Annotated in this window: 39 protein-coding genes and 1 riboswitch; of the genes, 8 read left to right on the top strand and 31 right to left on the bottom strand. The window is 28.9% G+C overall.

Going from position 1 to position 46,469, the window contains the following annotated elements:
• Positions 1-133 precede the first annotated feature (133 nt).
• The 8 genes from NSA58_RS00195 to NSA58_RS00160 form a co-directional block, all read right to left on the bottom strand.
• Positions 134-1,078, bottom strand: a complete 945-nt coding sequence (locus tag NSA58_RS00195; RefSeq protein WP_257559915.1) for an L-lactate dehydrogenase — start codon at positions 1,076-1,078, stop codon at positions 134-136.
• A gap of 285 nt (positions 1,079-1,363) precedes the next feature.
• Positions 1,364-2,245: a polysaccharide deacetylase family protein gene (locus NSA58_RS00190; protein WP_039680170.1), complete on the bottom strand. Its 882-nt coding sequence runs from the start codon at positions 2,243-2,245 to the stop codon at positions 1,364-1,366.
• Positions 2,246-2,523: 278 nt separating this feature from the next.
• A complete protein-coding gene (locus NSA58_RS00185; protein ID WP_257559914.1) occupies positions 2,524-3,390 on the bottom strand; it encodes an anti-sigma-V factor rsiV in 867 nt (288 codons plus the stop codon).
• Entirely contained in the window at positions 3,387-3,893 is a 507-nt protein-coding gene (locus NSA58_RS00180; RefSeq protein WP_039680168.1) for an RNA polymerase sigma factor, read from the bottom strand. The genes NSA58_RS00185 and NSA58_RS00180 overlap by 4 nt, the downstream gene beginning before the upstream one ends.
• A 181-nt stretch (positions 3,894-4,074) precedes the next feature.
• A complete protein-coding gene (locus NSA58_RS00175; protein ID WP_039680167.1) occupies positions 4,075-4,443 on the bottom strand; it encodes an HIT family protein in 369 nt (122 codons plus the stop codon).
• A 251-nt stretch (positions 4,444-4,694) separates the two neighbouring features.
• The gene (locus NSA58_RS00170; RefSeq protein ID WP_074079807.1) at positions 4,695-5,879 is read right to left on the bottom strand and encodes a cytochrome c biogenesis protein/redoxin; all 1,185 of its coding nucleotides are present in this window, start codon (positions 5,877-5,879) and stop codon (positions 4,695-4,697) included.
• A 109-nt stretch (positions 5,880-5,988) separates the two neighbouring features.
• Complete coding sequence (locus tag NSA58_RS00165; RefSeq protein ID WP_257559913.1) at positions 5,989-6,372, bottom strand: DUF4430 domain-containing protein; 384 nt, start codon at positions 6,370-6,372, stop codon at positions 5,989-5,991.
• An 18-nt stretch (positions 6,373-6,390) separates the two neighbouring features.
• Entirely contained in the window at positions 6,391-6,906 is a 516-nt protein-coding gene (locus NSA58_RS00160; protein WP_074079806.1) for a hypothetical protein, read from the bottom strand.
• A gap of 178 nt (positions 6,907-7,084) precedes the next feature.
• Between NSA58_RS00160 and NSA58_RS00155 the strand changes: the two genes are divergently transcribed.
• Both NSA58_RS00155 and NSA58_RS00150 read left to right on the top strand, forming a co-directional pair.
• Positions 7,085-7,648 carry a hypothetical protein gene (locus tag NSA58_RS00155; protein WP_257559912.1) on the top strand — a complete coding sequence of 188 codons (564 nt, stop codon included), beginning with the start codon at positions 7,085-7,087 and terminating at the stop codon, positions 7,646-7,648.
• A gap of 15 nt (positions 7,649-7,663) precedes the next feature.
• Positions 7,664-8,077: a MarR family winged helix-turn-helix transcriptional regulator gene (locus NSA58_RS00150; RefSeq protein WP_257559911.1), complete on the top strand. Its 414-nt coding sequence runs from the start codon at positions 7,664-7,666 to the stop codon at positions 8,075-8,077.
• Between the two features lie 560 nt (positions 8,078-8,637).
• On the opposite strand, the gene NSA58_RS00145 is transcribed toward NSA58_RS00150, so the two are convergent.
• From NSA58_RS00145 to dcm, 5 genes are all read right to left on the bottom strand, one after another.
• On the bottom strand, positions 8,638-9,273 hold the full coding sequence (locus NSA58_RS00145; protein ID WP_257559910.1) for a hypothetical protein: 636 nt from the start codon (positions 9,271-9,273) through the stop codon (positions 8,638-8,640).
• A 428-nt stretch (positions 9,274-9,701) separates the two neighbouring features.
• Positions 9,702-12,038, bottom strand: coding sequence for a restriction endonuclease-like protein (locus tag NSA58_RS00140; RefSeq protein ID WP_257559909.1), 2,337 nt, complete (start codon positions 12,036-12,038; stop codon positions 9,702-9,704).
• Positions 12,010-14,007, bottom strand: coding sequence for an McrB family protein (locus tag NSA58_RS00135; protein ID WP_074079802.1), 1,998 nt, complete (start codon positions 14,005-14,007; stop codon positions 12,010-12,012). The genes NSA58_RS00140 and NSA58_RS00135 overlap by 29 nt, the downstream gene beginning before the upstream one ends.
• 22 nt (positions 14,008-14,029) lie before the next feature.
• The gene (locus NSA58_RS00130) at positions 14,030-15,397 is read right to left on the bottom strand and encodes a Sau3AI family type II restriction endonuclease (protein ID WP_074079801.1); all 1,368 of its coding nucleotides are present in this window, start codon (positions 15,395-15,397) and stop codon (positions 14,030-14,032) included.
• Positions 15,398-15,595: 198 nt separating this feature from the next.
• Positions 15,596-16,885, bottom strand: a complete 1,290-nt coding sequence (gene dcm, locus NSA58_RS00125; RefSeq protein ID WP_257559908.1) for a DNA (cytosine-5-)-methyltransferase — start codon at positions 16,883-16,885, stop codon at positions 15,596-15,598.
• 192 nt (positions 16,886-17,077) lie between these two features.
• Here dcm and NSA58_RS00120 point away from each other — a divergent pair, with 192 nt between their 5' ends.
• Positions 17,078-17,854 (top strand): hypothetical protein, encoded by a 777-nt coding sequence (locus tag NSA58_RS00120; RefSeq protein WP_074079799.1) that lies wholly within the window; start codon positions 17,078-17,080, stop codon positions 17,852-17,854.
• Positions 17,855-17,905: 51 nt separating this feature from the next.
• Here the strand turns inward: NSA58_RS00120 and dptH are convergent, their stop codons facing one another.
• From dptH to ggt, 11 genes are all read right to left on the bottom strand, one after another.
• Positions 17,906-23,137: a DNA phosphorothioation-dependent restriction protein DptH gene (gene dptH, locus NSA58_RS00115; RefSeq protein WP_257559907.1), complete on the bottom strand. Its 5,232-nt coding sequence runs from the start codon at positions 23,135-23,137 to the stop codon at positions 17,906-17,908.
• The gene (dptG, locus tag NSA58_RS00110) at positions 23,118-24,500 is read right to left on the bottom strand and encodes a DNA phosphorothioation-dependent restriction protein DptG (protein WP_074079797.1); all 1,383 of its coding nucleotides are present in this window, start codon (positions 24,498-24,500) and stop codon (positions 23,118-23,120) included. Before dptG ends, dptH begins: the two co-directional genes overlap by 20 nt.
• Positions 24,500-26,860 (bottom strand): DNA phosphorothioation-dependent restriction protein DptF, encoded by a 2,361-nt coding sequence (gene dptF, locus NSA58_RS00105; protein WP_257559906.1) that lies wholly within the window; start codon positions 26,858-26,860, stop codon positions 24,500-24,502. Before dptF ends, dptG begins: the two co-directional genes overlap by 1 nt.
• A 208-nt stretch (positions 26,861-27,068) precedes the next feature.
• Positions 27,069-27,908: a coiled-coil domain-containing protein gene (locus NSA58_RS00100; RefSeq protein ID WP_074429094.1), complete on the bottom strand. Its 840-nt coding sequence runs from the start codon at positions 27,906-27,908 to the stop codon at positions 27,069-27,071.
• Positions 27,909-27,919: 11 nt separating this feature from the next.
• On the bottom strand, positions 27,920-28,267 hold the full coding sequence (locus NSA58_RS00095) for a hypothetical protein (RefSeq protein WP_074079794.1): 348 nt from the start codon (positions 28,265-28,267) through the stop codon (positions 27,920-27,922).
• A 229-nt stretch (positions 28,268-28,496) separates the two neighbouring features.
• A complete protein-coding gene (locus tag NSA58_RS00090) occupies positions 28,497-28,799 on the bottom strand; it encodes a YjgN family protein (protein WP_242842737.1) in 303 nt (100 codons plus the stop codon).
• Positions 28,800-28,920: 121 nt separating this feature from the next.
• Complete coding sequence (iadA, locus tag NSA58_RS00085) at positions 28,921-30,069, bottom strand: beta-aspartyl-peptidase (RefSeq protein WP_074079793.1); 1,149 nt, start codon at positions 30,067-30,069, stop codon at positions 28,921-28,923.
• An 18-nt stretch (positions 30,070-30,087) separates the two neighbouring features.
• Positions 30,088-31,521: a Na+/H+ antiporter NhaC gene (gene nhaC, locus NSA58_RS00080; protein WP_257559905.1), complete on the bottom strand. Its 1,434-nt coding sequence runs from the start codon at positions 31,519-31,521 to the stop codon at positions 30,088-30,090.
• A gap of 335 nt (positions 31,522-31,856) precedes the next feature.
• Positions 31,857-33,839 (bottom strand): sigma-54 interaction domain-containing protein, encoded by a 1,983-nt coding sequence (locus tag NSA58_RS00075; protein WP_039680149.1) that lies wholly within the window; start codon positions 33,837-33,839, stop codon positions 31,857-31,859.
• A 261-nt stretch (positions 33,840-34,100) separates the two neighbouring features.
• Positions 34,101-34,622, bottom strand: coding sequence for a nitroreductase (locus tag NSA58_RS00070; RefSeq protein ID WP_039680140.1), 522 nt, complete (start codon positions 34,620-34,622; stop codon positions 34,101-34,103).
• Between the two features lie 76 nt (positions 34,623-34,698).
• On the bottom strand, positions 34,699-36,312 hold the full coding sequence (ggt, locus tag NSA58_RS00065) for a gamma-glutamyltransferase (RefSeq protein ID WP_257559904.1): 1,614 nt from the start codon (positions 36,310-36,312) through the stop codon (positions 34,699-34,701).
• Positions 36,313-36,530: 218 nt separating this feature from the next.
• Positions 36,531-36,627: riboswitch (TPP riboswitch) on the top strand.
• Between the two features lie 346 nt (positions 36,628-36,973).
• Here ggt and NSA58_RS00060 point away from each other — a divergent pair.
• The 5 genes from NSA58_RS00060 to NSA58_RS00040 are packed head-to-tail and all read left to right on the top strand — an operon-like array spanning position 36,974 to position 40,471.
• A complete protein-coding gene (locus tag NSA58_RS00060) occupies positions 36,974-37,264 on the top strand; it encodes an MTH1187 family thiamine-binding protein (RefSeq protein WP_039680138.1) in 291 nt (96 codons plus the stop codon).
• Complete coding sequence (locus NSA58_RS00055; RefSeq protein WP_074429092.1) at positions 37,236-38,012, top strand: ABC transporter permease; 777 nt, start codon at positions 37,236-37,238, stop codon at positions 38,010-38,012. Before NSA58_RS00060 ends, NSA58_RS00055 begins: the two co-directional genes overlap by 29 nt.
• 1 nt (position 38,013) lies before the next feature.
• A complete protein-coding gene (locus NSA58_RS00050) occupies positions 38,014-39,024 on the top strand; it encodes an ABC transporter substrate-binding protein (protein WP_039680136.1) in 1,011 nt (336 codons plus the stop codon).
• On the top strand, positions 39,005-39,727 hold the full coding sequence (locus NSA58_RS00045) for an ABC transporter ATP-binding protein (protein WP_039680248.1): 723 nt from the start codon (positions 39,005-39,007) through the stop codon (positions 39,725-39,727). The genes NSA58_RS00050 and NSA58_RS00045 overlap by 20 nt, the downstream gene beginning before the upstream one ends.
• Positions 39,728-40,471, top strand: coding sequence for a TatD family hydrolase (locus NSA58_RS00040; RefSeq protein ID WP_257559902.1), 744 nt, complete (start codon positions 39,728-39,730; stop codon positions 40,469-40,471). It abuts the gene before it with no gap.
• A gap of 129 nt (positions 40,472-40,600) precedes the next feature.
• On the opposite strand, the gene NSA58_RS00035 is transcribed toward NSA58_RS00040, so the two are convergent.
• The 7 genes from NSA58_RS00035 to NSA58_RS00005 form a co-directional block, all read right to left on the bottom strand.
• On the bottom strand, positions 40,601-41,359 hold the full coding sequence (locus NSA58_RS00035; protein WP_074429086.1) for an SH3 domain-containing protein: 759 nt from the start codon (positions 41,357-41,359) through the stop codon (positions 40,601-40,603).
• A gap of 367 nt (positions 41,360-41,726) precedes the next feature.
• Positions 41,727-42,167, bottom strand: a complete 441-nt coding sequence (locus NSA58_RS00030) for a hypothetical protein (protein ID WP_074429085.1) — start codon at positions 42,165-42,167, stop codon at positions 41,727-41,729.
• 252 nt (positions 42,168-42,419) lie between these two features.
• On the bottom strand, positions 42,420-43,667 hold the full coding sequence (locus tag NSA58_RS00025) for an NAD(P)-dependent oxidoreductase (protein ID WP_257559901.1): 1,248 nt from the start codon (positions 43,665-43,667) through the stop codon (positions 42,420-42,422).
• A 259-nt stretch (positions 43,668-43,926) separates the two neighbouring features.
• Positions 43,927-45,126: a methionine gamma-lyase gene (gene megL, locus NSA58_RS00020; protein WP_039680132.1), complete on the bottom strand. Its 1,200-nt coding sequence runs from the start codon at positions 45,124-45,126 to the stop codon at positions 43,927-43,929.
• Between the two features lie 244 nt (positions 45,127-45,370).
• On the bottom strand, positions 45,371-45,565 hold the full coding sequence (locus NSA58_RS00015) for a hypothetical protein (RefSeq protein WP_039680131.1): 195 nt from the start codon (positions 45,563-45,565) through the stop codon (positions 45,371-45,373).
• 42 nt (positions 45,566-45,607) lie between these two features.
• Positions 45,608-45,784, bottom strand: coding sequence for a hypothetical protein (locus NSA58_RS00010; protein WP_018591670.1), 177 nt, complete (start codon positions 45,782-45,784; stop codon positions 45,608-45,610).
• A 234-nt stretch (positions 45,785-46,018) separates the two neighbouring features.
• Positions 46,019-46,243, bottom strand: a complete 225-nt coding sequence (locus NSA58_RS00005) for a hypothetical protein (protein ID WP_039680130.1) — start codon at positions 46,241-46,243, stop codon at positions 46,019-46,021.
• Positions 46,244-46,469: the final 226 nt, after the last annotated feature.

Below are 46,469 nucleotides of genomic sequence, written 5' to 3'. Positions count from 1 at the left end.
TCGAAAAGGTATTGGACTATCCTTGTCCATATCTAACATATGTTGCCATAAGAAAGGGTATCTTCTCCTTACAACCTTTAGACTTCTATTGTTTTGTTTAGGACATAGATAGCAACCTAGCCTTTCATCTTATCTATTTTATTTTAGCTATATTTTCTTTTACTACTCTGCAAGAATGTTTAAATTCTTTCAATTCTTCTTCAGTTAAATTAAGCTCATATTTATCTTCTATACCATTTTTACCTATGACTACTGGAATACTTATATAGAATCCTTCTTCTCCATACTGACCTTCTAATAAAGTTGATGCAGTTGTTACGAATTTTTCATCATGATAAATTCCTTTTATAAGTCTAGCTGCTGTGGATGCTATACCAAACTCTGTGCATTTTTTACCTTCGTAAGTAAACCATCCGCCTTTTATAGTTCTATATGTTATATCTTTTTTATCTAAACTTCCAAAAGTTTCTGGTCTTTCTTTTTCAAGTTCACTTAGAGGTTTTCCTCCCAAATTTACAGCTGACCAAGGAATCATTTGAGAATCACCATGCTCTCCTAAAGAATATCCTATTATTGACTTATGATCTATTCCTGTGCACTCAGCCATCACGTTTCTAAATCTAGAGCTATCAAGACCTGTTCCTGTTCCAAAAACTTGATTCTGTGGAAGTCCTGTAACTTTTTGAATATGATTAGCTATTATGTCGCAAGGATTTGTGATATTTATTATTATTCCATTGAAACCAGCATCCATAACTCTTTCTATGTATGAATTAACTGCATCAACACTTTCTTGAAGTTCTGCTAATCTATCCCTAGACTCATTAATTTTTCCCACACTGTTTACTATTATATCGCAGTCTGCCAAGTCTTCGTATTCTCCTGCCGTTACATTTATTCTATGTGGTAAGTATGTAACTGCATCTAGTAAATCTTGTCTTTCACTAATAGCCTTTTGCTTGTTTATATCAACTAAAATTAGTTCATCTACTATCCCCTGTGTTACTAGTGAAAATGCTACGTGAGCCCCAACATGGCCAACGCCTATTATCCCAACTTTTCTTAATCTTATTTCCATTTATATTGTCCCCCTTTATAGAATGTAAATTTTTACAATATAAAAAATATTTAAGTTAATGATAGCACAATTGTATACAGTATGGTTTTTGTTTTTTGATTTTTAACTATCAATTATATGGACATGGAATAATCCTCCTTCAGCAGTTTCTGAATTATCATTGAAATTCTCAAGTAATTCTGGTTCATCTAGATTTTTTGGGGCTGTCTTTGGACTTATTGCTTAGTATGCAAAAAAATCCTATAAATAGATTTATATAAATCTATTTATAGGATTCTTTTATATTTATGAAAGAGTTCTAAACTCATATCCGTTATCCTTAAAATATTTTATTATGCTTGGTAAAGCTTTAACTGTTTCTTCTTTTCCATAAGTATCATGCATTAATAGAACTACCATTTCTTTTCCTTCAGAAGTTTTAATTGCATAATCAGTTAATTCTTTAGCATTTTTTCTTTTTCCCTCAGCATCTGCATTTAAAGATGTCCAATCAATTGAAACCAGTTTATTCTTTTCTAAATGCTTATCTAAAGGCTCCATACCTTTCCAAGACATATATCCACCTGGACATCTTATTACTCTAGTTGAGAAGTATTTACCTAAAATATCTTTTAGTAATTTATCATTTTTTTCAAAATCAGCTTTAAATGCTTCTATGTCTAAAACCCTTCCTGGGTATAATTTTCTAACATCATGGCTGTATGAATGATTTGCTATAGCATGCCCCTCATTAAACTCTCGTTTTACAAGCTCTTTTGCTTCATTCCCACCATTTTCTATATTTTGTCCAGTTAAGAAAAATGTAGCTTTTACATCTTCTTTCTTTAAAATATCTAACACATTTGGTGTATTAGTTTTTGATGTTCCGTCGTCAAAAGTTAAAAATACTATCTTTTTACCATCATTAGTGTAATCATATTTACTAAGTTTCTCTGCAACTTTGCTTGCATCATAAGAATATTTTTTCCCCTCGTGGCTAACACCAACTACATATTTTTTCTTTTCTTCTTCTGCTTTTCTTTTTTCTTCTTCAATTCTTTGTTGTTCCGCTTTAATTTGTCTTTGATTATCCACATAAGCCAATGTCCTATTTAATACTCCAAATATAGTCATACCTAAAACTAAAACTAATGCTGCCCTTTTTTTATTTATTCTTTTCCTACTCATATCTCTCAACTCCTACCTCAATAAATTTTTATCACTTTTAGTACCTTTTCGTATAAATTTGTCGACTCATTAAGTATAAACCAGTAAGGCCCTACCATTCAATAGATTTTTTATTACAAATCTGAAATAAAAAACTTTAATTTTTTTAAAACTTTTTAAAATCTGAGTAATATGAGTTATCCACAATCTTTAATTTTTATTTAAATAAATTCACATCAAAAAAAGGGCAATTATGCCCTTTTCTATTTATAAAAAACTATTAAGTTAATATATTTATATTACTTCATAAGCTGTTTAGTAACATTATTAGGTATTACAAATTCCACTAATCCAGATGAACCTGGTGCAACCTCATATTTATCAAAACATATAACTAGTTCACCCTTATCATTTATATAAAAACCTTGATCTTTCTTTATCTTTTTAAAATTATCCATTTCACCATCAATCCAGTACGTATCCTCTGGATTCTTTTTTGTTCTTTCTTTCATTTGACTTATAATATTTTTGCTTATAACATCCACATAGTCACTGCCTTTAAACATTCCTTCCAATGTTAAAACTGTTTGATTTTTCTTGTCTATGTTATAAAACTTTCTAGTTGTGTTAGATGAACCTTGAGCATAATAATTATAAATTACCAGTGATAAAACATCATCATTTTCATTTAATACTTCATACCAAGACTTGCCATACTTTCTACCTTCTTCACCTAGCTCTTTTAAGTCTTTTATTTCATTTAAATATTCATCATATAACTTTTCGCCTTCTGCTTCAAACTCTTTGTTTAGCTTATATTCTAAGTCTTTATCTTTTAAGCCTTCCACCTTTGGTACTTCAATAGAAACATCATATCCGTTTTCATTTACACTATAATTTTTAAAGTTTATAATTTTTATCATATTGCCTATTACTGGTATATCTTCAAGAGTACTTGCAAAGGCTGGGCTCAAGTTAACAGCACCAATTACTACACATATGGATGCGGCTACAGAAGACCACCTAGCTATTCTACTTCTTTTATATTTCTTTTGATTGCCGTTTAAAGCATCATTTACCACATCATTCAATTTATCTGGTATTTCTATATTATTGTAATTTTTTTTCAAATTTTCCAACTTATTATTTTTTTTCAAAATATTCACTCCTCTTCTTCAATAAGTTCTATTTTTAACTTTGATAATCCATTATACAACCTGGTTTTTATGGTATTTTCATTTTCATTTAGTACCTGGGCTATATCTCCTATTTTCATATCTTCAAAATATCTTAGTATGACTACAATTCTATACTTTTCAGGTAATCTCTCCAAAGCTTCTTGCAAGTCTATATCTTCATATGTATCATACCTCATTGTATTTTCTTCTTGTAAGTCATCAGTTATTGCTACGTATTTTTTATTTTTTCTAATATAATCAATTGCGCAATTTGATACTATTTGATAAATCCAAGATTTAATGCTATCTATATTTTTGAGAGTGTTTACATTGTCTAGTGATTTGCAGATAGCATCATGCACTATATCTAGCGCATCATCTTCATTTTTTACATAGCTGTAGGCAAACCTATATAAGGCTTCTTTATTTTCAACTATATATTTTTTTATTTGTTTTTCTTTTTTTCTTTCTACTAAGCTTAGTAATTTCATTTCTTTTTTTCACCTCTCATATATAGGACGTTTTATATAGTTTAAAAAGTTTTATATTTATATAATTTTTTTAAATTTTTTCATTATTATCTTTATTCCCAATTAAAACTAGAATATTAAAATTTATCAAGTATATATTCAAATTATAAAAGACCATACTTGAATATGGTCTTTTCATTTATTATTTGCTATATTTCATATATTTTGGGATAGCTCCTCTTACTCCTCCTGTTGGATCAACAACATCTCCTTCAAATCTCGGCATTAAATGCACATGAACATGAAAAACAGTTTGTCCTCCAGCTTGGTTTACATTCACTCCCACGTTATATCCATCTGGATTGTATTTTTCATCTAGCAATTCTTTTCCTTTGTCTACTAAATCAAAAATTGCTTCTCTTTCTTCTTTTGTTATATCAAAAAAGTTTGCAACATGGCGCTTTGGTATTACTAACATATGACCTTTTGTTGCTGGAAATTTATCAAAAATAGCATATGCAAGGTCATTTTCAAGTATATAATCCTTTATTTCACAAAATATACAGCTCATTTTACTGCCTCCTTAATTATTTATTATAAACCTAATTTATTTCCTAAATTATAATAAAAATCAGTAATCTCTTTTAAAGATTTTACCATAGTATTATAATATCTCTCTTGTGGAAAAATATAAATAGAAACTCTTATTTATTGGAAGCATATCTCTTTGAAAAGTCAATTTATTTTCTAATAAACATTAGGATTTCAACCTAAGTAAAGGAGGTATCATTTTTGATACCTCCTTTTGACATTAAATTATAATTAATTCTTGCTTTCTATTAAGCTTTTCATTGTACTTTTATTCATGGCACCTGGTATATATTTTGTTATATATCCATCTTCGTCAATTATAAGCGTTGATGGTAGAGAGCTAAATCCATATTGATAACTAAGCATTCCTCCATCATCAAATACCACAGGGAAAGTATAATTATTTTCTTTTAGGAAATCTTCTATGTATTGTTGATCTCCTTCTTTTCCCACATTTGGAGATGCCACACCTAATATGATTACATCCTTACTATTCTTTTCATATTCCTTATATAAATCTTCTATATGAGGCATTTCTGCTCTACATGGCGGGCACCAAGTTGCCCAGAAGTTTAAGAATACTTTCTTACCTCTATAATCACTTAATTTATGTTCTTTTCCGTATTGGTCATATAAAGTAAAATCTAGGGCTTCGATTTTTTTGTCTTCCTCAGAATTAGTATCAGTATTTTGACTACTTTCAACTTTATTTTGATTTTCCACCCACTCTGCTTCTCTTTTACTTTTAATTCCATTTGATAGCATTATCATCCCAGATATTACAATAATAATTCCACCAATTTTCTTTATTTTATCCATATGCTTTTTAATCTTATCTATGCTTTTTACTAATTTATTGTAGAATAATGAAACTAGTAAAAATGGTACAATAAATCCTATGGTATACACTGCTATTAATAAATAAGACACTACTGTACTATTTGCATTAGACGACATTATAAGTACAGATGCAAGGATTGGTCCTATACATGGAGTCCACCCAAAACTAAATGTAAAACCTAGTAAGAATGATGTCCATATATTCATTTCCTTAGATTTCATCTCAAATCTTTTTTCTCTATTTAAAAAATTAGATTTTATGCTATCCATGTAGAATAGTCCCATGATTATTGTGACAATTCCACCTATTATCATGACCATATATTTATAGTCATTGAAAAATGAGCTTAGAGCATTTACTGAAGTCCCTAGAATAAAGAAAGTAGTTGAAATACCCAGTGTAAAGAATAAAGTATTTCTAAATAATGAACTTTTTGTAAATCTTCCTTGGTTTAAGTTTTCTATGCTACTATTAGATAGCATACTTAAATAAATGGGTAGTATTGGCAGTACACAAGGTGATAAAAATGATACTAGACCTTCTATAAATACTACAATAAAGTTTATTTTTTCCATCAGATTCTCCCTTATTGTTAAATTTATTCAACTTTTAGTTATTTTTTAATTTATACCCATTTTTCTATATATTAACAATCTTCCTTTTTATAGTCAGTATATATTATTTTTATTTAAATTTAATTCTTTCAAATTTTATGGTATCACCATTGTTTATTACTTGGTCATTTACACCAACTTGAGCATCTTCTCCATTCACAGACACATGCCAGTATTCATTAGTACTTTTACTTAAGTCTATATTTTCTACCTTCACTAACATTCCATCACTTTTTATTTCATATCCTTCTTTATTTGATATGACTGCTCCTAGTTTTTCTTCAGATGTTTTTATTTCTTCTTTTTTATTTATATTGTCTGCCTCTGATAAAACTTCTATAGTTATTGTTTTTTCTCCATCTTGTACATTTTTATTATTTATAGATTTTATTCCAAACGCTCCTAATAAAAGTACAAGTACTGCAACTAAAGTTACTGTTATTTTCTTATTCATAAATATCTCCTCCTAAAACTATTGTGTTGAATATGATTTTTTATAAACTGTTTTCATAGCTCTATCAAATCCATTTAATACAGGAGTAAATGCCCAAAGACCTACTATAAAGTTTGACACTCCATGTACCAAATCAAATATAAACCCATTTATCCAGTAAGAAAGTGCATAGGAATATCCCATTGGTAAGTATATTAATGCAAATAAACCTCCAAACACAAGTCCATATATTCCTAGAAAAATGGCTACATTTATGTCCTTTTTAAGTAAATTTTTTAAAAATCCACAAACAACTGCATATCCACTCCATACAAAAAAGTAACCTATGGTAGCCAGATTAAAGCCCCAAATCATTATATTTAATGTTGAGAATAGTACTGTTATATATATGGTTCTTTTGGTGCCTAATCTTATAGCAAATATAAGTATTAGTAAACTTACTATTTCTATGTTTGGTAAAAAACTTAATATAGCTTGTACTGATTTTAAAAGTGCAGCTAGTAAACCTATAAGTACTATATCTTTTGTATTCATACATCTCTCCTATTCTTGTCATACTCTAATATAATTTTATTAGTCAAGTATTGTCGTGTCAAATAAAAGAGCTTAGGTTTATTATTATAGTTATTAAAAATAAAAACATTAACTACTTGACAATGTCAATTATACAGGTATATAATTGACAATATCAACTATTTAAGGAGTGATTTTTATGAACAAATTAGAAATATTTATAAATGACTTATGTGGAGTATTTGACAACGAAAACCAAATAAATCAAGAGTTAGAATCAGGAAAACAGGTACATCCTAAAGCAAAACATATAAATGGTATTTGTAATAATAAAATAAATAACTTACCAGATGATTTTGATGGATATTTTGTTATTGAGGAAAGTTATTATGAACAAGGAAAGTTTAAAAACATTCTTCCTCATTTATTCTTATTTACATTAAACGAAGATGATGATGTGGTATTAACATCTTATGATATTCCAGAAAATATCTCAAAGGCAGATTTTAGAAATGATAATGAAGATTTAGTTATGGACTATAAAGAACTTAAGGTTTCTTCTAAATTTACACCTATGATATACAAGTATAAAGATGGAGTTTATGAGGGTAGCAGCGTAAGTAACTTCTCTGCTGAAACAGAATTTACGTTAAATGAACGAATTGAAAATGGTAAAATGTATGTAAGTGAAGTGTTTAGAAAAAATGGTAAAATAACTTTTGGTTTCGTTGATCCTATAATCTATGAAAAAAAGAGTATTTAGAAAAGAGGAATATAATTGTCATATAGAATATTAGGTAAATATTTATCAGATTTAAATAGAGATTTTATTAAACACTCCGAAACAAAACTATTGGAATACGGCATAACCCTTAATATGTGGCGATGTATGATGTTAATAGATAACAATAAAAACTGCAATCTAAAAGATATCGCCAGATTATTAAATGTGGATGGAGCCATAGTTACTAGAAATATAAAAAAGCTGGAAGTGCTTAATTATGTTACAAAAATAAAAAGAGATGATGATAATAGATTTTTCAGTCTATGTCTTACAGAGGAAGGCTTGTCCATTCTTAGGTCCATCAATAAATATCAGGATAATTGGTATGATAAGGTAATGAATGGTTTTAAGGAAGAAGAATGTGAAGAGCTGATTGGCCTTCTTAAAAAGCTTTGTGATAATATATAGATTTAACAAAAGTAAGCTAATTACTATTATATATAGAAATTAGCTTATTTTTTAGCATTTTAAAGATATATCACTTCTTTTCATATAAACAAGTAAACAAGAAAACACGTTTTTCCTATGCGCGCGTGCATATAGGCGCATGGGCTTATATATTACCTATTTTTTCATGCTCTATAGGTAATTTCTTGTTTTCTTGTTTAATATAGCCTTGTATACTAGCTATATACTTACTTTTTTGAATAAACAGGTTTATAAACAAGAATTTTCTTGTTTATAAATTTTATCTTCAAATAAAAATTTCGTTGTTGTTTGGGCTAACTTTCCTATTTTTAGCTCCTTCAATGTTTCATCTGATAAGTTTTAGTCAACTATATTATTTGAAGAGTTTCCTGTTGTTGTTCTTTTTTGTCTTCTAGTTTTTCAAATCCCATTTAGGTGATACTTTTCAGTTTGTCTACACTATTTGACACTCTTTCACGTGGCGTAACCAGGAGTGTAATAGTCACTCTCCCATTTTACTCTATTGATTTTTCATATAAAAAATTTAGTTCATTTATAGATTATGCTATTTCTAGTTCAAAATTATTAGAGCTTAATATATAATCTTTATCAAATTCTTTTTGTATAACAATTTTAATGTTTTCATTATTTTTGATTTTTTCTTCTAAAGAAGATCTTAATTCATGATGTTCCATAAAGTTATTTAAACTTATTTTTTTGTCTCCAGATTTATCTTCATAGTTTATGTAGTATTTGTCTAATCTTACATTATAAATTTCTTTCCATTTATCTAAACTCAAAATATATTTGTTATGCTTGGACACTGGATTTACAGTATTTTTACTTGTGTATTCATATTCAACCTTTACGTATATGCCTTCTTTACCTGCCACGATGGATATGCTTGAGGCATAATTTAATTTTTCTACATCCTTTATTTGTATGGTGAAATAATTGCATATCTTGTTTCTATTTTTCCAATTTTGGATCTTATATAGTTGTTTTTTATCTCTATCTTTTAGATATGGTGATATCTGTGAAAATAGGCTTTTCCATAATTCATCATATGCTATTGCTTTTAAATTAGTTATGTTATTGTATCTTTCTTCATCGTAATTATTCTTGTTTTCGTCTGCTATAAAGCTAGTTCCCCCATATTGATCTAAAAACTGAAATACTTCTTTGAATTTGTTCAATTTGAATCTCCTTTTTATATAAAGGTGTGTGTATTTTATAAACACCTTTTAGTTGTTCTTTTTCCCTTTTAAAATGTTGGTATAGTTATTTTATCATAAATTTTCTTATTATAGAAAAGACTACACATTTTGTGTATTCCTTGGATTTTGGAAAAATATTATATTGGGTGAAACTTACTAAAATCTGTTCCTATCTGAATTGGAGACAGAATTAGTAAATATTCTTTGTTTTTTGTGATGTGTACAGATTTATTTTTAGATTTACACTATAGACTATAAAGATAAAGGAGCATTACATTTTTAATATGTAATACTCCTTTAGGTGACAAGTGAACAGGATTTCCTATACACACGCATTTTTTTATTTTTTATTTTCAATAGTGAGTTCTTGTTTATAGATATTATTTTGATTTGATTGACCTTTTTCCTTAATTTCCACTTCCTAAAAATACTTCTAAATCATCAGCATCCACCAACTCATTATTTACCCTAATATCTCTATTATCATAGACCTTTACATAATATTCACCAAGCTTATATCCATCTTCATACTTTTCCAAATTCAAAGATTTCTTCTCACTAACTCTCTTCAAAATCTTATAAACCTCAATCTCTTTCCTACTCTTAATACTTAACTCATGCATATTAGTGGCATTTTTCAGCAGATACAAAGTGGTATACATAACATTTCTAACTCCATACTGAAGTGTAGAAACTCCAGATAGCTTTTCAAAGTTCTCCAACTCAAATCTAATATAAATATGACTTTCTTTGCCTTTGTCACACTCTAACTCTATACAGCTACCTCTCTCATAAGTATAACTTTCTCTAACCTTTGCATAATAATAAATTCCACTTTCCTCACCAAATTTACTCTGTGGTTGATAGAAGGCAAGATACTCTACTCCCAACTTAACCTTTGAAATACTTGTTTTAGGAATATGATAAAATCTATGTTTTCTATAAGTATTCAAATGTTTCTTATCTTTAGTGTTAACAATCATAACATTGCTATTTTTAAATTTATAATAATCTCCTTCTTCATCAAATATTGGGTTATTATTTACAGCTTCAATATAAGATTCTCCTATAATCTTCGCTATATGCTTTTTCATAAGTGATGTTGAACCAGGAAGCATTGGTAGAGCACCTATGTTCACCTTCTCTATACTTTGATAAAATCTGTTCTCTTCAAACTTTTTCTCATCATTACAAGGGAACATAACATAGGCACCAAAAGTACTGTATTTAAAATAATCTTCTTTTTTATTTTCACTAACAATAGAATCTCTGTATCTATGCATAACATTTATATCTTCTTCCATTGGCCCTATTTCACCATTGTTATCTATAAAAATTCTATATTTAGCATCAAATAAATAGACTCTATCCTTTGTTTTATCCCCCTTCAAACAAAGAACTGTATCAGGCCTTTGATTAGTTGTAGGAAGACCATAATAAGCCTTATTGTACCAAAGTTCCAGCTTATTCCCCAGGCAATTTTCATAAATAAATTTTGACTGTTTACTTTGTGCTACAGATAATGTCAAACCATTGGAGTTAACTTGAATTAGTGGTGAATTTTTAGGGGTATATCCCAACTCTTTTATAATAGAATGTATTTTCAAATAACACCAAATCTCATACAAGTTCCACAGCTTCTTGCTACTGATTTCATGTAATCCTTCATATATATCTAAACCTTTGGACAGTAGATTATAATAAAAATAAACTTCCTTATAACCACTAGCCATCTTAAATACAAGTGTCATAGATTTTGTGTTTTTTATATCACTAATATCTCTAAAAAATCCATTGAGATGATTATTTAATTTATGCTCATACTTGGACAAAATCTCATAAGAAACATGACTCTTATCATATTTAGAACCTATACTGTCCTTAGTTTCTCTTACTTTCTTTAAGATTCTTCTTATCATATATTTCACATACTGATTTTCATAAATATCTAAAGTAGTTTTCTTTTTCACTTCCACCACATTTTGTGATTTATTTTTTCTAAGATGTTTTATAGTTTCTTTCACATGTATTCTCTTACTTTTATTTCTATCTTTTAAATTAAACTCATTAAAAACACCATGTTTGGGATGGTTTTCAATTCTTCTAATAGACTTATCCAAATTTTCATAGATAGTATGAAGAATAGCTATAAACTCCACACCAGTTTGTTTTTTCACATCAACAATATTAACTCTAGAAAAAGCCTTATCTAAATAATCAAATACCAAGGACTCAATCTCTTTGTTAATATCATCTAGTATTTCATTGTAATCATTCATATAATCTAGCTTTGTGGGAAAAACTTGTATGGTGAAGGTTAATACATCCTCATTGTTTTTTCTAATAACAAAAGTTGAATAACCTATATCTCCGTTGAACTTAAAAGATCCTGAAGCATTTCTTCCTCTATAAGAAATGTTATCTCTTATTTCCTTACTATGATGATAAACTTCAAACTTATCATTGTTGTTGTTTTCTAAATATATATTATAAATACCATCCTCAAAAAAACTAGGCATCATTTCTTGACTAATATTTTCTTCCAACTCATTAAGACTATTTAATGTAAGAACTTTTAAATCTTCTAAAGTAGTTCTTACTTCAATTTTTCCACTAATATTTTTATTGTTGTTTATGGCATTGTATTTTTTATTTTGACTATTCCCATCAATAAACACAGTAAAATCACTGGTGCTTATTTGCAAAATATCCTTCTTAATACCAGTAGCTTGCATATCCATCATAATTATATCCTTTTAACATATAAACTATCTTCTCAGCACTTTTTCTATATTTAACAGGAGATAACTGTAGATAGTTTTCAGCTTCTTCTATATCAGAATCATTTAAAATATCTTTTTCACAAACAAAATTAAACAGATTTACTAAAACCTCTTTTATAGAGTTTTCACTACCGTTTATGGCTGGTAAAACTTTTTGTATGATTTGATAATCAAATGCAACATCATCGCTTAGAAGATTAGCCTTTTTATTTTCTATCATATAGAATAAAATTTCATCCCTAACTCTATACGCAAACTGCTTTTGAAACTTGCTTAAAATATTGTTAATTTGGATTATTTTCTTATTAATTTCTTTTGCATAGTCTCTGTATTCAAATTCTATATGAGTAGTTTTTAAATAAGTAGATTTTAGAAAATCATTATATACATCAGTCATATTTTCAACTTCTTTGGTCTCATTTTCAAATAAATTTTCTAAGTTTACTTCTGAGAACTCTATTGTATTTGCTCTGTCTAGGACTTTCCTACTAAATTGGAATGTAGTATCGTCCATATTTACAGTTCCTATCAAATAAAGGTTCTCAGGAAGTTTTAGACTATCCTCGTCTTCTATTTCATCGTCATAGATTAGACTATCTGTGACTATAGTTTCTCCAATTAGCTGTCTACTTTCTATAACACTTAAATAATCACTTAGATAATACTCTACTCTTGCTAGATTCATCTCATCTAGGCAAACAAAGTAAGGCTTGTCCAAATTTTCTGAGGCATCTTCTATGATTTGTGTTAGCTTTCCTTTTATGAACTTGCTTTCCAGGTCTTTGTAACCTATTAAATCTGTACTGTCGTTCCAATCTGGGCGAACACTTATCATGTTGAATTGGTTGTTTTCTCTAGTAGCTCCTAGTGCTTGAGCAAAGAGTCTTGCTATTTTCGATTTTCCTGTTCCACTTATTCCTGCTAGTATTACGAAAGGTTTTGTTTTTAGTGATAAATATAGGTTGGAGATTAGGGTGTAATCGTATTCGTATCCTTGGCTAGTTATATAGCTGTGGATGTGATTTATTACTTCTTCTTGAGATTTATTTGTTATCTCCTTCTCTTTCACTATATCTTTAACACCTTTATTGAAGTATTTATTTTCTAAAAATTCTACTGCTTCTTTAAATTCTTTTACAAAGTTTGAGTCTGTTACATATTGAGCTATTTCATCACATAATCTGTAAGTTTCATTAACTTCATCTAATATAAAATATTGTTCTGGTAAATACTTCATAGCTGTTTGTTTTATTCTGTTTATATATTTGCTTTTGTTCCACGACTCTAAATCATCTATATCACTTAAATCTGCTCTATGCCTTGGTATAGAGTAGTATTTTTTTAGTGAGTTGAAAATTTCATCATAAGTTAGATTACTTTTCATTTTGTCTATATCTAAAAAGCATGATAATAGGGCTATTTTGTAACTACGATTTGTTATTTGTTTTTTTATTATATCTATAAAATCTAAAGAATAGTTTTTATTATGTAAAACTTTACTCTCTTCTACCTCGTTAATTTTATACCCTAAATCTAATGAATTAAGGTACTCAACAAATATAGGAAAATTTTTATATTCCCACTCTGTCCATACTCCAATCTCAATATTTTCATTTTTTTCATTCTTACATACTATAAAGTTTGTATCTTTAGTTGGCAAATAACTTCTCTGTCTAGATTTACTATTTCCCATATTATCTTGTTCTGATTTATCTCTATAGCTAGATATATTTTCTTTTTTCTTTATTATTTCTTTTGTCTTGAAACTTAAATTTTTGACATTATTAAATAACCTTTCTAATTCTTCATACTTAAAATCTCTTTTTTCTACCATATGTTTAATAATATTATATGCAACAGAATTTTTAGGTAAATTACTAAAAACTATTTCCTTATTGTATAAAATCTTAAATCTATCTGATTTGGGCATTATATCTACTCCTAATTCATGTTTAGTTATTTACTATACTCAAAATATATTCTCGATCTAACCAAAAACACTTTTTGACTAATTTTCTCCCATCTGGTAATTCATATGTATCTTCACTATCTCTAGCATGAGGCCTTGTATGGCACACACAATTAAACTTAGGTCCAGGTAAGTTATCAAATGCTCGACTTCCCTTTATTTCTATCTGAACTCCTTCTTTTATAACTCTAACCGTTTCTTCCCAAGTATCCTTAACATATCTATCCAAAATACTTACTGGCATATTCCACAATTTAATTTTATCCAATCTAAGAACATCATCTTCATCGTATCTAAACACAACAAATAAATACTTCTGTTCTTCAAATAAATTTCTCAAACTAGAGTTTTCCCAATCTTCTTCTATAATTTCTTTATATTTAAATGTAGGAAAAGACATATGTTCTTTAATCTTTCCATTTTTCTCTATTCTAATAGTTTTAAATTTAATATTAGCTTTAGAAAATTCCTCTATCTTACTTAAATCATTAGTAGTTAACCCAAGTATTCTACTTACAAGCATCTGAACATAATTTTTAGCTAATTTACTTTTTCCATTATAAATATCTATTCCTAAATCATCACCTATTTCATAAACACTTTTTCCGTAAAATACTTTAAATTTACTCTCTAATAATTGCTCAATTGTCATATTAGTACCTTTTAAGATACTCACAACTTCCTCATCTTCAACTCCTAACCTTTTTCTAATCAAAGATGTCATATATGAAGATTTCAAAGAAAATGCTCTTTGCATTGCTAGTTCTTTTGAAAAAGGTTGCTTTCTAACTGAGTTTTTATTAGCACCTTTAGGACAAGCTGCCAAATAGCTTGTATCACCTTCTGACAACTCATGTGCTTTTCCTTCTTTAATCTTATTGATTATAGTTTTCCAGTCATCTTTTATAACAACTAAATCTTCTTCTGAAAATTCATGGAGCATTATATCCTTTACAACGAAATCTTTTTTCTCTAACCCTTTTTTCCACTGATAGAATACTAGTAAAAGTTTATTATTCTTCTCCCAAAATGAACTTTCATAAAAATCCTTTTGGTGCTCTTCCATGTAATTTATAATATTTAAAACTAATCTTTCTTTAGCTGATATTGTCTTATTTTGATTCACTTTAAAAGGTGTAACTTTTAATTCTACACCTACATGAGAAAAATCAGCCTCAGCTCTAGAGTTTATATCATATCCAAAGTAGCTTTCTTCTACTATTTGACCTAGATTACCTTTTCCTTTACCTTCTCCTAATCTTTCATATCTATCTATTTCACCAAACTTTTTGCCTATCAATCCATGTGCATATTCCATAATTGAATCTATAGATTTTTCATTATAATTCAACTTATAAATCCCCCATATTAATTGTATTTTTCAATAGTAAACTAAAATTATTTACACCTTCATTAAAGTGTTAATTCATTAAATTTCAACATTTTTATACTTTTATAAAATCTAATAATATTATAGCATTATATAACTATAAAAATTTTTTCTTCTAACAAAAAAGGCATATGATTCAAATCATATACCTTTTACTATTTATTTAGTTATAGCAACTTCATCACTATCAACATCATTATTTTCATTTTCTACGATTTCTTTAATATAATTACCCATCTTTGTAACCAATCCAACAACTAAAGCATTCCCCATACAGAAGTATCTAAATTTCTGTGGCATACCTGAGTTAGTCCAATTATCCTCAAATCCATTTATTCTTTCAGCTTCCATAGGAGTTAATAATCTTAGTCTTCCTGTTTGTGGATCTTCAACAACATGGCTACTTCTATTTACCGATGATTCACTTGTAAGCATAGTTCTTGCAGGTCTATCAATTGGATCTGGGAAAGATAGTGGTCCTTCACTAAATACATACTTATGACCTGTTTTACTTGTTCTTTCTATTTTTTTAGCACCTTTAAGATATTTCCACTTTTCTAATTTTTCTTTATCACCATCTAAGTAGAATTTTTCATCTACATCTGTTTCTAGTAAATCTCTTAATAAAGTAAATTTACCATCATACAAAGGTGTTGTCTGTTCAGTATAAATTCTTCCATTTGTCATAATACCTGAGTTTCTAAAGTCCATCTTGAAAGTATCTGAAACATCTACTATATCCTCATATTCCATTACACATTCTTCACTATCAACTTTTTTACTTTCTATTGTAAAACTCATCTGCCCATTATCATCTGATAAATGGTTTGATACTATTGGAAATTGTTTAACAAAAAATCCTTCTTCATGTATCCAGTTTCTAAGATTTTTTTCATCTATTTTATTAGAATACCTTGTATCATTTCTAAATGCAAAAATAAATACTCTTCTTCTTCTTTGACCAAATCCATATTCAGCTGCATTAATTACTCTCCATTCAACTGAATACCCTAAGTCATTTAAACAGGCAAGCATTACCCCAAAATCTCTACCTCTCTGCTTAGAAGGAGATTTTAATAGCCTATCCACATTTTCAAGTAATACAAATCTAGGTTGTTTTGTCTTTAATATTTCTCTTATTTGCCACCATAAAACACCCTTAACCCCTTGTATTCCTTTAGCACCAGTTCTTGCAACTGAATAATCTTGACAAGGAAATCCACCAACTAATAAATCGTGGTCTGGTATTTCTTTTTTGTCTACTTCTCCAATATCTATATTAACATGATTTTCTTTTCCAAAATGACTTACATAACAATCATAAGCATGTTGTGATTTTTTTCCCGGTTCCCATTGATTTGCCCATACAAATTTATAATCATTTGATGACTTTTCTAAACCTAATCTGAATCCGCCAACTCCAGCGAATAGTTCACATACTCTTATCATTTTCTGCCTCCTTTGTATGAGTTTTATTTTATCATTATACTACAAATTTTAACCTTTGAAAAGATCAAACTTTCATTTATTATAGTTATTATTTGTGATTTTTGTAAATTATATATAATAAAAGTGTTGATACATTATACTTTATCCTATTATAATTTTATTAAAATTAAATTTAATAAAGAGGTGAAGTTTTTGTCATACTTTTGGATAGAAAGCGATGAAGAAAGTAAACAATGGTTATCTAATTCATCAGCTAATATATTTGTTAGCAATGAATATTTCTTCAATAATTCAAATATAATTTTGGGCCAAGACCCTGATTTTAGTCCTTTGTTCAAGTCATATCTATCTAGCAACATAACTATCAAACCTACCATAAGAAAAAAGTCAACTAAACATTATAAAGGAATAGATATTACTGAATTAAATAAATCATTAAGAGTTTTATTATCACAAGATCAACAAATTTTATTTGAAGTTTACAATAAAGATGGAGTTTTCTATACTTCAAATTCAAAGAGTGGTTTTGACTTTGCTTATTTAGATAAAACTTACAATCTTATTCAACTTTGGAATTTATGCTTTGGTAGAAGGGGTTTATATAACGGACAAGAACATTGGAATAAATCTCTAAAAGATAATAATTTCATAAAAATAGAAGAGGATAGTTTTGATTTTTCATCATTTGAAGTAGGTAATGATAAAAGATTTACTAAAAGTAGTCTTACCATTTTAGGCGAGTTACAATTCGGTAACTGGGGACTTGCTTATAGAGATTTGTTTAAACTGTTACAAGCCGATATTAACTCTGGTGTTGATTTATTTGTATATGTAACTGCACATAATAATTTATTATCTTATGCCAGTGATAATATTGTTTCTTATGAAGATACAATTAAAATTCTTAACGAATTTTCTAATTTAATAAAAATACCTATTTGGGTTATAGGATTAGATATTGAAGTATAAACATAAAAAAAGATGATACTATAAAATTATTGTATCATCTTTTTTTATCTATTATCTTTCTATTCTCTCTTCCAAAGAACTTATCCTAATCTTAATGGGTACAGCAGGGTACAACTTATCTTCATCACACATCATCGATCCATAAGTAATACAAGTCCCCTTTTCAAGACCAATCAACCTCTTAGTCCATTCTTTCTTATCATCATTACTCTCAGCAAAAACACTAGCAACTACAGGTGCTTCTTCCTCTGTCTGAGCAAAATAAACCTTCTGTGCAGCGTTTTGTAGTCCACTAATAGTTGCCTTATCCATTTGCCCTTTTAGAAACTGAGTAGAAAACCAAGCTGACCATCCAAACTTTCTCCCTTCTAATAAAATCTTTTTACAAGGTGAGTTATCTCCAAAGTTTAGGTTTTGGCATTCATCTAATACTACGGTAAATGGATTATCTTTGTTTCCATTATTTAATTTATAATTCCATAAATCCCAAAGTATCATTTCCGTAATGATTCTCTGTACATCTTTCGTAAATCCAGTCAACTGAATTATAAATAGCTTTCCATCACCTTTATCTAAGTCTCCCCATCCAAAATCTTTATTCTCTTCAAATGGATTTTTATCTATTAATAAACTTAGCTGTGATAAAGTTGTTTGAGCATATGAAGACTTATCCTCTGCTAATTCTTGTCTAAAACTTCTTAAATCTAATGAGCCATTGTTTTTTTCTAATCCTCTTATAACAGCTTGATATACTGAGTTCAACTGTTGTATTCCTAAGTCTTTATATACAGAACCAATGACTGACTTAAATCTTTCTGCCACATCTACATAGTCTTCATCAATATAAAAATCTTCATCCAATTCTTTTCTTCCTTTTTTAAATGGATTAAGAGGGAATTTATCCTTAGCTACAATAAATTGCTTTAAGTTATCTCCTAGATATTCCTTAAACTCTGGCTCTAACTGTGAGGTTTTGAACCCATCAGTATAATCTATTATTACAGCTGGCACTCCTGATTCAACTAACTCTTTTAAAGCACATTGTATAAAGTAAGTTTTACCATTCCCTGATTTACCGGTTATAAGCATATGTCTGTTTGCTAATTTTTTGTGATTATATTCCCAGTATACTTTCTTACTAGAACCTTCAGCTTCTCCTAATAGTATCCTCACATCTTTTTTTTCTGGTTTACTTATACTTGATATAACTTCTACTTCATCTATAATTTCAACTGGTGTAGTTACTATTGAAGTTTCATATTTATCCTCTTTTACACGCGTTTGTGTTGATATTGACTCATATTCTGTATTTATATCTTCATATTTTTCAGCAACTATAGCTGCCAAACCATCACCATCATCAACGTCTTCTGATGTAGGAGCTATTTTTTTATAAACCATCTCACTATAATCATCTAATTTATAATTAGTAAGTAAATCACTTTGCTTGATATCTTGATTTCCACTTAGAATTTCTCTACTAAGCTGTTCAACTGATTTTGTCATTCCTTCATAGGCATCATCTTCAGTTAATTCTATAAATAATACATCATTTACTTTATTTATACTTCTATAATAGTTATCTTTCTTAAATGAAATTAAAGCGCCTTTTCCAATTAATGATTCTAACTCAAATGATACTTCATAATCATCGTTTAAAAGTAACCTTTTGAATTTCATAATTCTTTCTAGATGTTTTTCTGGCCAAATATTATTTGTGCATAACTTTTCAGCATTAGTTATCAATAACTTAGAGAAGAAGTTTCTAAAGAATTTATTTTTAAATACTTTCCTATCTCCATCATAATGTTGAGATAATTGATCTTTTAGTAATTCATAGGTTTTATTTATTTGAATTTTACCTTTATCAATTACTGATGAAAAGTTATATCCAACCTTAACTTCTATTGGATAGTAATATAGCTTTAAGTTATCTTTATCGCTTATATTAACTCCAATAAATATTAAATCATCACTATGAACTCCCTTTTCTTTCAGGTTTTTCAAAGTAAATATTCCTTCACTTTTGTTAAGTTTTACCGCATTAGATACTCTTAGTATTTCTTCTGATGAAACAGGTATCCAGATTATATCCTCATGATTTAGTAATGTCATACCATATTTTAGAGCTGAAATAATGCTTAATTTTTCTCTATCATATTCACTTTTATTTGCAATAAGATTAAGTAACCACTCACCATTAATACTATTAAAGCTTTTTATAACATGATTTATTTTTTCATCTGGTATATCTATATTTTTTCTATTTAAAAATTCTTTTATAATATACTTATATTGCTCTGATTTATTTGTTACAGTTATCGTATCATATTGCTCTGTTGAAGTATATTGATCACTGTAATGTATAATAATCAGATTATGATTATTACTTTCTTTAAAATATTCTAATCCAAAGTTTGGCTCTATAAAAGTAACCCAGTGAGAAGAATTATACAGTTTTTCCTTAGTATCTTCTGACAATACCAAAGGCCTTGTAACTATAGAAGTTTCTTTTATATAAGGATTTACTCCACCGTTATGACAGTTAACTGCAAATTCATTTAAATTACTTGCTGTTCTAATCAAATTATTATTAACATTTATTCTGTTTTTGCTACCAAAGCCAATTCTATAGTCATTTTCATTGTTGTTAGAAGTAACTGTTGATAGTAAACCATCAATAGATAATCCTGATTCCAATGAGTTAGTATTATCTGTAGCGTTTTTATCATCAAATCCTGATTTATAGAAAGATATATGAGCATACTTATAATTACTATCGTTTTGCTTATAGCATTTGATATTTTCATATGCTATTCTCATAACATCTGTCTTGTCTAAGTCATTATTTTTTATTTCAAAATCTACATCAAATTCTTCTTCAATTTTCTCTACAGAAGATGCTTGGAAGAAGTTCTCAAAATATGTATTTCCATTGCCATTGTAAATACTAACTTCTATAGGAATAATATTGTACGGATCTTTCACTATTTGCTTTCTAATATACTCAAATACCCCCTTAACTACTTCCTTGTCATTCACTATATTTATTACATTTATCTGTATAGGTGAATTACATTTTTTTATGAATAAATATTTAAAATTAGATATAAATTGATTAATTTTCTCTTCAACAACCTTTGCAACAAATGCATTTGTCTCTCCTAAAGATACCTGCTCTTTCTTTTCATATATAAGCCACTCTATGTTATCCTTTTGATAAATTGGTGTAAATAGCTCGTTGTTGTCATTATAAATATATGGCAGCAAGTTATTAGGAATTAATCTTTCTAATATGTGAGAATCCACATTTTCACAATCTAGTTGACTATATAATTCAAGCATATAAGCTATATTTAATGGTGCAAAAGGTGTAAACATTACCTTATATTCATTTTCTATCGTTCCTAATTTCAAAAGATTTTTCTTCAAATCTAAACTTGATAAAATATCTTTTTCATTAATACTTTCTATTTCCTTATTATAGATTTCTAGATAATTCTTATAAAGATTTATGATTTCCTCATCTAAATAATGTAAACTTGGAATATTGTTATTAGATTTATAATAATTCAGTATATTCATATAAGCATTTGTTAATTCTTCACTAAAACTTATATCTATCTTATTTATTTCATCTATAGTATCTATACCATACATTATTTCTTTATCAATTATTTCTTTTTCTTTATTAAAAGGAATTTTTAGTTTTTCTTCTAAATAATACTCGCTTGTATGTTGGCTAATTATATTTTTAATCCATCTAAAACTTTCTTTTCTTTCTCTTTTCCTTTTTAAAATATTTACAGAAGTAATATTTTTACCTCTTAGTCCTTCTTCTTTTATTTCTATAGGCACTTGCCCTTTGTCTGACTTTAAGATGAATTTTAGGGAATCATCATCCCATGCAGCAGATTCACTTGATATTTTTATAGTTTCATCTGGATTTATAGAAACTATATCATCTTTATTGTCAACTACTGTTTCTATTTCTTTTCCACCTTCACCAAATATAATATTTGAATCATCAACATTTATAACTAATCTGTTTTTTCCACCAGAGCCTGAAGCTATAGAATATCTAGTTTTTATAGTATTTAACACACTTTCCTCTATATTAAGTATTGCTATATTAAAATCATACTTGGATTTAGACTGGTTCTTATGTTTATAAGTTACTTTTTGGAATATTGGTTTGTTATTTTTTATAGGTAACTTTATAGTCATTTTTTTTCTCGATACAGTCATATAAGTTTTACTTTTATCTGTAATAAACTCTTTTGCTAAATCTTCATCAAATTTAAACTCTAAAGTTGTTTCATCATGATTACCATCATTAAATACTATTATCTGCTTATTTCTTTTACCAGCTGCTGTATCTGATTTATTACGCTCCCAGTATACTAAACCTTCCACAGTCTTTTTATTACTGTTTTCTATATACTCTAAAGGCTTATTTTCCTTATTTTTTTCAAATGATCTTTTTACATCTGTAAAATCTGTATCTTTCCAATCTTCTTTTTCTAATTTGCTAACACCTTTATCATCAAATAATTTTTCTAACTGTGCTTTTCTATCATTATATTCTTGATATCCTTCTACCTTTGAATATAATTCATTATTTTCTTTCAGTCTACTTTGCATAGCTTTCGAATTTAAATTTTCTAAACCACTATCCTTAAATAATCCTATCTCACTATAATCTTTATCTTCTATACAATTCTTACCTATAATTGATAATATTTCTTTATAGTCCAATAGAGATGTATTATAAGAATCTTCTAGTTTCTGTTTATTGTAAAACTTAACAACTTCTCTATCTACTTTACTTAATTTAGATTTAGTTATTTCATTATTTAAATTTGAAGATATATATTTGACGCTTAAAGGCATTCCTTCAAGCCTTAGATCATAACACCCATCTTTTATACTATCTATGACGTCTTCACATAATATTAAAAGAGTTTTATTTTTCCAAACACCTTCTTGCTCTTGGCATACATTTCTCATAGTTACCAAATATGAATTAGTGACATCTATAGTTGATGTTACTACCAATGATGTTTCTCCTATATTTATAGAAAAAGTTTTATACTCTCCACCTGAATTATGTTGATATACAAAAGGCTCAGCATTTTTAAATTCCATTAAAGTATTATAAAACTCATTAACTTGTTCTTTTTCATCTAATTGTATATAAAATCTATCTCCCGGTTTAATCGAACTTTCTCTTAGAAATTCAATTAGTCTATCGGACAAATATTTATAAAATTGCTTTGACATATTGAGCATCCCCACTATCACTTTTTTTATCTATTAAATTTAACTTACCTAATAATTCTTCAACTAATTCTTTTGAATATTTGTCTAGGAATAATCCTCTTTTTTCATATTCTTTATATAAGGCATTTAATGTTATCTTGTTTTCTTTTATACAAACTGCTGTTAATAATAAAATCATTTCTTGAGTCATATTAAGCATGTAGCCATAATAACCACCTCTATTTTTTAAGAAATAACATTTACCTATTTCTTCAATAAATAGAGCATATCTACTTATTGTTGCTTGATCTATTTTTCTTTGTAGCGATTTTTCAAGTTCATCTACTAATATATTGAAATCTAATTCTAACTCAATAGATTCTTGAGCATAGTGTTCTTTGTATTCATAAATCCACTCTCTCATAGTTTCCAGGTAATTTATTTTTTCTTCATTTTGAGAATTGTTATATATATCTATAATTTCATTTAAACTCTTCCCTTCTACATTAAATAAGAAGTTTAAATGTTCCACTATATTTATATTTATCAACAGATTTTTACATTCTGATTTTATATATTTGTATCCTCTAACTACACTACGTCTGTTTTTGCTTGAACTTTCCCAGTCTAAAAGATAATATAATTCTTCTGGTTTACTAAAGTCAGCTTTTTCTTTTTTATTCAACTTTATACATAGTTGAGTTATATAATAAAAATAATAATAAGATACGAGATTTTGAAAATTCTTCAAAAAATATTCTTTATGTTCACTTAGAAATTCAAAATCCTCTTTTGCAATATTACTAATAAAATTTAACTTGTTGAAATATTTCCTCTTCTCTTGCGGCTTGCTATCTATATCTTCTAAACCTTCTAATTTGCGTAATATAAGCTTAGTTATAACATCATTTTTATCATGTCCTCTAAATGAAGAGCTTATTTTTCCATTGTTATAGAAAAATAAATCATATAAAAATTTAGCTATTTTCTCTTCACCTTTACTTTCTTGTCCATTAGTTAATTGTATATAATTTAAAAGTTTCGGATGAAAAATATTGATATTACCATCTTTATCTATTAAGTTATCTTTTATTAATTCTTTTAAATATTTTCTGTCCTCTTCACTTTTACATTGAACTTTTAATACTATCTCATCTATATTTTCTTCCAAGTTAAATTCTTTAACTAGCTCTTTATTATTTATCAGCCTAACTAATTCCCCCGTAACACCAGAAAACTTTCTTTTAAACTTTGGTCTTTCTGGATTTCTAGTTCCAAATGGCAGAAATGGTGCTACTTTATTTATTGTATGTTTACCAGGATTAGTTTTATCTGTTATATTCATAGAGTGCTTTAATTTATTAATATTTTCTTGGTAAATCATTACTCAGCCAACCTTTCAAAAACAAATTCTTCATCTCCAAAGTTATCTTCATATCTTAAAATAAATTGTCTATTATCTCTCTTATCTTCAACTAATAATTCTTCTTCCATATTTCCATTAGATAAAAGCTTATCAATAAATTCTACGAAAATAATTGCTTCCTCTTTATCATTTTTACTAGTACAATATCCTTCGTTTATTTCAACTATTTTATTATAAAGTTGATAATCTAACTCTAAAGTACTTACTTCTTTAGTAAAAGTAGCTTCAAATCCTAAAGTTAAACTCCTTTTAAATCTTTCTAATTTTATTTTGTCATCTTTTAGGCAACTTCCTAATTTATTAGGCTTAAACTCAACTTCTTCTGCCACTTTAAAGTTAGATAGATTTTTATTTAGATAAATATATTTATTCTTCGGTGAACCATTCCAATTATAAATTGCCTTTCTTACTTCATCAAAGATTGATTTATATCCACTAACTTCACCTTTATTATAGTAATATAAATATTTCATAAAAGATTTATATGAGCTATCTTCAAAAATATATAGTATATCTTCTTTTCCACATAATCTTAATAGCCTTATAATAACTTCTATAACTTCTTCTTTCTCATTTGGTGATAAATCATTTAGGTTTACTGTATCACCTAAAATTTCCTCTATCATAAAATACATTTCTTCATCAAAGTATTGTTTAAGTATAGGCCTTATATCAGTTGCAATATTCAATTGAATTAATAACTGATCTAAATTTCTATGTCTTATTTTGATTGGATCTTCTTTACTTGTAATTTTAAGCAATTCTCCCCTTTTATTTGAATTGAATATTAAATTAGGCAATAAGTTATTTATCTCTTGTAAGATACTTATAATATTTGTATTGTCTTCTTCCACAATAGGAGGTATCAATATTTCATATATAAAGTTTAGTAACTCCCTTGTTCCTAGTATTTTTTTATGCTTAACCAATGAAGTTACAAGTAAATCTGTTATTTTTTTTGTAACTCCTGGCTTAGATAATATTTCATAATTTATTATAAAAGGATTTATTATACCTTCTTTTTTATCTTTTAGATAAGATTGATAAAAAGGATTATCTTCTGATTTTTTAACTATCTTATTCAATAACTCTTCTATATAAAAAGATTCCGCTCCATTTTCAGTTAGTTCATAAATATTGTAATCACCAAAACTAACTAATTTAAAGTGTTCACTTCCATGACTATTACTAATTCCCTCTTGGTTAAATATATTACTATTATCTATAAATTCTTTAAATTTTGTATACTCTACTTTAGCAAAATCTTCTTCTAAGAAATTGTTTAATACACCTAAATTTATTGCTAGTATAAGTTTTTTATTAGAAGTATCTATATTCTCATCACTAAAACCACTTAGTACTTTTTGTAAAGTTTCAATAGCTGTAAGTTTTGGATCATGACTTTCTGTAGCATCATTATGAATATAAAACTCTTGTAATAAGCCTTTATACTCTTCATTAAGATATGATAATAAATGTGATTTCCCATCTCCAACACTTCCACAAAGTAATATTAGCTGACTGCCTTTACTTTGTTGAGCTTCTTCTATCATTTCTACTAACTCTTCTTGTATTGATCTTTTCACATGAATATATTTTTTAAAAGGATTTAAACCTTTGTAAGATTCTACACCTTCTTTTGACTTTGATGATAATTTTGATATTTCATGTAATAAATAACTACCTTTCAATTTAGAATAGTTATAGTTTATCTTTAATTTATTTTCAGTCTCTGTTTGTTCAATAACTTCTTTTATATCTTCATCATTACTTTCTACCTCATAATTATTCATTAAATTTTCTACATTATTTATATGTATATTTTTATTTAAAAGCTCACTTAGTTTTTCTTCCACTAGATTATTTACATCTACCATAGAAATAGAATCCGATTTAGCATTTATTGATGGTGCAATATAAAGAGGTATTTCAATATTAGCATCTCCATAACACTCTATATACCATTTAATAATCTTATAAATTTTCTTGTGAACTTTAGCAGCATACTCTACATCATTATGAGTTCCATCATGAATTGCCTTATTACCTATAATTCTTATATTATTAAAATCGCTATATATCTGATAATCTAAAATTCCATCCTTATAAAGTATCTTCATTCTTTCATATTGATTTAAAGTAATTAGATATACTTGTCCTTCTATTTCACATACTTTTGCCAGTAGCTTTTCTGCGAACTGTCTACCATGCATAACTGCTGAACTTGGACTTTCAAAGAAATCCTTTTCAATTTGGTATCCTAATTCTGCAAGATTTTTATCACTATCTAGTAAAACATCAAAAATACTCCCACTCATATTAATCCTTTCCTTTATTGAAACATATTATATTTCTTTATCTTATCTGTTAATTATAACAATTTCGCTGTTGATTTAATATATTCTAACATTAATTCATTTATATCTACATAATATTACGCAACTTAAGTTAAAAATCGCAGACAATTCTGTCTACGATTTAAGTATTTCTATTAATTACTATATTTTCATTAAATACTGCATAAACTTAATACTTCACGCAATTACAAGGATGCTTACCACCAACATTATTAATGCCAACAGCCTTCACACTTGCACCTCTCAAAAACTTACAACTAGAACTCTTATGATAATAACTATTACCACTAGCTATGTATACCGTTTTACCACCTGAGTTAGAACTTCCACCAGAAGAACTACTCGAAGACGGCTTTTTATAAACAACTGGATTTGTCCAGCAGTTACATTCATACTTTCTCATACTTGATGTCAACGTAACAACATAAGTTCTCGCACCTTCCAAGTACTTGCAGTTTGATATGGCATGATAATAGCTATTTCCATTGGAAACATAAACACTTTTTCCTATATGTTTATTGGAACTACTATCGTTGTGACCTTGTCCATGACTAGAGCTACTTTGACTACTGCTTCCACCATTTGAATATGATCCAGTAGAAGAGTTAGAACTTGCTATTTGACTCTCTTGTTTTTTAGCCTTAGCTTCTTTAAGTTCATGTTCCAGTTTTATTGCCTTTGCATAATACTCGTTAACTTCCTCTTTTGCTTTCTCTATATCATCTGCCAGGTCATCTGGATATTTTTCTTTATATTCATAAAAAGACTGTTCCAAATCTTCATATTTCACTCTTAAATCCAAATATTTAGATATTTCATCCTTATTATCACTATAGTATTTTGAACTTTCTTCATCTAATTCTTGGATTTTTTTATCTAAACCTTCATACTCTTTTAGCTTTTTTCTTGTAATAATAGAATTATTTGGGCTTAATACAAAAAGTCCAATTACTACAACTGCTATACCAGCTAAAATTGTTTTATTATTAATTTTTTCTGAAATTCTCAACTTTCTTTCCCCTATAAATTATCTAGCTGAGATGAATATTCTTCTATAAGATTTAAATAGTTATCTCTTTTACTTAAAAGCTTATTCAGTTCCTTATTTAAATCTGCATTACTGTTATATTTTTCCTTATATAATTTATACTCATTTTGAGTTTGCTCATATCTCATAGCTAAATCGCTATAATCCTCTTTATACTCTTCACTCATTTGAACAAAGTCTTCGTGATTTCTTTTCTTTTCATTATATTCAATTTGCTTCTTCTTATAATCATCTAAATCAGATGTTGAAACTGGTGTAAATATTATTCCTGCTATCCCAACTATTAAGACTGGGACTAATCTTAAATATTTTTTTATCATAATTCCTCCTAAGATTATAATTTATCGCTATACAAAATATATCATAAAAAAATAATTTTATATGTCGATTCATGTCGATGTAAGATTGGAAATTTCCCCCTAAAAAGTGCATAACAAAAATGTTACTCACTGCCCTATAAAAATCTCCATAAAAAACTGTAGTCCTAAGTTAAATTACTTAGACTACAGCCTTCTCATCATATATTAACATATTTATGATTTATACATATTAATCAGCAAACACAGTATTCTCCGTCTTCCACTGTAACATTTTTATATAAAGCCAAAATCCATATATGCCCAACGTAATAAAAGTCAGTATTAACCATTTAATATAGTGTAAAAATAAACTTCCTCCACTACCTATAAATTTAAGTCTTCTTCCTTCAATTACTGTGTGTTTAGCTTCCCATCTGTATTTTATACACATAGCCCAAGGTGTAGCTATTCCAAATGTAAAGAATGTTACCGCCCATGCTAATATATTGACTCCTATAAGTCCTAGAAGCCCTCCTTCAAATCTTGATTTCATGTTGTCTCTCCTATCATTCATATTCTAATTATGATAATTTATTTTATCATAGAAAAACAATTAACAAAGTGTTATTTTTTAACATTAAAAAAGAGAATCTAAAGATTCTCTCCCTACATAGTTACATTTGCTCATAAGAGCCGTAAACTAATATTTCCTTATTCTCAATCATAACCTTCCCATTAGCAATAACAGTGTCTATATCCAAATTCTCATCTAACAATAATAAGTCTGCATCAGAACCTTCTGCCACGCATCCTTTTCTAGGGTAAACTTCCAACCCTTTTGCCACGTTAGAAGTTAAATAAACAAGAGCGTCTTCCACAGTAAAATCTAACTCATTTACCATTTGTTTAAACTCATTATGTAAGCTAGACACACTAGAAACACCCATCTTCACAAGATTTCCTGCTTCATCATATTTTGACCAGCTGCCATATCCATCAGAACTTATTGTTATATTTTCACTAGGTACATTTTCTTCTAAAGCTCTTTTTATACATCTTCCTGGTGTGAACTGCTCCTTTATACCACAAGTTAAATCAATCTTTCCTCCTGCTTTTGCATAATCAAAAGCTTCTTTTAACAACTCTTCTCTCCTATTAACATGAGTAGGTCTTATTGTCTTCATTGGTATTTCTGTTTCTTCTAAAATTTCTCTAACTGGTTGAAGGCCTTTTTTTCCATCTCCCATATGAAGTACTACTATACCTGGTTTTCCACTTAACATCCCTGCAACTCTAGCATCAGAAGCCACTCTTTGTAATTCTAAATTACTTACATTTGGTGCTCTATGGTCTGAAAGTGCCAATTTTACACCTATTATTTCATCTATAAAACATATATCTTTTTTTATAGAACCTGTAACTGTTACAGAAGGATACTCATAAGAACCTGTGTGAGCAAAAACTGTTATTCCTTCTTCCTTCAAAGCTTTTGCTTTTGATACTAAGTTTTCCACACTTCTAGTAGTTCCATCTGTCCCCAAAAGTCCAACAACAGTTGTTATTCCAGCAGTAGTTAATTTGCTTAAAGTTATTTCTGGTGCTCTAGTTTTAAAACTTCCTTCACCACCTCCACCAGTTATATGAACATGTTGATCTATAAAACCTGGTGTAAGTTTTTTACCACTACCATCTATTATCTTTATTTTTTCATTTTCAAAATTTATATTATCTTCTATTAAAGAGATTTTTCCACCACTTACAAAAACGTCTTTTTTTCCCTTATACTCTGGCGAATATACTTCCACATTTTTTATTAATATCATAAATCTTATACTCCTTATTTAAACAACATTCTTATCGTCTTTAATTTCATTTTTATCTAATTTAGCTATACCAAATCCTGTAATAGCAAATATAACTGCAAATACTATTCCTGAATAGTTAAGTATTGCCCATGGTAAATATTGTAGTGTATCTACTCCCAGCGTTGCTGTCATATATGCCCCTGCTGCTGACCATGGTATTAATGGAACTAAAACTGTTCCTGAATCTTCTAGAGTTCTAGATAAGTTTTTAGGATGTAAGTTTTTCTTAGGGTAAACATCTTTAAATAACTCCCCTGGTACAAGTATTGATAAATATGAACTTCCTGTTACGAATGCAACTGTGAAACATGATACGATTGTAGATATTATTATTCCTGCAGTTGATTTTACTTTTGACATTAATAAATCTAAAACCACATCTAACATACCTGAAACACTTACTATACCTGCAAATCCCATAGCACAGAATATAAGAACTGTAGTACTTGTTACTGATGCAACTCCACCTCTGTTTATAAGTTTAATTACTTCTTCTGTAGGAGTTCCTGTAAATCTAGTCATTGTTATATCAAATCCTGATATTAAAGATGTAAATCCATCTACTATATTAAATCCTTGAACTGCAGCTCCTAAAACTACAGTTAATAAACTTGTTCCTAGCATTGTAGGTATTGTAGGCCATTTTTTTACTGAGCCTAAAATTACTAATACAAATGGTAAAAGTAATACTATATTAAAGTTAAACATTGTGTCTAACTGGTCCATCATTAATTGAACTGATTCTGGTCTTACTAAATCACCTGACGCACTAAATCCGACAAATAAATATACAACCATTGCTAATAATGATGCTGGTACAGTTGTATAAAGCATGTGTTTTATATGTTCGTATAACTCACTGCCTGCTGCCATTGGTGCTAAGTTAGTTGTATCTGAAAGTGGTGACAATTTATCTCCAAAGAATGCCCCAGAAACTACAGCACCTGCTGTTGCTGGTAATGATATTCCTAATCCTCCTGCAATTCCCATCATTGCCACACCTATAGTACCTGCTGCACCCCACGATGTCCCTGTAACTATTGCAAGTATTGCTGATGATAAAAACGCTGTAACTAATATAAACTTAGGATTTATCATTTGAACACCATAGTATATAATCATTGGAACTGCTCCTGAGAACATTAATGCTCCTATTAATAATCCAACACTCCATAAAATTAATGTAGCTGGAAGTGCACTAGCTATTTTTTCTACTATAGCATTTTGCATATCATCCCATTTATATCCCAATTTAAGAGCAATTATTCCTGCTATAAATGCTGAACATATTATTATAGGCTCTGCTTTTATACCTAAAACTCCATAACCTAAAGCTAGAGCAACAACCATAAAAACTATTGGTGTTAATGATTGTGCCAAAGTAGGCTTTTTTCTTTGTACTTCTTTCATAATTAACTTCACCATCCCCATAAATATTTAAAATTTAGTTAAATTTCCTCATATAATGACTTATAAATCTTATTTAAAACAATAGTACACGGAAACTTAAATTTGTTATTTTAAATATTAAGCAATTACCATGCCAAAACTTAATTTCCCCACAAAAATATTTTTATACTTTAAAACATAAGGCATATAGAATTTTCTGAATTTTTATTTAAGGATAAACTCATTTTATTGCTTTAATATTAAACAAGCTTAATTTTTATCAAAAAAAGAAAAAGGGATAAATAAATAAATTTCCATCCCTTTTTAATCCCATTTATAGTCATTTTTCATCCCTTTTATATGATTTCTAGCCCCTTTTCCAATATTTTCGTTCCTTTTAATCCCTTATGGATTTCTATATATCCTTCTTTTTTTAATTTGGCCATTATTGTTCTTATTTTTCCTTCTGTCAAATGAACATCTTCTTCTTTTGCCAACAGTGATAATGTTCTCCTACCAATCCCTTCGTATTTATAAATCTTCTTTAATACCCAAATTTCTGATTCATTTAGTGATTTATGATGTTCTTTTTCAATCAATAAATTAGATGATTTACAATTTTCAATTATATATTTAGGTAAATATGTAATATCTATTTTTATTCCACTTTCTTTTATAGTTGATACATACTCTACAACATTGACAAGTTCTCTTATATTTCCCGGCCAATTATAGCTAATCAACATTTCAATAGCTTCTTTCGTAAAAAATTCTTCTATATTTTCAACTTTTGTAATTTTAAATAAATAGTATTGTAGTAATAGCTTAATGTCTGTCTTTCTTTCTCTCAGTGGAATAGAATACATTGGCATAACATTTAATCTATAATATAAATCTTCTCTAAAATTCTTAAGCTTTACTTCTTGTAGCAGCTCTTTGTTTGTAGCTGCAATTACTCTAATATCAATAGGAATATTTTCTGTACTACCGACAGGTGTAATTTCCCTTTCTTGAAGTACTCTAAGTAATCTAGATTGTAAGTATAAAGATGCATCACCTATTTCATCTAAAAATATAGTACCTTTATGAGCTTTTTTAAATAACCCTTCTTTTCCACCTTTTCTCGCTCCTGTAAAAGCTCCATCTTCATACCCAAAAAGTTCACTTTCTATTAGGTTTTCTGGTATTGCAGCAAAATTTATGGCTACAAAAGGATAATCTTTTCTTTCAGACTCATTGTGTATAGCTTGAGCTAATACCTCTTTCCCTGTACCTGTTTCTCCTTGGATTAGTACAGTTGAGTTTGTTTTTGCTACTTTTTTAGCCAATTTAACATTTTTCACTATAGAACTGCAATTTCCTACCATGTCATCAAAAGTATACTTGGCTTGATTTTCTTTTATTTTTTCTCTTCTTCTTACTTCCTCATCAATTTTATGAATATGTTTCACTTCATTTAAAATAATCATATTACCTGTATAAATATTATTATCTTGTATCTTTTCTTTTGAAACTAAAATTTTCTTGTTATTTATATTGATAATATCATCCTTTAAATCAGGAAAAATTTCATAAATATCTTTTGATAATATGTTCTCTTTGTTTACGCATAGCAATCTTAATGATTCTTCATTTAGAACAATAACCTTGTTATTTATATTTGTATAAATAATTCCGTTCTTTTGATTATCTAACAAATTAGTAAGTAAGTCTTTTAATCTAGTTGATTCTTGAGACTTTTTGATATATTTTATAGATACATTTATCATATCTCTATAAAAATAAGAAGATACTATGCTTCCGTATTTATCCATACAATTTAATTTGATTAAGATCTCTATTAAAGTAGATACGTCTAAATGTCTTGATTTTATATCTATCACACTTGAGATTTCTTTTGGCACTAAGTGAGCTTCTCCAGGTGTTATTGCAATATCCGCTGTTTTATAAGACTCAATTCCTGGGTAATATTGATTGTATTTTATATGATTAAGCCCCTGGCTCCTTAACTGTGTAACTACTTCTTCACAAGAACTTCTTGCATCATTTACTAAAAGTACTTCTGTACCTCTAGGGATATTTAGTATCTCATCAATATATTCGTGTTTTATTACTCTTTTTGATACTATGTAGTTTATATTTTCGTCAATAATACAATTACAAATATCCTTAACTTCCTCGCTAGAGAAAATTAATAAATCACATTCCAAGTATTTTTCTTTATAATTAATCAAATTTAAGCACTCTATATAAAACTCTTTTGCAAATATTGTTTCTAATTGTTGTTTTATGCTTTGTCCAGTATCTTCACTCATTGATATTATGGAAATTTTTTTCATAATGTCCCCCAAATTTTGTTGTAAGTTATTATTTATCTAAGTATATCATTTTTAACTTTTATGACAAATATGAAATTTTAAGTAAAAAATTCGCTTCGCCTGAGCGACGTGTCGGCGAAACACTTCATATCGCCAACGGCTTCGCCCGTTGCTCAAGTAACAAAGTTGGAAATTATACGTTATCCACAGAACAGATAACAGATAATTTCCTTACAATTAAAAAGAGGTTATCTAAAACCTAGATAACTCCTTACATATTTATTAAACTCTAACTATATAATTTTCTTTTCTTTCCTTAGCTTCAGGATACTCACAATCTCTATATCCCAAGATACAATGACCTATTCCCACATAGTCACCTTCAACTCCCCACTTCTTAAGCAATTCCTGACCTCTTTCACTTGCAAATACTTCCTTTGCTCTATGAACCCAACACGAATCAACTCCTACTGAATGAGCTGCATTCATAAGATTCCCCATAACAAGAGATCCATCTTCCACATATGTAGGTCTGCATCCTCTATCAGCAAGTACAACTACAACAGTTGGCGCTCCATAGAAAGGGTCTGAATCTGTTCCCATAACATCAGCATTCATCTTAGATAATTCTTTTATTGTTTCTTCATCTTGCACAACTACCATAATCGGAGATTGCATTCCCATTCCTGTTGGTGCATAAGATCCAGCTTCTAATATTAGGTTCAGCTGCTCATCACTTATTTGTTCTTTTTTATACTTTCTTATACTTCTTCTTTCTTTTAATGTTTTCAATGTTTCATTCATAATTTTTTCCCCTTTCATAATAAACTTCATTTTATAAATAATATTAGCTCATTAAATATATTTTTACATCAAAACTTTACCAAGCGGCCACATAACCATCACATCTTTTTTCTGTAGCGCAAACATAGGATCCAGATTCAGCATTTTTTAATATAATTTGACCTTTACCCATATTTGTAAAATCATCCATAACTGTAATCTCGTGACCCTTTTGTCTAAGGCCTTCTACAATTTCTTCATTTATATCACTTTCTACTTGAATTTCCTTACCTTTAATCCACTGCCAACGAGGTGCATCCAAAGCTTCTTGAGGATTCATATTAAAATCAATCAAGTTAGTAAGTACTTGTAGTTGACCCTGTGGTTGCATAAAAGCTCCCATAACTCCAAAAGCTCCCACTGCTTCATTATTTTTACACAAAAATCCCGGAATAATGGTATGATACGGCTTCTTAAAAGGCTTCACTACATTTACATGATTTTTATCTAAGCTAAAGTTATTTCCCCTATTATGAAGAGCTATACCTGTACCTGGAACCACTAGCCCTGAACCAAATTCCGTATAATTACTTTGTATGTATGAAACCATATTTCCTTCTTTGTCACCACTACATAAATACACTGTTCCCGGTGAATATGGATCTCCACAAACAGGTTCAATTGCTTTTGAACTTATCAGTTTTCTTCTTTCCTTTGCATATTCTTCATTTAATAATGCTTCTACCTTAACTTTCATTTCCTTTATATCTGTTACATAGGACTTACTATCAGCAAAGGCAAGTTTTAAACTTTCTATGATTTTGTGATAATTGTCCAAGTTTTCTCTGTTATTATCCAAGTCAAAACCTTTCAATATATTAAGAGCCATAAGCACTGTTATTCCATGACCATTTGGTGGTATTTCAAAAACATTATATCCTTTATATTCTGTACTAATTGGTTCCACCCACTGAGGATAAAACTTCTCTAAATCGCTTTTTCTAATAAAACCATTATATCTTCTAGAGAACTCATCTATTTTGTCAGCCAAGCTTCCTCTATAGAAACTTTCACTATTGGTTCTTCCTATTTCTTCAAGAGTTGCTGCCATTTCTTCACACTTAAAAATCTCTCCAGCCCTTGGCGCTCTTCCTTTTTTTCCAAAGGTGTCAAACCAGTACTTATACTCTTCTCCCACTAAGTTCTCTTCGTACTCATCATAAGCTGTCTGCCATAATTTAGATACGGTTTTTCCCACAGCATATCCATCTCTTGCATAATTTATGGCAGGTTTTAAACATTCCAGCAAGCTTAACTTGCCATATTTTCTATTAAGCTCTGCCCATGCAGCAGGTATTCCTGGAACTGTTACAGCTCCAAATCCATACTTAGGCATGGCAGTCATCCCTTCATATTCTTTCAGTTTCATTCTCTCTGGCGCAAATCCACTGGAGTTTAACCCATAAAGCTTCTTCTCCTTCTCAATCCACACCAATGCATAAGCATCTCCACCTATTCCACATCCTGTTGGCTCAACTACTGTAAGGCAAGCTGCTGTTGCTATGGCTGCATCTACTGAATTTCCACCTTTTTTCAAAATATCTAAACCTGCCCCAGCTGCAATTGGTGTTGATGTTGCCACTGCTCCATTTTTTCCATAAACAACATTTCTTATGGAATTGTATTTATTCTTACTTGAAGTAAAGTTCATATCCTTCCTCCCCCAGATATAATATTTTCACTTTAACTATAAAATCTCTATTATTAACTAAAAAATCTTTCTTATCTTAATTCCATTAACTGAAGTATTTATTCTCCTAATTACATATATAGTATATTTTATATCATCTGACAATCAAACTATCCGAATCTATACTTAAATTCATAGTTGACAATCTTTTGTAATCAACTATAATGAAGTTGAAAGTAAATAATTGCTAGGGGTGCCTTAATTGGCTGAGAGGTTTTACCGACCCTTGTACCTGATCTGGATAATACCAGCGTAGGAAAGCTTCATCCACTTTATTTCCCATAAAAATTCTAGGGTTTTAAATTCGATTATGCATGCTATACCTACGGGTATAGCATTTTTTATTTACATTTATAAAATAAAAAATATCAATGAGTATATAATACGTAAAAAGTATATTTTGAGCAAGGTCGTTGCCTGAAATTTCATAGCGCCCACACAGTGGTTTAAAGTGGTAACGAAGGCATCTCGTTTGAGTAACGGATTTATCCGAAGTGGTAACGATGATATATCGTTGACGATATGCTTCTCAATTTTGGCGATATGAAGTGTTTCGCCGACACGTCGCTCAGGCGAAGCGAATTTTATATTTAGGGTATTTAAATAAAAAGGAGAGATAATAATGGTTATAGCAGACGTGGCAGTAATGCCTCTTAGACCTTATACAGGTGAAGATGAAATGTACAAAGTAGTAGATGCTTGCATCGAAAAAGTAAAAGAAAGTGGACTTAAGTACGAAATTGGTGCTATGAGTACTACATTTGAAGGGGAATTTGAAGAAGTATTTGATTTAATAAAAGTAATGCACAAAATACCTTTTCAACTAGGATGCGAAAGAGTAATAACAGTTGCTAGGGTTGACGAAAAAGCTGGAGGCTTAACAATTGAAGACAAACTTAGAAATCACAGATAAAATTAAAAATTATATTTATCCACTTGTAACATTTATAAGTATTATTTTAATATGGCAGTTTATTGTTGTAAGCAACCATATCCCCAAATATATAATGCCTGCACCAAGTGAGATAATAAAGGTTTTTAGCTCAGACTTTACCAATTTACAAATGCACTCTTTAATCACTTTAAAAGAGTCTGTTTTAGGATTTGTATTTTCCATATTGTTAGCATTATTAATAGGAACTATTATGGACTTTGTTCCATTTATAAAAAAATGTTTCTATCCCATAATGTTAGTATCTCAAATGATACCAACAATAACCATAGCTCCACTACTTATAATATGGTTTGGATTTGATTCACTACCAAAAATAATCATGGTAATGACTACTTGTTTCTTCCCCATATTAATAAATTTTGTGGATGGCATGGAAAACATAGATAAAGACTATATAAATTTATTCAAAACTATGGAGTCTAGTAAATTAAGCACTTTTATCCATCTAAAACTTCCCATGTCTTTGGAAAGTTTATTTACAGGATTAAAAATTTCTGCCACTTACGCATTTGTTGCAGCAACTGTTGCTGAATGGTTAGGTGGAAGCGTTGGACTTGGTGTTTATATGGTAAGAGCGAAAAGTTCTTATGCCCTAGATAAGGTATTTGCATCAACAATATTAGTAATAATATTTAGTTTAATATTTGTAATGATTATAAATATTTTAAAGAAAATAATATTAAAACATAAGTACAAAGGAGAGTAAGATGAAATTAAAAAAAAGCATATCATTAATGACATCAGCACTACTTACTATAGGTTTAGTGACTGGTTGCTCAAACAAAGGTACTGAAAAACAAGAAGGAAGTTCAGATTTAGAAAAAGTTACTGTCGTTCTAGATTGGACTCCAAATACTAACCATACAGGATTATACGTTGCCCTTGATAAAGGATACTATAAAGAACAAGGTTTAGATGTTGAAATAATTCAACCAGCTGATGGTAGTGCTACTACTATAGTTGCTACTGGTAAGGCTGATTTCGGTGTAAGTTATCAAGAAGATGTTACTTACGCGAAAACTAGTGAAGATCCACTTCCAATAAAAGCTATAGCAACAATTATCCAACATAATACTTCTGGGTTTGCTTCTCCAGCAAGTAAAAATATAAAAACTGTAAAAGATTTTGAAAACAAAACTTATGGTGGATGGGGATCAGAGTCAGAAAAAGCCACTTTAAATGCAATTATGACTAACAACAATGCTGATTTTAGCAAAATTAAAATAGTAGATATAGGAGAAGATGACTTCTTCACAGCTACTAAAGGTGACATAGATATAGCCAATATTTTCGAAGGTTGGACAGGTGTGGAAGCAAAACTTCGTGGCGAAGATATTAACTTTATAGCTACTAAAGATTTAGACAAGAGATTAGACTACTACACTCCTCTTTTAGTAACTAACGATAAAATAATAAATGATAATCCAGAGCTTGCTAAAAAGTTTTTAGCTGCAACAAGCAAAGGATATGAAGATTGTGTTAAAAATCCTGAAGAAAGTGCAAAAATATTATTAAAGCACGCTCCTGAAATAAACGAAGACTTGGCTATTGAAAGTCAAAAATATTTAGCAAGCAAATATATAGATGATGCTTCTAAATGGGGCGAAATGAAGGATAGTGTTTGGGATAACTACACTGATTTCATGAAAGAATATAAATTAATAAACAAGGATATGAAAGCAAGTGATGCATATACAAATGAATTCTTACCAAACTAATAATAAGAAGATTGTTATTAGTAATTTATCAAAAAAATACAAAGACAAACTTATTTTAAAAGATATTGATTTGCATGTTTATGAGGATGAAATAGTTTCCATCATAGGTCCTAGTGGTTGTGGTAAAAGTACTATTTTCAACATACTTTCCAACTTAACTACATGTGACTCTGGTGAGGTAGATATTAACGGTCGTTTCAGTTATATGTACCAAAAAGACCTTCTTCTTCCTTACAAAAATATAATAGACAATGTTTCTTTACCTTTAGTTTTAAAAGGTGAAAAAAAGAAAAAAAGTCGCGAAATAGTTAAGCCTTACTTTTCTACTTTTGGTCTGGAAGGCTACGAAAATAAATATCCAAATGAGCTTTCTGGTGGTATGAGACAAAGAGTTAACTTTATGAGAACTTTTGTTAATTCCAGCGATATTATGCTCCTTGATGAACCTTTTGGCGCACTGGATTCTATCACGAGGTCTTCCATGCAAAACTGGCTACTAGATATAAAAAAAGAAATTAAATCTACCATATTGCTTATTACTCATGATATTGATGAAGCAATACTTTTATCAGATAGAATTTATATTTTATCAAATAAACCTGCTGTAATTACTAAGGAAATATTTGTAGACAATAGAGTCTATAATAAAGATAACTTGGAAAATGTGGCAAAACTTAAGAAAGAAATCTTAGGTTATTTATAAATGTATATAGATTTTCACAGTCATATAGATTTCTACAAAGACCATGAATTACAAAAGGTTTATGATGATATAAATGAAAATAATATAAAAGTAATATCCTGTGCTATGGATGAAGAAAGTTATAAGAAGAATTTTGAGTTTTCCAAGTCATGTTCTAATATTATACCTACTTTTGGTATACATCCTTGGAAAATTACTGATAAAGTTCCCAACTTGGATATTTATGATGATTATATAAAAAGTAGCAAAATCATAGGCGAAGTTGGTCTAGATTTTCACTGGGTAGAAGATAAATCAACCTTTGAACTTCAGATTGAAGTTTTTAAACACTTTGTAAAAAAAGCTAAAACTTATGATAAATTTTTAAATATCCATACTAAAGGCGCAGAAAAATTAGTTTATGATATTTTAAATAAAGAAAATATGCTAGAAAAATCTATAATCCACTGGTATAGCGGTGATTTTCATACTTTAAATAAATTTATAGATAGTAATTCTTATTTTACTTTAAGTGTGGATATAAATACTTCACAAAAAAGCAAAGAAATTGCCAAACTAGTTCCTCTAGATCATATTCTAGCAGAAACAGACGGTCCTACTGCTTTAGAATGGGTTAACGGTGCTTATGGCATGCCTAGTGAGATTATTAATGTGTATAACGGCATGTGTAGTGCAAAAGATATTCAACTTGATGAATTAAAATATAATATAACTAAAACTTATAACAGTATACTCAGCAAATAATACGAATTAAAATAGCAACTATCTTAGATATTAAATATCTGAAATAGTTGCTATTTTTAACTTCTATTTTTCAAATTATTATACTAATATATAAAAAAAGAGCAAGGAATTTACCTTACTCTTCATTTTCTATTTTAATATTTGTAATGTTATTGTTCTAACTCCCCAGTTTCTGCAAGCAGATTCTGAGTTCATATATATATCTACTTTATTTCCTTTTATTCCACCACCACAATCTTCTGCAGTGAAAACTTTATCTAATTCTTTTATATAAACTTTAGTTCCATAAGGAATTACCTTTGGATCTACTGCTAATGTTCCATATTTAGCTTTCGTTCCTGTTGCTGTGTATCCACCACCTGTGTATGCGTAAGCTTTAACAGTTAATTTTTTCTTTACGTTCATTGATGATCCTGATGAACTTGATGAACTTGTTTTCTTTATATAGTCTTCATGAGACCATCCAATTTCATCACCATCAAATTGTACTTTGCGCCAATCGCCTGAAGAAGATAATACTTTTACCTTTTCTCCCTTACTAAGTTTATCTATGACTTTGTATTTTTTTGATGCTCCTGTTCTAACGTTTACACTAGATTTTACCGTAGCATTTGTAGTTGTTAAATATTTTTTACTAGACCATCCAGTCTTACTACTAGATAATTGTACTTTGTACCATCCATTTTTTGAAGATAATACTTTTACTACTTTACCTTTTTTAAGTTTATCTATTGATTTATATTTAGTTGATGCTCCTGTTCTAACATTTACACTTCCTGTTGCCATTACATAAGTAGTTGCTGCATCCACATTTATAGGCTTAGCCATACCAAACATTATTGCTAATGATGATACAAATGCCGTCGCTTTTAAACTTTTTTTAAACATACATCTTCCCCCTATATTAATTTTTTAGGACTATATTTCAAATTAAAAATTCTTTTTGTCTTTGTTTTCATTTGTAACTTTATATATGTATTATATTACATTTTTGTAACTTTTTAAAGTGTTTTACAGTAAAAAAATTACAAATCAGTTACATTTTAAATATTTTTCACTTATTTACCATAATGCAATCCAAGCATTTCCAACACTTTCATTCTCTAATCAGTTTTTCTAAAAAAAAATAATTTTTAATCATTTTGTAACCTTTTCCTAATTGTAATTTTTGATTATCTTGCATTTTTCCACAAAAAAACTAGCCCCATAAGAGACCAGTTCTCATTCATTTTTATTATATATATTTAAAATTTATTTACCAATAGTTACTAATCAATCTTTCAAAATCTTCATATCTATTTTCATTGAGCAGTAAACTTGCTAAGTTGCCTCTAATATTAAGATTGTCAAAAGCATCCATATCTAAAATATCAAAATATTCTTTAACAGCTTCATCAATTAGTCTAAAGTAAACATACATCTCTGCCAGCTCTTTTCTCATCATTATATAGGGTCTGGCATTTTGACTTAGCCATGTCTCACCGTCCATTCCTTCCAGCGCATTTTTAGGAATCATCTTTTTTGCTTCTGAAACGGATTTGTGCATAAAGTTAAGAGCTTCGTCTTTATTTTGAGCAGATTTTGCTTTATCCCTATATATTTCATAGGAATCTTTTGGTGGAAATTCTTCAGCTAATCTCCCCCAAAATTGTGTAAAGTTTTCTGATATGTCATCTACATTTCTATCATCTGTCAAATTACTCACTCCTTTATCCATTATATTTTTATATATTGTTCATATTACAAATAATTTTACTTTAATGTAATTTTTATCTTTATTTTCTAATTTAATGCACAAAAACAAAATTTTCCCTTATATTAAGTTTCTACATTGGTAAATTACCTCATCACTGTCTACAAATCATATAAAATATAAATTTATTACAATTAAAAATAGCTAGAGTTAAAATATTTTATAATTTTCACTCTAGCCATATTATCTACTTATTTAATTATTTTTCCTTACAAATTCATCAATTGCATCAGCTACTTTTTTACCATGAGCTACTGCTTCTACAACAGTCCTTGCACCTGTAACTACGTCACCAGAAGCAAATACTCCTTCTTTAGTTGTGTGCCCAATATCATCTATTACAAGTAGTCCATGTCTGTTCGTTTCCAAATTTTCTGTATTTGATACAATATTATTTTTAGGACTTTGACTAACAGCTATTATCACAGAATCAGCTTCCATTAACTTTTCTGATCCTTCTACATTAATCATCTTCTCTTTTCCATCTTCCTCAATCATTTTTGTATCAATAAATACAACACCTTCATCCACTATTTCTACAGGAGACTTAAATAATTCAAACCTTACGCCTTCTTCTTTTGCATCTTCTATCTCTGCATTTGTAGCTGTCATATGTTCAAAATCTTTTCTATATACAACAGTTACTTCTTTTGCTCCATAATACTTTGCAGTTCTTGCTGCATCCATCGCCACATTTCCAGCTCCTATAATTACTACTTTTTCTCCCAATCTAAATGATTTAGGTGACTTTAAGTAATTTATGGCATAATTAACATGTCCTAAGCTTTCTCCCTTTATCCTAAGTGGTTTTGGATTCCACACTCCTGTTCCTATAAATATAGCCTTATATCCATCTTCCATCAATTTATCAAGTGTTAAAACTGGACCAACTAAAGCATTATATCTGATTTTTATATCTAAGTCTAAAAGCCTTTCTTCTATATTATCTAGAACTTCCCTTGATAATCTAAAATCAGGTATACCATATCTAAGTACCCCACCTATTTCTGAATTTTTCTCAAATATTGTGATTTTGTATCCTCTTTTGGCTAAAATAAATGCTAGTGTAATTCCTGCAGGTCCTGAACCAACTATCGCTATTCTATCTTCTAGTTTTTTCTCTTGTTTAAACTTTGCATTTTTTAAATATTCACTAGATATATGAGTTTCTAGTTCATGAAACTTTATCGGCTTATCTTTTATTCCTTTAATACAATGTCCTAAGCACTGATTTTCGTGAGGACATATCACTCCACATACTGCTGATAATGGATTATTATTAAATAAAATCTCTCCAGCTTCTTCTATCTTACCAGTCTTATAAAGTTCAATTATCTTTGGGATTGGTGTCTCTATTGGACAGTTTGCCTTACATCTTGGCTTTTTACAAAGAAGGCATCTGTTGACTTCCTCTTGTAGCTTATTTATGTCTATATTTCTCATAACTACCCTCCTGATGAATTTTAATATGTAAATTTCTACTTATTTTATTTTACTTATATTTTTTTTATTTTGCAAAAAAAAATAACTAATAAACATCTTCTTATCTGCATAAATATTAAAATACCCATAATATTTTACTAAAACACTCATGTACAATAAAAAGCTACTCAGAGAAAATCTCTGGGTAGCTTTTTTAATTACAAAACTTTAAATTTATAAACATATTTATTTTAATCAAATTAATTGTCTAGATCAAATTTTATAATAACTGATCTAGTCCTTGTTTTAAGTCTCCTATAATATCTTCCACATCTTCCAATCCAACAGAGATTCTAACTAGCCCATCACTTATTCCTGCTGCTTCTCTTTCTTCCTTAGAATATGGTGAGTGTGTCATGGAGGCTGCATGCTCTACTAGAGTTTCTGCATCTCCCAAACTTACTGCTAATATGCATAGATGAAGACTATTCATTAATTTCTTACCTGCTTCTACTCCACCTTTTACTTCAAATGCCATTATTCCACCGAACTGACTCATTTGTTTTGCTGCCAATTCATGTCCTTCAAAACTTTCCAATCCTGGATAATAAACTTTTTCTACTGCAGGGTGTGATTCTAAGAACTTTGCAACTGCCATAGCATTAGCACAGTGTTTATCCATTCTTATTTGAAGTGTTTTCATACCTCTTATCATTAAAAATGCATCATTAGGGCTTAATACACTTCCTGTCATATCTTTTATACCAAACATCTTAACTTGAGTAATATAATCTTCTCTTCCCACAACTATGCCTGCTATAACATCACCATGCCCATTTATATATTTTGTTGCAGAATGAACTACTATATCTGCTCCTAGTTCAAGTGGTCTTTGCAAATAAGGTGAACAGAAAGTGTTATCAACCATAACTTGACATCCTTCTACCTCATGAGCAATCTTACTTACTGCTTCTATATCTGTAATCAACATAGTTGGATTTGCTGGAGTTTCTAGATAAACTACTTTTGTATTTTCTCTCATTGCCTTTCTAACATTTTCTGGATCAGTAACGTCTACAAAATCAACTTCTACTCCATATCTTGTTAGTCCATGATTAAGTAATGCAAAAGTACATCCATATAAAGTTTTTGATGCTACAACATGATCTCCCGCCTTTAAAAGTGTCCAAAGAGCCGAAGATATAGCCCCCATACCTGAGGACATGGCTGCAGCTGCTTCCCCACCTTCTAGTATTGCAATTTTATCTTCTAATACTTTTGTTGTTGGGTTTCCTAGTCTCGAATAGATATACCCTCCTTCTTCTCCTGCAAATCTTCTTCCACCTTGTTCAGCTGAGTCAAAATAGAATGTTGATGTTTGATAGATTGGAGTTGCTAATGTTCCCGGTGTGTTTTCTGTAGTTCCTGCATGAATTGCCTTAGTTGCAAATCCCATTTTCTTTAACGAATCATTGTTCATAAACAAGTACCCCCTAATTTTTTAATAAAAATTTTATGTTAAAATTAATTATTATGTACTTACTTTAATTATATTTCTTTAAACATTTTCATACAACTGAATCTTAATAATTTTGCTATTTTATTAACATGTATTAATGCTTTTTTCATACAATCATAAAAAATTAGCGCTAGCTTATATAAATATAAGTTAACGCTAATCCTTACTTATTTATCTCTTAACTTTAATTGTGAATTGAATTAAATTAGCATTCATCACCAAGTAAGCCGCCACAGCTAACTGTTATTAATAGTAATATTAAGAATGGTATCCAAGCACAGATATCTATGTCTACCCAACTTTCACCAAATGCTAAGAATAAGAAGAATAGTACTATTATCCACCATCCTCCAAACATTCCTTCATCACATCCACAGCCACCAAATAGTCTATCTAACATTATTTTGTCCCCCTACTTATTATGATTTATTACTTGATTAGTCTAGAAGCAGTCTCCACAGCTGCAAAGTATTAATAGTATAATTAAGAATGGTATCCAAGCCATTATGTCTATGTCTACCCAGCTTTCACCAAATGCTAAGAATAAGAAGAATAATACTATTATCCACCAAGCTCCTGCTCCAAAGAATCCTTCATCCCCAAATAATCTGTCTAACATTGTTGTATACCTCCTGTTGATATATATATTTTTTTAATTTTAATTTCTTGAGCTCTCGCTCTTAACATATAATATGCAAATCTTATTATTTGTGATAATAATTTTTGCGTTAGTATTAAATAAAAATTTTCATCATTTTGTTAACATTTTTAATTTATAGGTGAGCTACTGCCAAAGATCACATAATCTCCATGCAGTAGCCACCTTAAACCAGGTATTACTTTTGCTCCTTATTTAGCAATTATAATTGTAGTCCATATTATTTTCCATACAGTCACAATCATTATCAGAAGCACTACAAGAGCAAACAATTAGTAGTAAAATTAAGAAAGGAATCCAGTCTGTAATGCAAATATCAGCCCAGCATTCTTGAAAAGCTAAAAATAAAAAGAACAGGACTATTATCCACCAGCCTGTGCCTCCCAAACCATCAAATATTCTAGTCAAACTACTATTCATGTAATTACCTCCCTTTAGCATAAAAGAGATTACCTAGTTTATGTAAATACTGTCGATGATAACTGGCAAAACTCTTCTATTATATAATATGATTAAAAAATAAAAGTGTTCCCTATAATCTCAATAAAGTTAAAATTACCTTTAAATTTCCATATGAAATAGTTTATATATATGGTAAAATACTTAAAATATAATAATTAATGGAGGGATTAATATACTTACACTA

Origin of the sequence: Terrisporobacter muris, from assembly GCF_024621905.1 — a bacterium.
Classification (GTDB): Bacteria; Bacillota; Clostridia; order Peptostreptococcales; family Peptostreptococcaceae; genus Terrisporobacter; species Terrisporobacter muris.
This window is presented reverse-complemented; position numbering and strand designations above follow the sequence as displayed.

Coding starts and splice junctions, on each gene's coding strand:
- NSA58_RS00195 (WP_257559915.1), bottom strand. CDS start 1,078: ATGGAAATAAGATTAAGAAAAGTTGGGATAATAGGCGTTGGCCATGTT.
- NSA58_RS00190 (WP_039680170.1), bottom strand. CDS start 2,245: ATGAGTAGGAAAAGAATAAATAAAAAAAGGGCAGCATTAGTTTTAGTT.
- NSA58_RS00180 (WP_039680168.1), bottom strand. CDS start 3,893: ATGAAATTACTAAGCTTAGTAGAAAGAAAAAAAGAAAAACAAATAAAA.
- NSA58_RS00175 (WP_039680167.1), bottom strand. CDS start 4,443: ATGAGCTGTATATTTTGTGAAATAAAGGATTATATACTTGAAAATGAC.
- NSA58_RS00170 (WP_074079807.1), bottom strand. CDS start 5,879: ATGGAAAAAATAAACTTTATTGTAGTATTTATAGAAGGTCTAGTATCA.
- NSA58_RS00165 (WP_257559913.1), bottom strand. CDS start 6,372: ATGAATAAGAAAATAACAGTAACTTTAGTTGCAGTACTTGTACTTTTA.
- NSA58_RS00160 (WP_074079806.1), bottom strand. CDS start 6,906: ATGAATACAAAAGATATAGTACTTATAGGTTTACTAGCTGCACTTTTA.
- NSA58_RS00155 (WP_257559912.1), top strand. CDS start 7,085: ATGAACAAATTAGAAATATTTATAAATGACTTATGTGGAGTATTTGAC.
- NSA58_RS00140 (WP_257559909.1), bottom strand. CDS start 12,038: ATGATGGATATGCAAGCTACTGGTATTAAGAAGGATATTTTGCAAATA.
- NSA58_RS00135 (WP_074079802.1), bottom strand. CDS start 14,007: ATGCCCAAATCAGATAGATTTAAGATTTTATACAATAAGGAAATAGTT.
- dcm (WP_257559908.1), bottom strand. CDS start 16,885: ATGATAAGAGTATGTGAACTATTCGCTGGAGTTGGCGGATTCAGATTA.
- dptH (WP_257559907.1), bottom strand. CDS start 23,137: ATGTCAAAGCAATTTTATAAATATTTGTCCGATAGACTAATTGAATTT.
- dptG (WP_074079797.1), bottom strand. CDS start 24,500: ATGATTTACCAAGAAAATATTAATAAATTAAAGCACTCTATGAATATA.
- dptF (WP_257559906.1), bottom strand. CDS start 26,860: ATGAGTGGGAGTATTTTTGATGTTTTACTAGATAGTGATAAAAATCTT.
- NSA58_RS00095 (WP_074079794.1), bottom strand. CDS start 28,267: ATGATAAAAAAATATTTAAGATTAGTCCCAGTCTTAATAGTTGGGATA.
- NSA58_RS00090 (WP_242842737.1), bottom strand. CDS start 28,799: ATGAAATCAAGATTTGAAGGAGGGCTTCTAGGACTTATAGGAGTCAAT.
- iadA (WP_074079793.1), bottom strand. CDS start 30,069: ATGATATTAATAAAAAATGTGGAAGTATATTCGCCAGAGTATAAGGGA.
- nhaC (WP_257559905.1), bottom strand. CDS start 31,521: ATGAAAGAAGTACAAAGAAAAAAGCCTACTTTGGCACAATCATTAACA.
- NSA58_RS00075 (WP_039680149.1), bottom strand. CDS start 33,839: ATGAAAAAAATTTCCATAATATCAATGAGTGAAGATACTGGACAAAGC.
- NSA58_RS00070 (WP_039680140.1), bottom strand. CDS start 34,622: ATGAATGAAACATTGAAAACATTAAAAGAAAGAAGAAGTATAAGAAAG.
- ggt (WP_257559904.1), bottom strand. CDS start 36,312: ATGAACTTTACTTCAAGTAAGAATAAATACAATTCCATAAGAAATGTT.
- NSA58_RS00060 (WP_039680138.1), top strand. CDS start 36,974: ATGGTTATAGCAGACGTGGCAGTAATGCCTCTTAGACCTTATACAGGT.
- NSA58_RS00050 (WP_039680136.1), top strand. CDS start 38,014: ATGAAATTAAAAAAAAGCATATCATTAATGACATCAGCACTACTTACT.
- NSA58_RS00045 (WP_039680248.1), top strand. CDS start 39,005: ATGAATTCTTACCAAACTAATAATAAGAAGATTGTTATTAGTAATTTA.
- NSA58_RS00040 (WP_257559902.1), top strand. CDS start 39,728: ATGTATATAGATTTTCACAGTCATATAGATTTCTACAAAGACCATGAA.
- NSA58_RS00035 (WP_074429086.1), bottom strand. CDS start 41,359: ATGTTTAAAAAAAGTTTAAAAGCGACGGCATTTGTATCATCATTAGCA.
- NSA58_RS00025 (WP_257559901.1), bottom strand. CDS start 43,667: ATGAGAAATATAGACATAAATAAGCTACAAGAGGAAGTCAACAGATGC.
- megL (WP_039680132.1), bottom strand. CDS start 45,126: ATGAACAATGATTCGTTAAAGAAAATGGGATTTGCAACTAAGGCAATT.
- NSA58_RS00015 (WP_039680131.1), bottom strand. CDS start 45,565: ATGTTAGATAGACTATTTGGTGGCTGTGGATGTGATGAAGGAATGTTT.
- NSA58_RS00010 (WP_018591670.1), bottom strand. CDS start 45,784: ATGTTAGACAGATTATTTGGGGATGAAGGATTCTTTGGAGCAGGAGCT.
- NSA58_RS00005 (WP_039680130.1), bottom strand. CDS start 46,243: ATGAATAGTAGTTTGACTAGAATATTTGATGGTTTGGGAGGCACAGGC.